This is a genomic window from Corallococcus exiguus (genome assembly GCF_009909105.1).
In the GTDB taxonomy this organism is placed as follows: Bacteria; Myxococcota; Myxococcia; order Myxococcales; family Myxococcaceae; genus Corallococcus; species Corallococcus exiguus.
Map to the genome: position 1 here is coordinate 1 of NZ_JAAAPK010000010.1, position 56,394 is coordinate 56,394.

Below are 56,394 nucleotides of genomic sequence, written 5' to 3' on the forward strand. Positions count from 1 at the left end.
GTCATGCCGGGCGACAACATCGCCATCGAGGTGGAGCTCATCACCCCGGTCGCGATGGAGAAGGAGCTCCGGTTCGCCGTTCGCGAGGGTGGCCGTACGGTGGGCGCCGGCGTCGTTGCGGAGATCATCGCCTAGTCGGCTTCCCGCCGACCGGCTTTCACGGGCACTGAGTTGCGGAGGGGAGGGCTGCTTTTGTAGCCTTCCCTTCTCGCATCTGGTGAAATGAACCATGCCTAAGGGTAATCGCTCCATCATCTCGCTCGAGTGCACCACGTGCAAAGAGCGGAACTACACGACCACGAAGAACAAGCGGAAGAGCCAGGACAAGCTTGAGCTGAGCAAGTTTTGCCCTCGCTGCCGCAAGCACACGGACCACAAGGAAGGCAAGGTCTAGGTCGTCGGTTTCCATGAAGGTTTAGGCCAGTAGCTCCAACGGTAGAGCAGCGGTCTCCAAATCCGCGTGTTGGGGGTTCGAATCCCTCCTGGCCTGCCAGCTTCAGTACAGGGACCCCCGGTACCGAGCGGTGCCGGGGGTCCCTGCCTTTTCGCAGTCCCGCTTCCGCACTCCCTCGTGAGGCACCATGGCGACGGCATCTGAGGCCAGCCAGCAGGCTAACCGCTCGGGCATCGACCCCAAGCGGCTCGTGGTCATCTTCTATCTCGTCACCGGCATCGTCCTGGCCCTCTTCCTGGAGCACGTCTTCGGGTTGCTCTGGAGCCGGTTCGGCTGGAGCGACGTGGAGCTCTTCGAAGGCCTCGGCTGGCGTGTGTCGACGCTGGTGGGCTACGTGGTCGCCCTCGCCCTGGTGCTGGCGGCCTACTTTCACCCCCGCACGCACACCCTCTCCATCGACGTGGCGTCCGAGTTGATGAAGGTCACCTGGCCTACCTGGTCGGAGACTCGCGCGTCGACCATGGCCGTGGTCGTCGCCTCGCTGGTGGCGGCCGTTCTGCTCTTCTGCATCGACACCGTCGCCTACAACTTGATGGTGGAGTGGCTGCCTGCCCTGTGGGGGAAGCTGTAATGGCGAAGAAATGGTTCACGGTCCAGACCTACTCGAACTACGAGAACCAGGCGAAGAAGAACCTGGAAGAGCAGGTGCGCCTCAAGGGCCTGCAGGACCAGGATCTGATTGGTGAGATCCTCATCCCCATGGAGCAGGTCGTGGAGATGGTGAACGGCGAGAAGAAGACCACCCGCCGCAAGCTGTTTCCGGGCTACATCTTCGTCCAGATGGAGCTCAGCGACACCACCGTCCACCTGGTGAAGAACACCTCCAAGGTGACGGGGTTCCCGGGCGTCGGTCAGAACGAGCAGCCCCGGCCCATGTCGGACCGCGAGGTCGAGCGTCTCACCGCGCAGGTCACCGAGGGCGCCCACAAGGCCAAGCCCAAGGTCCAGTTCGAGACCAGCGACACGGTGCGCGTCATCGACGGTCCGTTCGCCAACTTCAATGGCACCGTGGAAGAGGTCAACCCGGAGAAGGGCCGCGTGCGCGTGCTCGTCAGCATCTTCGGCCGTGCGACCCCCGTGGAGCTCGACTTCATGCAGGTGGAGAAGACCACCGGCTAGTTTCACAAGTCTTCCGCGCCCGGGTGACGGGCGCGGATCAACGGGTGGGAGGGTCGCCCCGTCTGGCGGCCCGTTGGAACCACCCTCTCGAAAGGCAGCAGTCCGCCGATGAAGAAGGTCACAGGTCAGGTCAAGTTGCAGATTCCCGCCGGCAAGGCGAACCCCGCCCCGCCGATTGGTCCCGCGCTCGGTCAGCAGGGCGTGAACATCATGGAGTTCTGCAAGCAGTTCAACGCCAAGACGCAGGCGGAGGCCAAGGAGGGTCTGATCATCCCGGTGATCATCACCGTGTATCAGGACCGCTCCTTCACCTTCATCCTGAAGACCCCTCCCGCCGCCATCCTCATCAAGAAGGCCGCGGGTCTCCACACGGAGAAGAAGAAGGGTTCGGGCGCGAAGAAGCCGGGCAAGGAGAAGGTGGGGCAGATCACTCGCAAGCAGCTCGAGGAGATCGCCAACAAGAAGATCCAGGACACCACCGCCGCGTCCCTCGAAGCCTGCATGAACACCATTGCCGGCACCGCGCGCTCCATGGGCATCGACGTCGTCGGTTAGCCCGCCCTACATCTCAAGGATTCCTGCCATGGCTACCAATGGAAAGAAGTTCCGCGCGTCCAACGAGCTGGTGGACCGCAACAAGCGCTACGCCGTCGCCGAGGGCTTCGCGCTGCTGAAGAAGACGGTGGATACCCGCGCGACCAAGTACGACCAGACGGTCGACGTCGCCATCAACCTGGGCGTGGACCCGAAGCACGCGGACCAGATGGTCCGTGGCGCCGTGGTGCTCCCGCACGGCACCGGCGCCACCGTGCGCGTGGCCGTGTTCGCCAAGGGCGAGCGCGCCACCGAGGCCACCAACGCAGGCGCGGACATTGTCGGCGCCGAGGACCTCCAGAAGCGCATCGAGGAGGGCTTCCTCGACTTCGACACCGTCATCGCGACGCCGGACATGATGGGCATCGTCGGCCGCCTCGGTAAGGTGCTCGGTCCCCGTGGCCTCATGCCGAACCCGAAGGTCGGCACGGTGACCATGGACGTCGCCAAGGCCATCCGCGACTCCAAGGGCGGTAAGGTCGACTTCCGCGCTGAGAAGGCGGGCATCGTCCACGCGAAGATGGGCAAGGCCTCCTTCCCCGCAGACAAGCTCGAGGCGAACTTCAACGCGCTGGTGGACCTGGTGATGAAGCTCAAGCCGGCCACCGCCAAGGGCGTGTACCTGCAGGGCATCGCCATCTCGACGACCATGGGGCCGGGCATCAAGCTCGACACCACGGAAATCCTGGCGCGTCACCGCTAATCGCGGGTGCCAGAACGGGCAGGGAAGGGTGCGCTCCCTGACGGGGAGCGTCAATCCTGTCGCCCGCGAACGTCGGTCCGTTAGAAAGTGCTGGATCTTTGCGAAAGCCGGGGGTATAGGCCCCCGGCTTTTGCAATTGGGGCGCCATGTCGAGAGACGCGGCGTTCCGACCTGGTTCATGACAGCAGGGACCTGGATTGGAGAAGACGCGTCCGTTGGGAACCGGGCAACCGGTCGGGCCGTCTATCCGCTCCTGGTTCAAACGACCGCAAGGTCAGCCCTGCCGAGACTGGAGGTGCGGTGTGGTGCCTCTCGGAGGCTCCTCTCTCGCTCTGCCACTTTGGCCCAGGCATCACGCCCGACCGTCAGGTCGGGCCATGAAGGAGGTGAGTCAAGGTGCTGAAGAGCGAGAAGGAAGAGATGATCAAGGACCTTCACGAGAAGTTTGCGCGGACCAAGACCGCGGTGCTCGTGGAGTCCTCCAAGGTGAACGTCGAGACCGTCACCAAGCTGCGTCGCAAGTTCCGCGAGGGCAAGGTCGAGTACAAGGTCATCAAGAACACGCTGGCGCGCCGTGCCGCTCAGGGTACGACCGTCTCCGCGATTTCTGATGACTTCACGGGTCCCGTGGCGCTGTGCATCAGCTACGACGACGAGGTGGCTCCTGCGAAGATCCTGATGGATTTCATCAAGGACATGGAGACCATCAAGGTCCGTAGCGCCGTCGTCGCCGGTAAAAAGGTCGACGCCAACGGCGTGAAGGCACTGGCGAAGCTGCCGGGCCTCAATGAGCTGCGCGGGATGTTGCTCGGCATGCTCAACCAGCCTGCAGGCAAGCTGGTCCGGACCATCGCGGCCCCCGGGTCGCAGCTCGCGCGCGTCATCCAAGCGCACGCGGACAAGGCGCAGGGTCAGTAATCGTCCCGAGAAGTTTTTCTACCGCAACCTCTTCGGCCGAGCCGCCCAAATGGGTCGCCGGCCGTTAGTCAACCAGAAGGAACAGTTCCATGGCCGATTTGAACGCGATTGCTGAAGAACTCTCGAAGCTCACCGTCCTCGAGGCGGGCGAGCTCGTGAAGATGCTGGAGAACAAGTGGGGCGTTTCCGCCGCCGCCGTGGCCGTTGCCTCCGCGGGCCCCGCCGCCGCCGCCGCTCCTGTTGAGGAGAAGACGGAGTTCAACGTGGTGCTGGCGAACGCCGGCGCCAACAAGATCAACGTCATCAAGGAGATCCGCGCCATCACCGGCCTGGGCCTGAAGGAGGCCAAGGACCTGGTCGAGGGCGCGCCCAAGACGGTCAAGGAAAGCGTCAACAAGGACGACGCCAAGAAGATCAAGGACCAGCTCGTCGCCGCTGGCGCCACCGTCGAGATCAAGTAGTTCTGTGCAGGGGCTACCCTGTTCTTCCGGGAAATCCCGGGTAGCCGCCTGATCGGATGAGCAGGCCGGCGCTCCCTATGCTGGGGCGCCGGCTTTGCCCATTTGACATTTGCCAAATTTCCCGGCGCCGCCGCGCGTTACTGAAGTTTGCCCCGCCCGAGCAGCCGTCCCCGGAGACCGAATGCCGACGCAGATCCAGAACAATTTCCGCGTGCGGAAGACCTTCGCCAAAATCGCGAAGATCATCGACATTCCCAATCTCATCAACATCCAGAAGCAATCCTACGAGAAGTTCCTCCAGGCCGACATCGCCCCGGAGAAGCGTGAGGATCTTGGCCTTCAGGGTGTCTTCAAGTCCGTCTTCCCGATCCGGGACTTCAACGAGACCTCCTCGCTGGAGTTTGTCAGCTATCACCTGGAGAAGCCGAAGTACGACGTCGATGAGTGCCACCAGCGTGGAATGACCTACTCGGCGCCTATCAAGGTCGTCGTGCGCCTGGTCGTCTGGGACAAGGACGAGGAGACCGGCGCCCAGTCCATCCGCGACGTGAAGGAGCAAGAGGTCTACTTCGGCGAAATCCCGCTGATGACCCAGAACGGTACGTTCATCATCAACGGCACCGAGCGTGTCGTGGTGAGCCAGCTGCACCGCAGCCCGGGTGCGTTCTTCGACCACGACAAGGGCAAGAGCCACTCGTCGGGCAAGCTGCTCTACAACGCCCGCATCATCCCGTACCGCGGCTCGTGGATCGACTTCGAGTTCGACCACAAGGACCTGCTGTACGTGCGCATCGACCGGCGCCGCAAGCTGCCGGCCACCGTGCTCATCCGCGCCCTGGGCGCCGTCGGTGACACGGCGAAGAAGAACCCGCTCGACTTCAAGGGTTCGACCGAGGAGATCCTCAACTACTACTACGCCACCGAGACCATCTACCTGCAGAGCGCCGCGGACTTCGAGAAGTCCGTCGAGCTGGAACTCCTGCCGGGTCAGCGCGCCACGCGCGACATCAAGACCAAGTCCGGTGAGTTGATCGTCAAGAAGAACCGCAAGTTCACGCGCGCCGCCATCAAGAAGCTTGAGGCGGCGAAGATGACCAAGCTGCCCATCGACGCGGACGAGCTCTTCACCAAGGTGTCCGCCTACGACGTGGTGGACGAGAACACCGGTGAGGTCATCCTCGAGTGCAACGAGGAGGTCTCGCAGGAGAAGGTGGACGAGCTCCTCAAGCGCGAAATCAAGGAGTTCAAGGTCCTCTTCATCGACAACCTCAACGTGGGTCCGTACCTGCGTGAGACGTTGATGCTGGACAAGATCGAGTCGCCCGAGCAGGCGATCATGGAGATCTACCGGCGTCTGCGCCCGGGTGATCCCCCGACGCCGGAGACGGCGACGAACCTGTTCAGCAACCTGTTCTTCAACCCGGAGCGCTACGACCTGTCCAAGGTCGGCCGCCTCAAGCTGAACTTCAAGTTCAGCCTCGAGGAGCCCCTCGACGGTCAGATCCTGACCAAGCGCGACATCCTAGAGGTCATCCGCTACCTGATCGACCTGAAGAACGGCAAGGGGACGATCGACGACATCGACCACCTGGGCAACCGCCGCGTCCGCGCGGTGGGCGAGCTCCTGGAGAACCAGTACCGCATCGGCCTCGTCCGCATGGAGCGCGCGATCAAGGAGCGCATGAGCCTCCAGGAGATCGAGACGCTCATGCCGCACGACCTGATCAACGCCAAGCCGGTGACGGCGGTGATCAAGGAGTTCTTCGGGTCCAGCCAGCTGTCGCAGTTCATGGACCAGACGAACCCGCTCTCGGAAGTCACGCACAAGCGCCGTCTGTCGGCCCTTGGGCCTGGCGGCCTCACGCGTGAGCGCGCGGGCTTCGAAGTCCGCGACGTGCACCCGACGCACTACGGCCGCATCTGCCCCATCGAGACGCCGGAAGGCCCGAACATCGGCCTCATCGCGTCGCTGTCGACCTACGCGCGCGTCAACGAGTTCGGCTTCGTGGAGACGCCGTACCGCAAGGTGGACGCGGGCAGCGTGACGGGGGACGTGGCCTTCTACTCGGCGCTCGAGGAGGAGAAGCACACCATCGCCCAGGCGAACGCGGAGACGGACAAGAAGGGCAAGTTCGTCAACGAGCTGGTGCAGAGCCGCCGCAGCGGCGAGTTCGTCCAGGTCAAGGCCGAGGACGTGGACCTGATGGACGTGTCCCCGAACCAGCTGGTGTCGGTGGCCGCCTCCCTCATCCCGTTCCTGGAGAACGACGACGCGAACCGCGCGCTCATGGGCTCCAACATGCAGCGCCAGGCCGTGCCGCTGCTGCGCACGTCCGCGCCGCTCGTGGGTACGGGCATCGAGGCCATCGTCGCGCGCGACTCGGGCGTGACGTGCGTGGCCCGCCGTGACGGCGTCGTGGAGTCGGTGGACGCCGGCCGCATCGTGGTGAAGGCGGACTCCAACGCGGCCCTGAGCGACGTGTCCAGCGAAGTGGACATCTACAACCTGCTCAAGTACCAGCGCTCCAACCAGAACACGTGCCTCAACCAGAAGCCCATCATCCGCAAGGGTGACCGGGTGAAGAAGGGCGACGTGATCGCGGACGGCCCGGCCACCGAGACCGGTGAGCTGGCGCTGGGACAGAACATCGTCGTCGCGTTCATGCCGTGGCAGGGCTACAACTTCGAAGACTCCATCCTGCTCAGCGAGCGCATCCTCAAGGAGGACGTCTTCACGTCCATCCACATCGAGGAGTTCGAGTGCATCGCGCGCGACACCAAGCTGGGCAAGGAGGAGATCACCCGCGACATCCCGAACGTGGGTGAGGAAGCCCTCAAGGACCTGGACGAGAGCGGCATCATCCGCATCGGCGCCGAGGTGAAGCCCGGCGACGTGCTGGTGGGCAAGATCACTCCGAAGGGCGAGACCCAGCTCTCCCCGGAAGAGAAGCTGCTGCGCGCCATCTTCGGTGAGAAGGCCGGCGACGTGCGCGACAGCTCGCTGCGCGTGCCCCCGGGCGTTGTCGGCACCGTCATCAACGCCAAGGTGTTCAGCCGCAAGGGCGTGGAGAAGGACGAGCGCGCCAAGCAGATCGAGTCCATGGAGGAGGCGAAGCTCCTCAAGGACCAGAACGACGAGATCAAGGTCCTCCAGGACTCCGCGTACAGCCGCCTCCGCGGGCTGGTCCGCGGCAAGGAGGTCCAGGGCAAGCTCGTGGACGACAAGGGGAAGATCCTCCTGAAGAAGGGGGACATCCTCAACGACGAGCTGCTGGCCACGGTGCCGTACAAGTACTGGGGCGAGATCTCCGTGGGCGACCCGCTGGACGCGCGCCTGCGCGACATCCTGCGCAGCCTGGAGGAGACGAAGGAGGCCGTGAAGCTGGCCTTCGGCGAGAAGATCGCCCGCATCAAGAAGGGCGACGAGCTCCCCCCGGGCGTCATCAAGATGGTGAAGGTGTACGTCGCCATCAAGCGCAAGCTGGCGGTGGGCGACAAGATGGCCGGCCGCCACGGCAACAAGGGCGTCGTGTCCCGCGTCCTCCCCGAGGAGGACATGCCGTACCTGGAGGATGGCCGTCCGGTGGACATCGTCCTCAACCCGCTCGGCGTTCCCAGCCGCATGAACATCGGGCAGATCCTCGAGGTCCACCTGGGCTGGGCCGCGAAGGGCGTGGGCGAGCAGCTGCAGCGCTACATCGAAGAGAACTTCAGCGGCGAGCAGCTCAAGAAGCAGCTGAAGACCGTCTACGACGACAAGGCCTTCGGCGACTTCGTGGACGGCCTGTCCGACCAGGAGGTCCAGGACCTCTGCCGCCGCCTGAAGAAGGGCATCCACGTGGCGACGCCGGTGTTCGACGGCGCTCGCGAGACGGAGCTGCACGCCCTCTTCGACGAGGGCCGGCTGCCGCGCTCCGGTCAGATGGTGCTCTTCGACGGCCGCACGGGTGAGCCGTTCGACCAGAACGTCACCGTGGGCGTGATGTACATGCTCAAGCTGCACCACCTGGTGGACGAGAAGATCCACGCCCGTTCCATCGGGCCCTACTCGCTCGTCACGCAGCAGCCCCTGGGCGGCAAGGCCCAGTTCGGCGGTCAGCGTCTGGGCGAGATGGAAGTCTGGGCGATGGAGGCCTACGGCGCGGCGTACACGCTGCAGGAGTTCCTCACGGTCAAGTCGGACGACGTGGTGGGCCGCACGCGCATGTACGAGGCGATCGTCAAGGGCGACAACGTCCTGGAGTCCGGCCTGCCCGAGTCGTTCAACGTGCTCCTCAAGGAGCTCCAGTCGCTGGCCCTGGACGTGGAGCTGCTGGAGAGCGCGCCCCCGGAGCGGCAGCGCAGCTTCGGCGGTGACTTCCTGGGTGGCGGCGACGGCGAGGACCGGAAGTCCGGGACCGAGGCCTAGGCCTTTTCAAAGTAGCCGGTGCGCCCGCCTGACCGGCTGGCTGCTTCCTCTTGGAGGGAGCGGCTGGCCGGGCGCAGGGCGGGGGCCCGAAACGTTTGGCGCCTTGAGCGCTCATAAGTTTTCGGAGGCAACGTGAAGGACATTTTCAACTTCTTCGAGAAGCCGAAGGACCCGCTGTCGTTCAACGCCATCCGCATCGCGCTGGCGTCGCCCGACAAGATCCGTCAGTGGTCGCACGGCGAGGTGAAGAAGCCGGAGACGATCAACTACCGCACCTTCAAGCCGGAGCGGGACGGCCTGTTCTGCGCCCGCATCTTCGGGCCGGTGAAGGACTACGAGTGCAACTGCGGCAAGTACAAGCGCATGAAGCACCGTGGCGTCGTGTGCGAGAAGTGCGGTGTGGAGGTGATTCAGTCCAAGGTGCGCCGTGAGCGCCTGGGACACATCACGCTGGCCACGCCCGTGGCCCACATCTGGTTCCTCAAGTCGCTGCCCAGCCGCATCGGCAACCTGCTCGACATCACCCTCAAGGAGATGGAGAAGGTGCTGTACTGCGAGAGCTACATGGTCATCGACCCCAAGGCGACGCCGCTCCAGAAGGGCGAGCTGATCTCCGAGGAGAAGATGCACCGGCTCTTCCAGGAGCACGGTGAGGACTCGTTCTCCGCGGGCATGGGCGGCGAGGCCGTCCGCGAGATGCTCAAGTCCCTGGACGTGGAGAAGCTGTCCGAGGAACTGCGCAAGGACATGCGCGAGACCACCAGCGAGGCGAAGCGGAAGAAGTACGCCAAGCGCCTGAAGGTGGCGGAAGCGTTCCGTGTCTCCGGCAACAAGCCGGAGTGGATGATGCTGGACGTCATCCCGGTCATCCCGCCCGACCTGCGTCCGCTGGTGCCCCTGGACGGCGGCCGCTTCGCGACCTCCGACCTCAACGACCTGTACCGCCGCGTCATCAACCGGAACAACCGCCTCAAGCGGCTCCAGGAACTGAACGCGCCGGACATCATCATCCGCAACGAGAAGCGGATGCTCCAGGAGGCCGTGGACGCGCTGTTCGACAACGGCCGCCGCGGCAAGACCATCACCGGCCCGAACAAGCGGCCGCTGAAGTCGCTGTCCGACATGCTCAAGGGCAAGCAGGGCCGGTTCCGTCAGAACCTGCTCGGCAAGCGCGTGGACTACTCGGGCCGCTCCGTCATCGTCGTCGGTCCCGAGCTGCGCCTGCACCAGTGCGGCCTGCCGAAGATCATGGCGCTCGAGCTCTTCAAGCCGTTCATCTACAACAAGCTTGAAGAGAAGGGCTACGTCACCACCATCAAGTCGGCGAAGAAGATGGTGGAGAAGGAGCGTCCGGAGGTCTGGGACATCCTCGAGGACGTGATCCGCGAGCACCCGGTGCTCCTCAACCGCGCCCCCACGCTGCACCGCCTGGGCATGCAGGCCTTCGAGCCCGTGCTCATCGAAGGCAAGGCCATCCAGCTGCACCCGCTGGTGTGCGCCGCGTTCAACGCGGACTTCGACGGCGACCAGATGGCCGTGCACGTGCCGCTGTCCATCGAGGCTCAGATGGAAGCGCGCGTGCTGATGATGTCGACGAACAACATCCTCAGCCCCGCGAACGGCAAGCCCATCATCGTCCCGACGCAGGACATGGTGCTCGGCATCTACTACATGACGCGCGCCCGCGAGTTCGCCAACGGCGAAGGCCGCGTGTTCGCGTCGCCGGACGAGGTGCGCGCCGCGTACGACCACGGTGAGGTCCACCTGCAGGCCAAGGTGGTGTGCCGCATCGACGGCAAGCGCAAGGAGACCACGGTCGGCCGCGTGCTGCTGTGGGAAGTCGTTCCGCGCCGCGTGGGCTTCGACGCCATCAACAAGGTGCTCGACAAGAAGTCGCTCGGTAACCTCATCGACCTCTGCTACCGCCTCACGGGCGAGAAGGAGACGGTGCTGCTGGCGGACCGCATCCGCAGCGCGGGCTACTTCCACGCGACCCGCGCCGGTATCTCCATCGCGCTCAAGGACATGATCATCCCTGCGAAGAAGCAGGAGTTCCTGGACTACGCGCGCAAGGAAGTGGCGGAGATCGAGAACCAGTACCTGGAAGGCCTCATCACCGACGGTGAGCGCTACAACAAGGTCATCGATATCTGGGCGGAGATCACCGAGAAGGTCGCCCAGGAGATGATGCAGCAGATCTCCCAGGACGAGGCTTCCGGGGACGTGGACGGCAAGCGCATCACGCGCAAGCAGCCGTCGTTCAACCCCATCTACATCATGGCCGACTCCGGCGCCCGCGGCAGCGCCCAGCAGATCCGCCAGCTGGCGGGTATGCGCGGCCTGATGGCGAAGCCCTCCGGCGAAATCATCGAGACGCCCATCACGGCCAACTTCCGTGAAGGCCTCTCCGTGCTCCAGTACTTCATCTCCACGCACGGCGCCCGTAAGGGTCTGGCGGACACGGCGCTCAAGACGGCCAACTCCGGTTACCTCACCCGCCGTCTCGTGGACGTGGCGCAGGACGCCATCATCAACGAGTACGACTGCGGCACCATGGACGGTCTGTTCATCGGCGCCCTGGTCGAGGGCGGCGAGATCATCGAGCCGCTGGGTGAGCGCATCCTGGGCCGCGTGGCCCTGGACGACATCCTCGACCCGGTGACGGGCGAGGTGCTGGTGCGCGCCAACGAGGAGATCGACGAGGAGCGCGTCCGCCGCATCGAGAACAGCGGTCTGGACAAGGTGAAGATCCGCTCGGTGCTCACGTGCCAGGCCAAGCGCGGCATCTGCGTGGAATGCTACGGCCGTGACCTGGCGCGTGGCCGCAAGGTGTCCGTGGGCGAGGCCGTGGGCGTCATCGCGGCGCAGTCCATCGGTGAGCCGGGTACGCAGCTCACGATGCGCACCTTCCACATCGGTGGTGCGGCGACCCGTCGCGCGGAACAGTCCAGCCTTGAGAACCGCTACGCGGGCTCCGTGAAGTTCGCGGGCCTGAACACGGTGCAGAAGGCGGACGGCACGCTGGTGGCCATGAACCGCAACGGCGAGATCGTCGTCGTCGACGAGTCGGGCCGCGAGCGCGAGCGCTACCAGATCATCTACGGCGCCCGCATCCTGGTGAAGGAAGGCCAGAAGCTGGAGCCGGGCGTGCTGGTGGCCGAGTGGGACCCGTTCGCCATCCCGCTGCTCACGGAAGTGGGCGGTGTCGTGCGCTACGAGGACATCATCGAAGGCGTGACGATGTCCGAGACGCTCGACGAGGTGACGGGCCTGTCGCGCAAGACGGTCATCGAGTCCAAGGACCCGGAGGCGCGCCCGCGCGTCACCATCCGCGACGCGGCCGGCAACGTGAAGGACCTGCCGTCCTCCAAGAACCAGGCGAGCTACTTCCTGCCCCAGGGCGCGATCATCACGGTCAACGACCAGGATGAGATCTCCGCGGGCGAGGTCATCGCCAAGGTGCCGCGCGAGACCACGAAGACCAAGGACATCACGGGCGGTCTGCCCCGCGTGGCCGAGCTCTTCGAGGCGCGCAAGCCCAAGGATGCGGCGGCGATCGCGGAGATCGACGGCGTGGTGTCCTTCGGCAAGGACACCAAGGGCAAGCGCAAGCTCATCATCACCCCCGAGGTGGGCGGCGAGCAGCGCGCGGACCTGGCCAAGGAGTACCTGATCTCCAAGGGCAAGAGCATCAACGTCCACTCCGGCGACCGCGTGAAGGCCGGCGAGGCGATGATGGACGGCGCGGCCAACCCGCACGACATCCTCAAGGTGCTGGGCGAGAAGGAACTCGCGCGCTACCTGGTGGACGAAGTGCAGGAGGTCTACCGACTGCAGGGCGTGAAGATCAACGACAAGCACATCGAGACGATCGTCCGGCAGATGCTGCGCCGGGTGCGCGTCACGGACGTGGGCGACACCAACTTCCTGGTCGACGAGCAGGTCGAGAAGTGGGTGTTCGAGGAGGAGAACGAGAAGGTCATGTCCGAAGGGAAGCGCCCGGCCGTGGGCGAGCCCCTGCTGCTCGGCATCACCAAGGCGTCGCTCTCCACCGAGTCGTTCATCTCCTCGGCGTCGTTCCAGGAGACCACGAAGGTGCTCACCGAGGCCGCCATCAACGGCAAGGTGGACTACCTGCGCGGCCTCAAGGAGAACGTCATCATGGGCCGGCTCATCCCCGCCGGCACGGGCCTGCCGAACTACAAGCACCTCGACATCGAGGTGGAGAGCCCCACGGACGAGGTCAACGAGATGGAGGCCGCCCTGGCCGCCACCCACGGCGACACCGGCCCGCTGGCCCCTCCGCCGTCGCGGCCGGACACCCGGTCCACCGACGTCGCCTAGTGCTTCCGTAAGAAGCGTCCCTGACGCTTCGTGAGTCAGCCGCCGTCCTGGTGTCATACCGGGGCGGCGGCTTTCTCGTTTTGCACACTCCACTGCCTGTTCGCTTGACAGTATGTCGCGGTGCGTTATTTTGACGCATCACGTTGTGAGACCCGGAACACCCGGGGGGGAGCGCGACATGGCGACGACGAGTGCGAAGGCTGACGAAAAGACGGGCGTGACGCAGAACGTGGAGGCCTACCTGAAGGGGCGGTTCTCCGAGGCGCAGAAGCGGTTCCAGGGCCTGGAAGGGGAGGCGAACAAGGCCTTCCGTGCGCTGGAGACGCGGGGCCAGGTGGCGGCGAAGGAGGTCCAGACCCTGTGGACGAAGGTCCAGGCTGGTGAGCTGCGCGCCGACCCTCGCGTGCAGGAGTTGAGCAAGAAGGTGGACGCCGCGAGCGGGGAGCTGCGCAAGCGGCTGGACGGGCTCCAGACGAAGGTCGTGGAGGCGGTGGGAGTTGCCAGCCAGTCCCAGGTGGAGCAGATCACCCGAGAGCTGAGCCGCCTGTCGAAGAAGCTGGATGTGCTCCTGAAGCCCACCCGTCGTGCCCACCGGACGACCAAGAATTCGGGCGGCGCGGCGTCTTCTCCGCGGGCCTGAGCAGCGTTTTCATCACCCATGGGGTGTGCTTAGGTCGCAAACCCCTTTGAATGCCCAGGGTTCCTTCCGCGGAAGGAGCCCGGGGTAACTCCCGGAGAGACTTCATGGACACCAACACCGAGGCCCCCCGAGAGAAGACCTCCGTGGCGGAGGCATTCGAACGGATCTGGAGCCAGGCGCTCCTGGCGGTGAACACGGCGGAGGAGGAGGCTTCCCGCGCAGTGCAGCGCGTGGCGTCCGTCGCGGGCTGGAGCCAGGACGAGGTGAAGCGCCAGGCCCGTGAGTTCGCGGACCGGCTGACGGGGCACCGCAAGGACCTGGAGCACAACGTGGAGGAGCGGGTCCGCACGGCCCTGATCCTCCTGAAGCTGCCGCGCCGCGAGGAGTTGCAGGCATTCGGTGCCCGCCTGGAGCGTCTGAACGAACGCATCCAGGCCCTGGAGCACCGCAAGTGAGTGGACCCGCCGCCTCGGGCGGCAGGTCGTTGGGAACGCGGTTCTTCGCGGGGCTGCATGCCCTGAGCAGCGGGTGCTCCCGGCTCCCGCTGCTCGCGGGCGTGGCGCTCGTGGTGTCCGCTCGGGTGGTGCCCCTCCTGGAGGAGCCCACCTCCCAACCCGTGGTCCCCGAGATGGTGGCGCAGGAGGCCGTCTCCGAGGAGGCGGCCCTCATCGACGCCGTGCTGGCCAAGCGCGCCCCGGACCTGGGGCTCACGCTGCGCCGGCGGCTGGGGCAGGCCATCGACGAGGAGTCGCGCCGCACGGGGTATGATCCGCTGCTGGTGCTGGCCCTCATCGACGTGGAGTCCGACTTCGAGGAGGAGTCCGTCTCCGAGAAGGGCGCTCGGGGCCTGATGCAGATCAAGCCCAGCACGCTGCACTTCCTGGCGGAGAAGGAGGGCCTGAGGCTGTCGCGCGAGGAGGTGGTCGCCGATCCCGCCGTCTGCGTGCGCCTGGGCATCCGCTACCTGCGCAACCTGCAGGGCCGCTTCGGCGGAGACCTGGACCTGGCGCTGATGGCCTACAACGCGGGCCCCACGCGCATCCGGGATGCCATGAAGGCCGGAGAGCTGGAGAAGTTCCGCCGCTACCCCCGGGCCGTGCGGCGCGACTTCCGCCGCTTCCGCGAGGGCCATGGCCTGGGCGGGGACTGGGCGCTCGCGCAGCGCGAGCCTCCGCCACCGGCGCCTGACGAGACTCCGACCGCGGCGCCCTGACGGTCTTCGGGGCCGGACTGGAAGACGGGCCCCCGGGTGAATGTTCGGCGCGGCGGAGCGCTCCAAGGAGGGTCGTCGCCGCCTTGTTCCGCTCCCCCGGGTGCGCTAAGTCGTTCGCAAGCTCCCGGGACTGTTGAGGATTCCCAGGAGGAATGCCCCCCATGCCCCGTCCGTCCGCCCGTATTGCCATCACCGTCGTGGCCTCGCTCGTCCCCATGCTGGCCCTGGCCGGTTCGGTCTTCCTGAACGGCGTGAAGATCGACGGGGTGACGAACACGCGCTTCGAGAAAGCCACCGTCCGCATCGACGCGGAAGGGAACATCTACATCGACGCGCCGGGGTACGCCGCCCGCGTGACGACCGTGACGCCCACGCCCGCGACGCCCACGCCGCCCGCGACGCCTTCCACCGCCACGCCTCCGGCCGCCGCTCCCCTGGACGCGGGCGTCGTCGCGCAGGTCCCCGCGCCGGCCGCACCCGCTGCTCCCTCGGCCTCACCGGGGCGCATCACCCAGCGCTACTGGCTGGTGACGGAGCAGACGACGCCGGGCATGACGGACTTCGACATCGACGTGTACGTGAACTCGCGCTGGCTGCGCCGTTTGCGCAACAACGAGGACCAGGTGGTGGTGGACATCACCAGCCAGTTGCGTCCCGGCGCGAACGCGGTGACGCTGATTGCCCGCAAGCAGGCTGGGGGCAGCCGCCGCAGCACGTCGCCCGGGAACGTCTTCAAGGTGATCATCGGCGAGGGGAACGAGGGCGGCGGCAACGTGATGATTGACACGCCCCTCATCCGCTTCCAGAAGACGGCTGCGGACGTGCAGGACGCGACCGAGGAGTTCACGCTCACCACCCGTTAGGGTGCGCGGGAAGGGAGACGACGGTGTTCACCATCGACGAGCGCTACCGGGGCCTTCCCGCCAACCGCGACCAGGTGCTGGCGCTGCACCTGGCCCTCAACACGCCGCACGTGGCCATCCCCGGCAAGCAGGCCGGGCCCGCGCAGGCCTTCGTGGTGGGGCTGCGCGGCGGGCAGGGCGCGGGCGTCTTCGTGTACCTGTACCTCGTGGAGGCGGGGGACTGCGCGGTGTACGTGTCCGGCCGGCGCATCCAGTCCGCGGATGAGCTGCGGGAGGACGAGGACGACGCGCTCGCGTTCGTGGAGTCGCTGGGCTTCATGATGGACAACGCGAACTGGCGTGCCGCGACCCCCGCGCAGCAGGACGAGTGGCTGAAGACGCTGCCCGTGTTCTTCCGGGAGCCCACGCTCGTGCCCGCCGTGAAGGCCCGCGCCGAAGAGAAGCGCAACGTCGCCACCACCCTGGGCCGCTTCCTGGCCGCGTTCTGAACCCCCACCCTGGATTGGCACCCATGTTCCGCATCACTTCCTCCTGCTTCCTAGCGTTCGCGCTCGCGTCGGCGGGCTGTGCGCACGTCCCCACGGAGAAGGAGCGCCAGGGCTCGGAGATCCACTACGACCTGGGCGTGCAGGCGCAGCAGCACGGCCATGTGCAGGACGCGCTCGCGGAGTACCAGAAGGCGCTGGAGCTGAACCCGGGCAACCCGGAGGCCCACAACGCGGTGGGCCTGCTGCTGCACCTGTCCTTCCGGCGGCTCGACGAGGCTTCGGCCCACTACGAGAAGGCGCTGACGCTGCGGCCGTCCTTCTCCGACGCGCGCACCAACCTGGGCAACCTGCGCCTGGATCAGGGCCGCTACGACGACGCCATCAAGCTGTACGAGGAGTCGCTCAACGACATGCAGTACCGCCACGGCTACTCCGCGCAGGGGAACCTGGGTTGGGCGCTCTACAAGAAGGGCGACACGGCGAACGCGGTGCAGAACATCAAGGCCGCCATCACCACCAACCCGGACTTCTGCCTGGGCTACAAGAACCTGGGCATCATCTACGACGAGACGGGCAAGACGGAGGAGGCGTGCCGGCAGTTCGCCCACTACCGTGAGAAGTGCCCCGAAGTGGCGGAGGCCTACCAGCGCGAAGGCGTGTGCCAGGCGAAGCTCGGGCGGGTGGAGGAGGCGAAGAAGGCGTTCGCGGGCTGCGAGGCCAAGGCCCAGTCCAACGAGCAGGTGCTCAAGGACGATTGCCGCTCACTGCTGGACCACCTCTAGCCGCGGGGGCCCCGAAAGACCGTGGACCACGTCGACTTCGGCAAATACCTCAGCCAGCAGCGCGAGCTTCGCGGCATGTCGCGCGAGGACGTCTCCCGGGAGACGAAGATTCCCCCCAGCCTCGTCGCGGCGCTGGAGGCGGGGCAGGTGGAGCGGCTGCCCGAGCGCGTGTTCGTGCTGAACTACATCCGCGCGTACGCGCAGGTCATCGGCCTGTCGCCGGAGGAAGCGGCGCTGCGCTACGAGGAGGTGGACCGGGCGGTGCCCGCTCCTTCTCCGGCGCAGCTCGAGAAGGCGCGTCGCAAGCGGGCGTACGTCATCCTGGCCATCCTCCTGGCGGTCGTGCTCCTGGGCGCGGGGTTGTTCCTGGTGCTGTCCGGGAAGCTTCCGCCTCCCGCGGCGCGTTGACGAGGGATCATGGAGCGGTACGCCGACGACGCGTTCGTGCTGTCCACGGTGGACTACGGTGAGTCCGACCGGCTGGTGACGCTGCTCACGCGCGAGCACGGCAAGCTGACCGCGTTCGCCGCGGGCGCACGCAAGAGCAAGCGCCGGTTCGCGGGGGCGCTGGAGCCGTTCATGCGGCTGCGCGTGCAGCTGGTGGAGACGCGCGGAAGTACGGTGCGGATCGATTCGGCGGACATCGTCACGGGCTTCTACGCCGCGCGCGAGGACCTGTCGCTCATCGCCCGGGCGCTGTACGCGGTGGAACTGTGCCGCGAGCTCACGCGCGAACACGAACCGCACCCGGAGCTGTTCGAGCTGGTGGAGGGCTACATGCACCGGCTGGACGCGAAGGAGGCCGGGCCCACGTCGTTGCTCGCGTTCGAGCTGGCCGCGCTGGCGCAGGCGGGGTTGATGCCCCGGTTCGACTCCTGCTCGCTGTGTGGCGGTCAGCCCGGCGAGCGGCCCCGGTTCGACCAGGGCCACGGTGGCGCGGTGTGCGAGCCGTGTGGCGGACGCGCGCGTGACTCGGTGCCGGTGCCGGTGGCGCTGCTGGCCGGCCTGCGCTCGCTCCAGGAGGGTCAACGCACGCCGCTGCCCGCGGACCTCCGTGCGCGGGCTCGTGGCCTGCTCAACGTCTTCATCGCGCACCACGTGGGCCGCAAGCTCAAGAGCGTGGACTTCATGGCGCAGGTGGGCCTGGACTGACGGGTAGCACGCGGTCCCCAGGGGGAGCTGTCATGCACGAGGCCGGGCCGCTGGACGTGGTGTGTGTCGGCGAAACGCTGGTGGACTTCCTTCCCGTGGCCGGCGGCGCCACGCGCGTGCGGGACGTGGAGGCCTGGAAGCCATCGCCGGGAGGCTCACCGGCCAATGTCTCCGTGGGGCTCGCGCGGTTGGGCCTGCGCTCGGCGATGGTGGGCGTGGTGGGCTCCGACGAGTTCGGCCACTTCCTGCGAGACCGGTTGGCGGCGGACGGCGTGGACGTGAGTCGCCTGCGACAGGTGGACCACGCTCGCACGGGCCTGCTGTTCGTCTCACTGGATGCGCATGGCGAGCGCAGCTTCACGTACTTCCGGACGCGGTCCGCGGAGTTCCTGCTGGACGACTCCGACGTGGACGGCGACTTCGTGCGACGCGCGAAGGTGCTGCACTGCGGCTCCAACTCCCTGCTCCTGCCGGAGGCACGCGAGGCCATGGTGCGCATGCTCACCCTGGCCCGTGAGGCTGGGCTGCTGGTGAGCTGTGATCCGAACCTGCGGCTTCACATGTGGACGCAGCCCGAGGAGCTGCAGGCGCTTCTGGGGCGCATGCTGCCTTTGTGCACGGTGGTGAAGCTGTCCGAGGAGGAGATCCACTTCGCGACCGGCGAGCACTCGCCCGAGGCGGCCCTGCACGTCCTGGCCGCGCGGGGCGTGCGGCTGCCCGTGGTGACGCTGGGACCTCGCGGCGCAGTGTTCCTCTGGCGGGGCGAGGTCCTCTCCGTGCCCGCGCCCCAGGTGACGGTGGTGGACACAACGGGCGCAGGGGATGGCTTTGTGTCCGCCATGTTGAGCGGCCTGGTGCGTTGGTATGGCGACGCGAGCTCGCTGGAGGGCGCGACACGCGAGGAGTTGGTCGCGCTGATGTCCTTCGCGGCGGGCGTGGGGGCCCGCGTGGTGACGAAGCTGGGCGCGGTGGCGGCGCTCCCCCTTGCATCCGAAGTGGAGGGGCTTCTGCCCGCTCTACCCGCCGCGCGACGCATCGCGCGCTGACGGGAAGCGCCGTTCCGGGTCAGGCTCGCGTGCTTCGCTGCGTCCTGCGTGGCCCACCATCCCATCCAGGAGGGATCGATGAGCGACACCCGTGAGGCTTCTTCCTCCGCCCCGGCTCGCGTCCGGGGACTGGAGCAGATTGACCGGCTGTCGGTGCCCCTGCCGCATGGCACCGAGGTCACGACCCGCGTGGAGCGCGTGGCGTCCGGGGGACGCCGTATCCCCCAGGGCGTGGTGGGCCGCGTGGTGCGCGCGCATGACGGCGGCTTCGACGTGCAGATCGTCGGCGTGGGCGAGGTGTGGTTCGCGCGCGACGAGCTGGTGCCCCGGCGCACGGGACAGGTGCAGTTCGCCCAGCGGCGCGAGGCGGCCTGGAGCGCGCTGCGACCATGCGTGGTGCTGGAGACGCGCGTGGGCAGTCACGCCTGGGGGCTCGCGGATGAGCGCTCCGACGTGGACGTGCGCGGTGTGTTCGCGCTGCCGCTTCCGTGGACGCTGGGCCTGGGGCAGCCACCGCAGGACCTGGTGAGCGCGGATGGCAGCACCACGTACTGGGAGGTCCGCAAGACGGTGGAGCAGGCGCTGCGCGCGGATCCGAACACGCTGGAGACCCTCTTCGTCCCTGGCGCGACGGCGGTGGACGAACTGGGCACTTGGGTGCTGGAGGCGCGCGAGGCGTTCGTCTCCAAGGCCATCTTCGGCAGCTTCGGGCGCTACGCCATGAGCCAGCTCGACAAGCTCACCCGCAGCCAGCGGCTGGCCGAGCACCGCGACCTGCTCCTCGCGTGGCTGTGCGAGGAGCCCACGCCGGACCTGGACGAGGTGGCCCGTCGTCTGGCCGCCGTGTCTCCCCGTGCCTCGCCCACGCCCGAGGACGCGGTGCTCGCCGCGAAGACTTACGTCAAGCAGCTCTACCGCTCGCTCTGGGACCAGGGGCTGCTTACGTCGAACGACTTCGCGGCGCTCACGGCGTACGCGCGCGGCGGAGGCCAGCGTCCTCCGTCCGCTCGGGAGCTGCGGCCGAAGAACGCGTACAACCTGCTGCGGCTGGTGGCGCTGGCGACGGGCTGGCTGCGCGACGGTGTGCCCACGTTCGAGGCGACGGGGGCGTTGAAGGCGCGGCTGCTCGACATCAAGGGGGGACAGGTGCCCCTGGAGGACGTGCTGCGCGACGCCGAGGCGATGGCTCCGGCGTTGGAGGCCGCGCACCGCGAGAGCCAGCTACCGGAGCATCCGGACTACGCCCGCGCGGACCAGTTGCTGCGCCGCGTGGGGGACGAGGTGGCTCGGCGCTGGGTCTTGAAGACGCCTGGACCGCTGGGCCGTGACGCGCCGGAGGCTCCGGCGCTGGAAGGAGGGACGGAATGAAGGGCAGGGTGACGGAACATCAGGAACGCATGGCGGACCGCGTGCTGGACGCGGAGTCCCTCCTGCGCGAGCACCTGGTCATCTCGCTGTCTGGCGCGCATGCGTACGGTTTCCCGTCGCATGACAGCGACCTGGACCTCAAGGCCATCCACATCGCGCCCACCGCCGCGCTCCTCGGCCTCCAGCCCCGGCACGTGCCGGCGGAGCGGCTGGAGGTGCTGGAGGGCGTGGAGGTGGACTACTCGTCCAACGAGCTGCAGCCCGTGCTGCTGGGCATCCTCCAGGGCAACGGCAACTACATCGAGCGCGTGCTGGGTGCCATCACCGTGCGAGCCCTGCCGGAGGAGCTGGAGGCGCTGCGGCCCCTGGTGCGGGCCGTGCTGTCGCGGCGCATCCACCGGCACTACCGCGGCTTCGCGCAGGGGCAGTTCCGCGAATGGGAGAAGAGCGGATTCCGCTCCGTGAAGAAGTTGCTGTACGTCCTGCGCACCACGCTCACCGGAACGCATGCGCTGCGCACGGGCGAAGTGGAGACGGACGTCACCGTCCTGCTGGAACCGTATGGCTTTGGTGAAGCCCGCACGCTGGTGGAGCGCAAGCGGAGCGGTGAGCGCATCGAGCTGGCCGACGCGCTCAGCGAGCAGTGGCAGCGGGAGGTGACGCGCGCCTTCGCGGTGCTTGACGCGGCGGACGCGGCCTCCGTGTTGCCTCTGGAGCCACAACCGTCGGCCGTGGCCGCGCTCGAAGGCTGGATGCTCGACGTGCGGCGACGGCGGTTCGGCGCCTAATCCGCTTTCACCGGGCTCCGGAGGCCGGGGGGGGGCCGTCTGTAAAGACGGTCATCGACCTGGGAGGGCATGGCGGGTAACATCCGCCCTGCCATGAGCACGCAGGGAGTCGCCGGAGACGATCCCGACCGGGGGCGGCGCATCGGAAAGTACGAGATTCTCACCCGCCTCTCGATGGGCGGGATGGCGGAGTTGTTCCTCGCGTACACCTCCGGCCCCGGTGGCTTCCGTAAGTTCGTGGCGGTGAAGCAGATCCTCCCCGACATCAAGAAGGACGACCAGTTCGTCAAGATGTTCCTCGACGAGGCGCGCATCACCGCGGCTTTCTCGCACGCGAACATCGGACAGGTGTTCGACCTGGGTGAGGAGGACGGCGAGCTGTACCTCGCCATGGAGTTCCTGCCCGGCCAGAACCTGGAGCAGGTGGTGAAGATGGCGGAGCGGCGCAAGTACGCGCTGCCGCTGGGCTTCAGCGCGCGCGTGATTCGCGACACGTGCCTGGGCCTGCACTACGCCCACCACTTCATGGATCCGTCCGGCCGCCCCGTGGCGGTGGTGCACCGCGACGTGTCCCCGAAGAACGTGATGCTCACCTACGACGGCGTCGTGAAGGTGATCGACTTCGGCATCGCCAAGGCGCGCGGCAAGCTGGGCCGCACGCAGGTGGGCACCGTGAAGGGGACCAGCGGGTACATGTCCCCGGAGCAGGTTCGCAACAAGGACCTGGATGGCCGCAGCGACCAGTTCTCCACGGGCGTGATGCTCCATGAGCTGCTGGCCGGACAGCGCCTGTTCAACGCGCCCGGCGAAGCCGCCGTGATGATGCAGATCGTGGACGGGGACATTCCCGCGCCGCGCTCGCTCAACGCGGCCGTGCCGGAGGCCCTGGAAGCAGTGGTGCTCAAGGCGCTGTCTCGCGATGCCACGCAGCGCTTCGGAACCTGCCGGGAGATGGGGCGCGCCATCGAGGCCACGCTGGGCTCCGAGCTGTTCGACGAAGACCAGATGACCGCCGTCATGGGCGAGCTCTTCGAGGAGAAGCGCCAGAAGACGCGCACGCTCCTGGAGCTGGCCAGCCGCGCCGAGGACGCCCGCGTCAGCGAGGCCGCCGGTGCGCTCCAGGTGGAGGAGGGCGGTGAACAGGCCTCCGCCGCGGCCACCGCGCAGGTGCAGTCTCCGCACGCGGAGGCTCCAGCCGCGGACGTCGCGGCGTCCTTCAAGCCCACGCCCGTCCGCCGCACCGCGACCGAGTCCGCGGCGCCCGCGCCCCGCGCCACCCCGCGTCCCGCCAATGAGGCCGTGGAGGCCCGCGCTTCTCGCGTCAACACTCCCACCGTGACGCCGCGAGCGCAGCGGCCCTCGGGCTCGGATGGGACGCCCGTTCCCCGGGTCATCCGTCCTCCCGCTGACGCCGTGCGGCCCTCGCGGGCTCGTCCCAGCGCGCGCCCCGAGCCCACCGAGGCCCGCGACGCGGCCGAGTCCGATGGGCTGATGGATCCGCCCAGCGAGCTCCAGACCCAACGCTTCAAGGCCCGTCCGGTGCGCGGCACCACGCGGCCCTCACGCCAGGTGGAGGAAGAGGAGTCCGTTGAAGCGCCCCCCGTGACCCCGCCCGCTCGCGAGGGCTCCGGCTGGGGCATGCGGTTGTTCCTGCTCCTCATCCTGGGTGGCGTGGTCTGGCTGGCGACGCTCGAACCCGTGCGCCGCATGTTCATGCCGGCGTTCGACTCCGCGAAGCAGTGGGTGAAGGCGGAGATGGATCCGCCACCGCCCGTGGACCCCGCCGCGAACGGACAGTGGCCGCCGAAGCCCTCCGGTCCTCCGCCGGGCTTCGTCCAGAAGACCACCCCCGAGCCCGAACCGGTGGTGGAGCCGCCGCCCACGCCCGAACCGGTGGTGGACGCGACGCCCGTCGACACGAAGAAGGCCCCCGCCGGCAAGGGGGGACGCAAGACGAAGCCTGCCGCCACGACGGAAGCGCCCGCGGTGGCGAAGGTGGAGCCGCGCCCCGCGAAGCCCGAGCCCTCGGAGCGGCCCCCGGAGCCCGTCACCACCGTCACGCAGGTGGAGAACCCGGAGGTGCTCGACACGACCACCTCGAAGGGCGCGGCGAAGGCGGGCCTGGGCTGGCTGACGCTCTACACGGTGCCGAAGAACGCGGCGGTGTTCGACGGCGCCACGCAGCTGGGCACGTCCCCGCTGATCAAGTTCCCCCTGCCCATCGGGACGTACCGTTTGCGCGTGGTGGACCCGCAGGACCCCGGCGGTACGAGCAAGCTGTTGTCCGCTCCCATCCGCCCCGGAGAAGTGACGAAGCTGCAGATTCGACTGGCCGACCTCCCGGCCTACTCGGACTGACCGCCGTCCTTGACGCTCCTGGACCCCCTCACTAGGGTCCGCCGCGTTCCGCCTTCGCCTTCGACGCACTGCGAGAAGGACTCGCCAACATGTATTTCCAGGACCTCATCCTCACGCTCCAGAAGCACTGGGCCGACAAGGGATGCATCGTCACCCAGTCGTACGACACGGAAGTCGGCGCGGGCACGATGGCCCCCTACACGTTCCTGCGCGCGCTCGGTCCCGAGCCGTGGAACGTCGCCTACGTGCAGCCCTCGCGGCGCCCCGCCGACGGCCGCTTCGGTGAGAACCCGAACCGCCTGTTCCAGCACCACCAGTTCCAGGTCATCCTCAAGCCCGCGCCCAAGAACGTCCAGGAGCTGTACCTGGAGTCGCTGCGGAAGATCGGCCTGGACCCGCTGGAGCACGACATCCGCTTCGTCGAGGACGACTGGGAGTCGCCCACGCTGGGCGCCTGGGGCCTGGGATGGGAGGTGTGGTGCGACGGCGAGGAGGTGACGCAGTTCACCTACTTCCAGCAGTGCGGCGGCTTCGACTGCCGCCCCGTGGCCGCGGAGCTGACGTACGGGCTGGAACGCCTGGCCAGGTATCTCCAGAACGTGGAGAGCGTCTTCGACATCGAGTGGGTCAAGGGCGTGAAGTACCGCGAGATCTTCCACGCGAACGAGGTGGAGATGAGCAAGTACGCCCTCCACGAGTCCGACCCGCAGATGCTCTTCACGCTGTTCGACGCGTACGAGAAGGAGTGCAAGCGGCTCATCGAGCGCCACCTGCCGCTGCCCGCGTACGACTTCGCGCTCAAGTGCTCGCACACGTTCAACCTGCTGGATGCGCGTGGCTCCATCTCCGTCACCGAGCGCGCCAGCTTCATCAAGCGCGTGCGTGACAACGCGCGCCTGTGCGCGGAGGGCTACCTGCAGATGCGCGAGCGGCTGGGCTTCCCGCTGACGAAGACGCCGTGGACGGTGGGCGAGCAGCCGCCGGTGTTGGAGGGCAAGCCCGCCAGCGACTACTGGAAGACGGTGCAGCTCAACAAGCCCGTGGAGAAGAAGGAGAAGACGGAGGTGGCCCGTGGCTCGTGACCTGCTCCTGGAAATCGGTGCCGAGGAGATCCCGGCGTCGTTCATCGTGCCCGCGCTGGAGGACCTGAAGCGCGTGCTCACCGAGCGCATGGCCGACGCGCGCTTGAAGCACGGTGATGTGCGCACCTTCGGAACGCCGCGCCGGCTGGCCGTCCTCGTTCGCGACGTGGCGGACTCGGGCGAGGACGTGACGAAGGAAGTCCTGGGGCCCAGTGCCAAGGCCGCCTTCGACGCGCAGGGCAAGCCCACCAAGGCGGCGGAGAAGTTCGCCGAAGGGCTCAAGCTGTCCGTGGACGCGCTCGGCCGCACGACGACGGCCAAGGGCGAGTACGTGTCCGCGCGCGTGGAAGAGAAGGGACGCCCAGCGGACGCCATCCTCCAGGATGCGCTGAACTCCGCGGTGCACGGCATCAACTTCAAGAAGTCCATGCGCTGGGGTGACGTGGACACGTCCTTCGCGCGCCCGGTGCAGTGGCTGGTAGCGCTGTTGGGCGACATGGAGCTGGCGGTGGTGCTCGGCGACGTGAAGAGCGGACGGGCGACCTACGGCCACCGCTTCCTCGCGCCGGGTCCCATCACGCTGAAGGCGCCCGCGGACTACGAGTCCGCGCTGGAGAAGGCGCACGTGCTGGCGGACATCGGCAAGCGCCGCGCGTCGCTCGTGGAGAAGCTGCACGCCGCGGCGACGGCGGCAGGCGGGCAGCTCATGGAGGACGAGGGCCTGGTGGACCAGGTGACGAACCTGGTGGAGCTGCCGAGCCCCGTGGTGGGCAGCTTCGACGCGCGCCACCTGGACCTGCCGTCGGAGGTGCTGGTGCAGGAGATGAAGAGCCACCAGCGCTACTTCTCTCTGTTGGACGGGCAGCGGAAGCTGCTGCCGCGCTTCATCGCCGTGTCCAACACGCCGGTGCGCGACGCGCAGCTGTCCCTGCGTGGCTACGAACGCGTGCTGCGCGCGCGGCTCGCGGACGGGCGCTTCTTCTTCGACGAGGACCGCCGCACGCCGCTGGCCGACCGTGTGGAGAAGCTGGGCCGCGTGGTGTGGCAGGGCCAGCTGGGCACGTACCTGGAGAAGGTGGAGCGCTTCCGCTCGCTGGCGGGCTGGCTGGCCCAGGCCACGGGCAGGGCAGGGGAGGCGGCCACGGTGGAGCGCGCCGCCACGCTGTCCAAGGCGGACCTCGTCACCGGCATGGTGGGCGAGTTCCCGGAGCTCCAGGGCGTGATGGGCCGCGAGTACGCGAGAGCAGGCGGCGAGCCCGACGCGGTGGCGCTGGCCATCTTCGAGCACTACCTGCCCCGCGGCGCCGAGGACGCGCTGCCGTCCCAGGACGCGGGCGCGCTCATCGGCCTGGCGGACCGCCTGGACTCGCTGTGCGGCATCTTCGCCATTGGCAAGGCGCCGTCGGGCGCGGCGGATCCGTTCGCGCTGCGCCGCGCGTGCCTGTCCATCATCCGCATCGTGCTGGGGCGTGGCTACCGCTTCAGCCTCTCCGCCGCGGTGGACGAGGCGCTGCGCCTGCTGGCCCCCAAGCTGGCCAACGTGAAGCGCAAGCCGGGGGAAGCAGCCCCGCGCGAGCAGGTGCTGGAGTTCTTCCGCGGCCGCCTCAAGGCGCTGTGGGGCGAGCAGCACCGCACCGACGTCGTCGAGGCGGTGCTGGCCGTGGGCTTCGATGACCTCGTGGCGGCGAAGAAGCGCCTGGAGGCCCTGAGCTTGCTCGTGGGCCACTCGGACTTCCAGCCTCTGGCGGCGGCGTTCAAGCGCGTGGTCAACATCGTGGAGAAGCAGGGCAAGGACGTGGCCGGTGGGCAGACCAACCCGCAGCGCTTCACGGACGAGCCGGAGAAGAACCTCCACACCGCCTTCACCCAGGCGCGCGACAAGGTGGGCGCGCACGTGCGCGCGGACGACTTCGCCGGCGCGCTCAAGGAGATCACCGGCCTGAAGCCCGCCGTGGACACCTTCTTCGACAAGGTGATGGTGATGGCCGAGGACAAGGACCTGCGGGAGAACCGCATCCGGTTCCTCACGGAGATTGGCGCCCTGTTCAACCAGGTGGCGGACTTTTCCAAGATCCAGGCCGAGACCGCCGCTGCCTGAGCCTGGCCGCCGCTTCACCGCCGGAGCGTGCCCGTTCCCCCACCAGGGGGGCGGCGCACGCCTTCCGGACGGGGGCGGATGTCGGCGGGAAGGCGACCGGGAATAGTGGCCCCCCTATTCAGTTGCCCGGCGCAGGGCCGCGTTCCTACACTCCGCCCCCCTCTGATGCGCCTCTACTTCCTGACCCCCGCGCTGCTGCTCCTCGGTGCGTGTTCGATTGAATCCGAACCGAACCCGCCTCCGTCCACCCGCTTTGTCTACCCCAGCGGGGTGGCGTTCTGGCGCCCTCCAGCGGCGGGCGGGCCATCCGCGAGCAACGGCTATCTGTTCGTCGCGAACGCCAACTTCGACAACTGCTACGACTCCGGTTCGGTGGTGGCACTGAACCTGGACACGCTGAGCACGCAGGTGGACGGGCAGACCGTCATGGTGCCCCACCTGGGCAGCGTGCCCCCGGACGCCTCGCTCGCCTTCGAGGACCTGTCCTCCGCGGACGAGTCGCTCGTGCAGATCCGCAGCTTCGCGGGTGAGCTGGCCATGTGGGTGAACCCGGCCACGGGTCTGCCACGCCTGTTCGTGCCCTCGCGTGCGGAGGGCAACAACCTGAACGCGGTGGACGTGAGCCTGGAGGCCAACGGCGCTCCGGTGCTCACCTGCGTGCAGGGCGGCGTGGACTGCCGCAACGGCGCGCTGTCGCTCACCGAGGACATCCCGTCGTCCCTCAGTGACGAGGGCCGGCCGGGCTTGCCCCGCGCTCCGTCGCCCATCGGCGTGACGGTGGATGAGGCGAGCGGCAACCTGTATGTGACGCACTCGGAGGCGGCGGACTCGCCCGCCAAGTCCAGCACCAACTTCGAGAGCTACCTGGCCACGCTGAAGCTGGACAACCCCACGCGGGACTCGCTGGGCTTCATCTCGCTGTCTCCCGAGGGCTACCTCTACGGCGGCTCGGATTCGGTGACGGTGGGCGCGGGCTACCTCTACGTGACGGGCCGCAACTTCGTGGCCGGCATCAGCGGCACCGTGGCCGGCAACTACGTGCTGCGGCTGGTGGACAAGAACGACCCCGGCACCATCCTGGAGCCCTCGCTGCAGTCGGAGTACCGCATCCGCGAGGCGCGCGCGGCGCGCGTGGTGCCCCGTCCGGTGACGCCGGCGGAGCTGGCGGCGCGTCCGAACTTCGTGCGCGAGCGGCTGTACATGCTGGCGCGCGGTCCGGACACGCTGCTCACCCTCGACTTCGAATACGACGCGGTGCCGGGCACCGCCGCCACCCAGCCCTTCTTCCGGGTGGTCTCCGCGGTGCCCATGCCCGACGGCGTGAGCGACATGCAGATCATCTCGCGGACTCCGGGCACGTCCAACGCGGACACCCACATCATCGCGGTGACGAGCACCGGCGACAGCGCGGTGTCCCTCTACGACGAGGCGCTCGGGCAGGTCGTGGCGCAGGTGCCGCTCGTCAACGAACTCAACCAGACCAGCAACCCGTCGCAGGCCTTCGGGCTGACGGTGGACAACCCCGCCGGGACGAACGCGGCGCGGCTGTTCGTGACCAACTTCGGTGACAGCCAGGTGGCCATCGTGGACATCCCCGACCTGTCGCGTCCCCAGGACGCGCGGGTGGTGGCGAAGCTGGGCATCCAGCAGCAGCGCGATCCGAACCAGGGCACCAGCGTGTGCCAGGAGAATTGACCTTGAAGCGCGGCTTTCTTGCTGCCCTGTTGCTGAGCGGCGCGAGCCTCGCGCTCGCCTGCTCCGACACCACCTCCACCGCGGGCGCCGCCGGTCTGTCCGGCACGTACGACGTGGTGCTCTCCAACCAGCTCGTCTTCGTCACCTCCCAGGACCGGGATGAGCTGCGCGTGCTGGACCTGACGCGCACGCCGCGTGAGTTCATCCCCGCGCCCAATCCGCTGGAGCCCCTGGCCATCCCCGTCATCGCCCGGCCCGACTCGCTCACCCGCGACGTGGGCTACAACGACAAGGGCGAGGACGTGTCCGGCCCGTACATCTACGCGCGCAGCTCCGGCGGCCGCGGAATCTCCGTGGTGGCCGCGGACCGCGCGCGCCTCAACGAGGTGACGCGCCTGGCGACCGGCCAGCTCATCACCGCCTTCGCCGCGCACGCCCCGGTGGCGGAGGGCGCCCCGAGCGTCCTGTACTACGCGCTCCAGACGCGCCCGGAGGCCGCCGAGCAGCTCTGCGGCCCCTTTGGCGGCGGGGTGGTGATGCGCCAGGACCTGCCCGGCCCGGAGGGCTTCGACGCGGCCACGCTGCCTCCCGCGCTGCCCGTCTTCTGCCTCAAGCCGGCGGACACGGTGATGTCCATGCTCACGCTGCCCGCGCGGGCCGACCGGGTGGACTCGCTGGTGGTCGCCATCCGCAACGTGTCCGGCACCAGCCGGCTCGTGCGCGTCGTCGCGGACGGGGCCTCCGTGGAGATTCCCTACAAGCGGCCGCGTCCGGCGCCCTACGCGGTGCCCAACTACGCGGACCTGGTGGACATCCCGGCGCGGCTCGTGGCCACGCACCCCAGCTACGGCGTGCCGAAGCCCAAGCTCGGGGATGGGAGCTGCCCGCCGGGCACGGATGTGAAGACCCAGGAGGACGAGACGACGATATGCGTCGAGTCCTGGCCCGCGGGCCGCTTCGTGTTCGTGGTGCTGGATGAGCTGACGTGCAACTCGTCTGACTGCGAGGGCGTCATCGCGCTCGACAACGGGCCGAAGCCGGTGGAGGAGCCGTCCCCGACGCCAGTGCTCGCGCGCGACATCACCGGAGCGGCCATGCTGACCCTGCGGCCGTCCGCGGGTCTGCCCACGGGCCTCACGCTGCGCACGGGTCTGGAGGTTCGCGAGCTCCTGGCGGACAGCGTGGCCTACCTCACCGCCATCCCGCTCCTGGGCATCATGCCGTCGTCCGACGGGCGGATCACCCTGTTCCGCGCGGACGAGCGGCGCCCGTTCAACCTGGACCGCAACTCCAACAACACGCCGCTGAACTCGTCGGTGGTCGCGGAGCTGCGTGACAACAACGAGCTGGCGCGCACGGACCAGTTCCAGGGCATCACCGTGGTCCAGCCCGGCTGCCCCCAGGCGACGGATTCGACCAACGTCACCGCGTTTCTCTGCAACGGCTCGGTGCCCAACGGGACGTACCGCTTCGTCTTCCAGGGCGTGCTGCCCGGACTGGTCGGCCTCTCACGCGACCTGACCCAGGAGGATCCTCCGCTCCTCGTCGAGACGACCCTGGCGACGGCCCGCGGCGTGAGTGCCGGCGACTCCATCATCCTGGCGAACAACGCGGGCGCCTGCGCGGCGGTCATCCCCATCCTGCGCCTGGAGGATCAGGGCAATGGCCTCACTCGGCTCTTCCCGGACCTGTCCGACCCCGCGGTCGCCGCCGCGGCGGAGCCCTGTGCCTCGTATCCGTTGTTCACCGTGCGCGCGGGCCCGAACGTGAAGCCCTTCGTGCTCTATGCAGGCGCGGAGACCAGCGACACGTACCTGCAGCGGCTGAACGTCAACGAGACGTACACGGTCTCCACCTTCCTGGACTACTACTACCACCCGGACGGCTTCGACCTGGGCCTGGAGCCGCCCAAGTCGCCCACCACCTACGTGCCCGCGCCGTTGTCGCTCACGATGACGCCGACCATCGGCGCGGGGAGCCGGCTGGCGGCGGGTGACCGCTACGTGGTGACGCTGCTGCCGCGCTTCCGCCGCTACGTGTTCGGCGTGGACACCAGCCAGTCGAGCGGTCTGGCGGTCTACACCCTGCCTGCTTCCGTGGTGGCCACGGACGTGGCGGGGGCCAGCCTCGCCTACGTCGCGTACCCCTCCGCGGACGGCGTGCTCCAGGTGGCCCTGGAGTCGATCACCGACAATCTGGACAACCTCACGTATCTCCGGGCGTTCCAGTAACTGGGCGCGCCCGAGCGGCTCTGCTATCGTTCCCCACGTCCAGCATTTCCCGAGCCAAGACCGATGATCGATCAGAACTCCCGTCCCGCACGCAAGGTCGGCATCGCCGAGCACCTGTGGGAGACGTACGAAGAGATGGCCCAGCAGATGGGCTCGGATCGCGACGCGCTCATCAACCAGGCGTTGTTCATGTTCGCGCGTCTCAACGGCTTCATCGACGTGAGGACGAAGGGCGAGCCTGTCGTGGCGGCGGTGCCGGCCGCCACGCCCGCCCCGGCCGCGCGTCCTGCCGCCGCGCCGCCTCCTGCCGCCGCCAAGGGCGCTCCACCGGTGCTGGCCCCCGCGCCGCCGCCCGCACGCGCCGCCGCGCGCAATGTGGAGGAGCGTCCGTCCTCCAACGGGCTGGACAATGATCCGGTGCGCCGCGAGGTCGCCGAGCGCGTCCTGGAGACGGCCGCCGAGCTGGAGCGGCTCATCAAGGGCAAGAACGAGCCGCCCCCGCCCTCCGCGGACGACATGATCGAGGACGAGGAGGATCCCCTGCCGGAGCAGGAGGAGCCGCCGCTCGACGACATGCAGGACGAGCCTCCCGAGGAGGCCGAAGAAGAGCCGATGGAGGAGCCGGACGAGGAGGAGGGCGCCGCGCTCTACCTCGTCCTGGAGTCCGGCGAAGAGGAGAAGATCGTCAAGGACCGGTACGTCATCGGCCGTGGCAAGCACTGCGACTTCGTCATCAACTCCGGCAAGGTGTCGCGCGAGCACGCCGTCATCGCCCGCGACGGCGGCGACTTCTACATCGAAGACCTCGGCTCCTCGAACGGGACCTGGTTCAACAAGCAGCGCATCAAGCGCCGCAAGGTCGAGGACGGGGACGAGTACTTCATCTGCAGCGAGAAGATCCGCCTCGTCATCCACTGAAGCCGGCATGACGCGGGGCCCCACGGTGCGATGGCCTTGTTCAGGATTTGACGGGCTTGGGGCCTCCATTGTTTGATGGGGGTCGCCTGCTCCCCATGGGAGCAGGTGCCGAATGACACCTGCTCAGCTCGCGCTTTGGACGATTCTGGGAGTGGCCCTGGTGATTGCGGTGGTGACCGACGTGTTGCGCCGGCTCATCCCGAACGCCGTGACCTATCCGCTCATCGTGTTGGGGCTCGGGGTGCGCGGTGTGTCCGAAGGGGTGGGTGGGCTGGAGGCGGGGGTGGTGAGCGGGCTACTGGCGGGCGCGGGACTCGCGCTGCTGCTGGTGCCGGGTGCGCTGCGCGGGCGCATGGGGTGGGGTGACGTCAAGCTGATGGCGGGCGTGGGCTGCGTGCTGGGCTTTCCCACGGTGCTCGCCGCGGCGGCCTTCATCTCGCTTACGGGCGCGCTGCAGGCCATCGTCACGCTGCTGTGGCAGGGGGCCGTCTGGGACACGCTGGCGGCGGTGGCCCGTCGCTGGGCGGTGCGGATGAAATGGATGCGCGAGGAAACCTCGCCCGCTCCCGTGCGACACATCCCCTACGGCGTCTCCATCGCGGTCGGGACTTTCTGGGCCATGTGGTGGCAGCAACAACATCTGGGATAGCGCGCCGTCAGGCCGGGCGCGCGCACGCAAGAAGGGGATTCACACGATGTCCACTCGCTTCACGCAAGCCCTGGCGCTCGGCGCCCTCGTCACCCTGGTGGCCAGTGCCCCCGCCCTGGCCCAGGAGGGAAGCTCCGTCAGCCTGGGTGTGGGTACCCAGAAGGTGCTCACCATTCCCGGCCTCAGCCGCGTCGCGCTGGGTGATCCGTCCATCGCCGAGGTGAAGACGCTCGGCACCGGCCAGCTGCTCGTCACCGGTAACGCAGAAGGCAAGACGACGCTGCTCGTCTGGAAGTCCTCGGGTCAGCGCATCAGCTACCTGGTGACGGTCCGCAAGCAGGACCCCAACGAGGTCATCTCCGAAATCAAGCGCCTGCTGGGTGAAATCGAAGGCGTGTCCGTGCGCATGGTGGGTGACCGCATCTACCTGGACGGTCAGGCCTACACCACGCAGGACGCGGACCGCATCGAGCAGGTGGTGAGCCTGTACCCGAACGTGAAGTCGTTCGTGAAGATCGCCCCCAACGCCAAGAAGCTGGTCGCGCAGAACCTGAACGCGGCCTTCCAGAAGGCGGGCCTGAAGAACGTGCAGGCCAACGTGGTGGGCGCGACCATCTTCCTGGAGGGCTCCGTGGAGAGCCAGCAGGACCTCCAGAAGGCGGAGCTCATCACCAAGGCCATCGGTGAGAAGGTGGAGAACCTGCTCGTCGTCGGCATCAAGCGGATGATCCTCTCCGAGGTCCAGTTCGTCGAAATCCGCCGCAACAGCCGCGACCGCTACGGCATCAAGTACCCCACGGACATCACCGGCACGCTGACCGCCGCCGCGACGCTGAACAAGGCGCTCATCCCTTCTGGCGACGCCGTCTCCGGCCTGATCATGAGCGCGACGGGCGGTTCCGACCTGAGCATCGGCTTCCAGGCCAACGACGGTTACGGCCGCCTGCTGGCGCAGCCCAAGCTGGTGTGCGCCAGCGGTGAGAAGGCGGAGTTCCTCGCCGGCGGCGAGGTGCCCATCCCCCTCATCACCAACACGCAGTTCACGGTGGAGTACAAGCCCTACGGCGTCATCCTGAACATCCGCCCCACCGCGGACCGCAACGGCAACATCCAGACGGAAGTGGAGGCGGAGGCCTCTGAAATCGACACCTCCGTGTCCGTTTCCTTCGGTGGTTCGTCCGCCATCCCCGGCTTCCGCACCCGCAAGGTCAAGACGAACGTCACGGTGCGCCACGGTGAGACCATCGTGCTGTCCGGCGTGTTCAGCCACGACGAGCAGAAGGCCGTCGCGAAGCTGCCCGGCCTGGGTCACATCCCCATCGTGGGCGAGCTGTTCAAGAACCGCGCGTTCGACACCACCAAGCGCGAGCTGGTGATCTTCGTCACCCCGCGCATCGTGAACCCGGACTCGGACAAGGTCCGCAGCATCATCGAGGACGTGAAGACCCGCTACAAGCAGGCCCGCTCCGAGGTGAACTTCAACATCTTCGACTGACGGCCCTCAAAAGCGCCCTCACGTCGGATCCGGGCCGGCCCCATCCCTGCTTCAGAGGGGGAGGGTGCCGGCCCGTCCGTTTCCGGGCAGCAGGCGGGCGAGCGTCGCAGGAGTCTTTGAGGTCGTAGGAGGGCTTGGTAGCATCCCGGCCCATGTTTCTCATCACGCTGACGGAGAAGGGCGGCGGTTCGGAGCAGCGGGAGTACCCCAAGAACGAGATCACGATCGGCCGGATTGCTGGCAACGACATCGTGCTCGCCAAGGGGAACGTCTCCAAGACCCACTCCCGCATCGTCGAAAAGGACGGCCGCTTCATCATCGTGGACATGAAGTCCACGAACGGCACCTTCGTGAACGGCAAGAAGATCGCCGGGCCGATGGTGCTGAAGCCCACCGACCAGGTCTCCATCGGCGACTACATCCTCAACGTCGAGGCGCTTGCCGACGAGCCCGCTGACGAGGGCTACGACGAGGAGCAGGGCGAAGAGGCCTACGACGAGGAAGAGGCCTACGAAGAGGAGGAGCCCTACGAGGAGGAGGAGGCGCCCGCGCCCGCCCCCGCGGCTCCCAGCCGCATGCCCGCGTCCATGGCCGCGGCCATGGCGAAGAACAAGCGCAAGGTGGACCCCCGGCTGGAGCGCTACTCGCGGCTCCAGAAGGAGATCCATGACCGGCTCATCGAGTACCTCGACCTGCGCCGCATGGACATGGACCGGCTCGGGGACGAGGAGCTCTGGCGCCGCACCGAGAAGGCCATCCGGGACATCATCGACCAGATGGAGGCGGACCAGGAGCTTCCCGGGGACGTGGACCGGGAGGAGCTGCTCACCGACGTCATCAACGAGGCGCTGGGCCTGGGGCCCCTGGAAGCGTTCCTCGCGTCGGAAGAGATCAGCGAGATCATGGTGAACCACGCCAACCAGATCTACATCGAGCGCAAGGGCAAGCTGACCCTGTCGGAGAAGACGTTCTCCTCCAACCAGGCGGTGCTCGGCGTCATCGAGCGCATCGTGGCGCCCATTGGCCGCCGCATCGACGAATCCAGCCCGCTGGTGGACGCGCGCCTCAAGGACGGCAGCCGCGTGAACGCCATCATCCCGCCGCTGGCGCTCAAGGGTCCCTGCATCACCATCCGCAAGTTCAAGAAGGATGCGCTGAAGATTCAGGACCTCATCAAATACAAGACCGTCACCGCGCAGATGGCCGAGTTCCTGGAGATGTGCGTGACGGCCCGGCGCAACATCGTCATCTCCGGCGGCACGGGCTCTGGGAAGACGACGACGCTGAACATCATCAGCTCGTTCATCCCGGAGGGTGAGCGCATCATCACGGTGGAGGACGCGGCGGAGCTTCAGCTGCCGCAGGACCACTGGGTGCAGCTGGAGAGCCGCCCGCCCAACCTGGAAGGCAAGGGCGCCATCACCATCCGCGAGCTGGTGAAGAACTGCCTGCGCATGCGGCCGGACCGCATCGTCGTGGGCGAGTGCCGCTCCGGCGAGACGCTGGACATGCTCCAGGCCATGAACACCGGCCACGACGGTTCGCTCACCACGCTGCACGCGAACACGCCGCGTGACGCGATTGCCCGGCTGGAGACGATGGTGCTCATGTCCGGCATGGAGCTGCCGGTGAAGGCCATCCGCGAGCAGATCGCCAGCGCCGTGCACCTCATCGTGCAGCAGACGCGCTTCTCCGACGGTTCTCGCAAGATCTGCTTCATCACCGAGGTGTCCGGCATGGAGGTCGACATCGTGACCCTGCAGGACATCTTCTATTACAAGCAGGACGGCTTCACCGAGGACCACAAGGTGCGCGGACGCTACGTGGCGTCAGGCTTCGTCCCGAAGTTCTACGACGAGCTCCAGCGCAAGGGCATCCCCGTGAACATGAGTATCTTCCGCGAGGACTGACGCGCCCATGCCTACCCTGGTCGTCCGTCACCCTGACGGCACTGAGCACGAGCACGAAGTCGCGGGCGAGCTGAAGATTGGCCGCCAGCAAGGCAATGACCTGGTCCTCACGGAAGGCGGCGTGTCGCGGCAGCACGCGCGCGTCTACGTGGAGGGCGGCACCGTCTACGTCGAGGACGGAGGCAGCCAGAACGGCACCTTCGTGGACGGCGAGCGCATCGAGGGGCCCACGGCGCTGACGCCGGCCTCGCAGGTGCTGCTGGGCGACTACGAGATGAAGCTCAAGGGCAATGCCCGGAGCACCAGCGGGCGCCGCGCGGCCACACCTCCGCCCGGCGATCCGGCGACGCTCTCGGACGCGCCCGTGAAGGGCACGCGCGCCATGCCCAGCATCCGCGCCAAGGCCACGCAGAACGGCGCCGCGAAGCCCGAAGGCGCGCTGGCGAAGCGGCCCGCTCGCTCCACGCCCGCGGGTGCGGGTGCCGCGGCGGCGGGCGCGGGTTCGGGTCCGGTGCTCAAGGGCATGACGGGGCCATGGGCGGGGAAGTCCTATCCCATCAACGGCACGTTGCTGGTGGGCCGGGCGCCTCCGGCGGTGGTCGTCCTGGATGACGACTCCGTGAGCCGGAAGCACGCGGAGGTGAAGCGCGAGGGCACGGGCGTGCTCGCGCGCGACCTGGGCAGCGCGAACGGCACCCTGCTCAACGGCGAATTGCTGGGCGAGGAGTTCGTCGACCTGCAGCCCGGGGACATCCTCCAGTTCGGCGTGGTGGAGATGACCTACGAGGCCGCCGAGACGCCCGCGCGCCGTCCTGGCACGGGCGCGGCGCCGGCACGTCGTGGCGGCCGGGCGTCGCCCGAGTCGGGCAATAAGCGCAAGCTGATGGTGATCGCGGGCGGCGTGGTGGCGCTGCTCGCGGTGGCGGCGGTGGTGAAGTCCTCCGTCGGGGCGCCGCAGAAGACGCAGCCGACGGGGCCCGCCGCGCCGCTGGATCCCGCGCAGCAGGTGCAGGAGTTCCTCAGCGAGTGCCGCTCCTACGCCTCCAACGAGACGGGGGCTCCGGACTGGGGCCGCGCCGAGAAGGCGTGCGAGCAGGCGCTGGACATGGACCCCATCAACGCCGAGGCGAACACCCTCGTGCGGCGCATCAAGCTGGAGAAGGAGGCCTTCGACAACTTCGAGGCCGCGAAGAAGTCCATCGAGCTCAACCGCGAGAAGGACGCCCTGGAGTACCTCCGCAAGATTCCGAAGGAGAGCGAGTACTTCCGCCGCGCCCGCTCCAAGGCGAAGGAGACGGCCGAGCAGTTCGTGGATCGCGCGAAGTTCGACTGCAATCGCTACTTGAACAACTCGCAGTGGGGTCCCGCGGTCCAGCGCTGCCAGCAGTACATGGAAGTGTGGTGCCAGAAGCAGAGCAAGGAGGACATGGAGCCGCCCATCGGTCAGACGCTCCGCCTGGAGGGCGGTCTGCGCAAGAACGAGTGGCGCCCCAAGGACACCATGTTCGTGAAGTTCCTGGTGGCCCGCCAGCGCGTGGACCGGAACGCGCAGCCGTGGACGTGCCCCGTGTCCGACATCCTCCAGGAGGACGGTCTGGGCGTGGATCAGGCCAGCGAGGTGCGCGCCATGTTCGCCAAGCGCTACGCCCCGAAGCTCATCCAGGCGGCGATGATGGACTACTGGGCCGGCCGTGGCAGCGAGGCCATGGCGACGCTGCAGAAGCTGCGCTCGAAGGAAGACCAGGCGCAGTACCACCAGCTCGCGGACGACCTCATCCGCGACGTGTCCAACGTGGATCAGCTCTTCAAGACGGGCGGGAGCAACATCACCAACGAAGACCCCGAGCGCGCGGTGGCGCCGTTCAAGGACGCACTGGCGACGGACAAGCGCATCATGGCGGAGCTGGCGGAGTCGCACCTGTCCTTCTACCGGAAGAACATGTTCCAGGACCTGGCGGCCTCCGCCTACCTGCGTGGCAAGCACTTCGCCGACCGCGAGGACCGCCGCCGCGGCTGCCGCATCTGGAAGATGGGCTTCGACTTCTACAAGGGCAACACGAACCTGAACCGCGTGGTGGCGTTCTGCTCCACGCAGGCGCAGAACGCGTTGAACAGCGTGGGCAGCTGCTCGGACTTCCAGGCAGTGGAGGACTACGCCGTGCCGGGTGACGGCATCGCCGAACAGATGGCCACGAAGAAGGCCGAGCTGAAGTGCCGCTGAGCGGCGCTCCGGTGCGGGGCTTCGTGGACAGACAGCGGTAGGCGCGCTAGGGACGGGGGATGGCCGACACCAGCCCCCCGCGCTCCGAGCGCCGCCTGGCGCTCTTCGACGCGTCTGGCTTCATCTTCCGCGCCTACCACGCCATCCCCCCGCTCACGACGAGCAAGGGGGTGCCCACGAACGCGGTGCTGGGCTTCACCCGCATGGTGCTCAAGGCCCTGCAGGAGCTGAAGCCCACGCACGTGGCGCTCGCGTTCGACAAGTCCGGCCGCGTGGAGCGTCAGAAGATCGACCCCACGTACAAGGCGAACCGCAAGGCGGCGCCGGAGGACCTGACGCCCCAGTTCCCGCTCATCCGCAAGGTGGGGGACGTGCTGAACCTGGCCTCGCTGGACGCGGAGGGCTGGGAGGCGGACGACGTCATCGGCACGCTGGCGCTGCAAGCGAAGGCGGAGGGCTTCCAGGTCCTGGTCGTCACCAGCGACAAGGACTTCATGCAGATTGTCGACGAGGACATCACCCTCTTCGACCCCGCGAAGAACAAGCGCATCGGCATCGCGGACGTGCAGGAGAAGATGGGCATCCTGCCCAAGCAGGTGCGCGACTTCCTGGCCCTGGTGGGCGACGCGGTGGACAACGTCGCCAAGGTACCCGGCGTGGGCGACAAGACGGCGGTGGAGTTGCTCCACCAGTTCGGCGACGTGGAGACGCTGCTCGCGCGCGTGGAGGAAGTGAAGAAGCCGAAGATCCGCGCGGCGCTGGAGTCCCACCGCGAGAGCCTGGCGCGCGCCAAGCAACTCGTCACCTTCAACACCGGGCTGCCCCTGGGCGTGAAGCTGGAGGACCTGGTCCGCCGTGCGCCGGACGCCACGCGTGCGCGGGACCTGTTCACGGAGCTGGAGTTCTTCGCGCTCCTGCGCGACCTGCCCGCGGAGGAGGCCCCGGCGCGTCCGGACGTGGCGCCGCTCGCCACCACCACCACGCTGGTCACCACCGAGGCGGAGCTGAAGGCGCTGGCCGACGCGGCGAAGGCGGCCGGGGCCCTCACCCTGGTGCCCGCCTACGAGGGCATGCCCTTCGCGGCGCCGCTGGTGGGCATGGGCGTGGCGCTGCCGGATGGCTCCACTCGCTACGTGCCGCTGAGGCATCAGCAGCTGGGCGCCACGCAGGTGCCGGTGGCGGCCTTCACCGCGGTGATGAAGGACGTGATTTCGGACGCGGCGGTGAAGAAGGGCGGCCACGACCTCAAGGCGCTCACGCTGGTGCTGGCCCATGAAGGCCTGACGCTGGAGGGCGCCCAGGACGACGTGGAGCTCTTGAGCTACCTGCTCAACCCGTCGCGCCGGGAGCACGCGCTGGCGGACCTGGCGCGCGAACGGCTGCGTTCAGAGCTGCCCGCGCTGCCCGCGTCGGTGGAGGGCAAGAAGGGGCGGCCGCTGGCGGACCACGGGCCGGAAGAGGTGGCCGCGGCGTACGCGGTGCGCGCGGACGCGGCGCGCAGGATGGCTCCGGAGCTGTGGAAGGAGCTGGAGCTGGGCGGACTCTCGGAGCTGGCTCGCACGCTGGAGCTGCCGCTGTTGCCCGTGCTCGCGCGGATGGAGCGCGAGGGCGTGAAGCTGGACGTGGTGGAGCTGGGCCGCACGTCCGAACGCGTGGACGTGGAGGTGAAGACGAAGGAGGCCGAGTGCCACCAGGCCGCGGGCCACGTCTTCAACCTGGGCTCCAATCCGCAGCTGGCGCAGGTGCTCTACGAGGAGCAGAAGCTGCCCATCCTCAAGCGCGGCAAGACGGGCCCGTCCACGGACCAGGAGGTGCTGGAGAAGCTGGCCGAGGAGCACAACAGCGTGCTCGCGCGCGCGCTCATCGAGTACCGGGGCCTGTCCAAGCTCAAGAGCACCTACCTGGACACGCTGCCCACGCTGGTGGCGAAGGACGGGCGCATCCACACTACGTACCACCAGGCGGCCACCGCCACCGGCCGGCTGTCCTCGTCCGACCCGAACCTGCAGAACATCCCCGTCCGCACGGAGCTGGGGCGTGAAATCCGCCGCGCCTTCGTGGCCGACGCGGGGCACCAGCTGGTGAGCGCGGACTACTCGCAGATTGAGCTGCGGCTGCTGGCGCACATCGCGGAGGACCCGGTCCTCATCGACGCCTTCCGCAATGACGAGGACATCCACAGCCGCACGGCGGCGGAAGTCTTCGGCGTGGCCCCCAAGGACGTGGACCGCGAGCAGCGCCGCGTGGCGAAGATGGTGAACTTCGGCATCGCCTACGGCCTGTCCGCGCACGGCCTGTCCACGCGCCTGGGCATCTCCCAGGAGAACGCGCGCGACGTCATCGAGCGGTACTTCACCCGGTACGCGGGCATCCGCCAGTACCTGGAGGACACCGTGGAGAAGGCGCGCAAGGTGGGCTACGTGGAGACGCTCTACGGCCGCCGCCGCCTGATGGGGGACCTGCTCTCCAAGAACCGGGCGGTGGCCCAGGCCGCCGAGCGCGCCGCCATCAACATGCCCATCCAGGGCACCGCCGCGGACCTGATGAAGAAGGCCATGCTGGCCGTGGACGCCGCGCTCCGGGAGCAGAAGCTGAAGACGCGCGTGCTCCTCCAGGTGCACGACGAACTGCTCTTCGAGGCGCCGGACGCGGAGGTGGAGGCCGTGAAGGCGCTGGCCGTGAAGAGCATGGCGTCCGTCGCCGAGCTGAAGGTGCCGCTCAAGGTGGACGTGGGCGCGGGGAAGAGCTGGGCGGACGCGCACTGAGCACGAAAAAATGCGGGAGAGCGCCCACCCCCGTAGGCGCCCTCCCGCTGCCCCATCCCCAATCCCCCCGACAAAACATGCCGATCCGTCCGACCGGCGGAGCGCGCGGACCCCCATCCACGCGTTCCAGCGTTCGAACCTGTGTGCGCGCTCACCGCTCCCCCGAGCAGGAACACGCTCCCTCAAGGCGCGTCACGGACCCCCATCCATGACAGCGCACCCTCCCGCCAGCCCCCGGACCCTTCCTCGTTGAGGAGTGTCAAGCCGGACGGATCGACAAACCGTTACAACCAAACCCTGGCGCCTTCCTCGCGCCGTGAAAGCCTGCTCAATGCATGGCGGACCGCTCGTCGCGGCGGCCCATGGGGGCCTTGCGCGCGTGCGACGGCCGCTCGAAGTACTCCACCACCAGACCGCCGAATGGCACCCGGGGCCCATCCGCCTTCGGGTCCGCCATCCGCTGGAGCAGCGCCACCGCGCTGTCCACGGCCTCGTCAATCGCGCGGTTGATGCGCTGGCGCTCCGTGTCCCCACCGCCCAGGACCTCCAGGGCGTCCACCAGGCACCGCCGCAGCAGTGCGAACTCGTCGTGCAGGGCCCGCGCGCCACGCTCCGGCGCCAGGCGCAGCACCGCGCGGGTGCGGCTCCAGGGGCTGGACTCCACGCCCTCCAGCGTCAGCCCCAGCTCCCGGACGAAGGGCTCCACCAGTCCGTCCAGCAGGCTTGCGCCCGGCACGCCCTGGCCTTCGTGCGCCGCCAGCCGCATCCGCCGCCACAGGGCCGCGATGCGCTCCGGCTGCTTGCTGAAGACCCGGGCTGCCCCGGCCTTCTTCCGTCCCCGCTCCGCCGCCATGTCCGTTGTCGTCCGCATCGCGAACAAAGACATAGCAAGGGCTTTGCCAACGCCAGACGGTTGCTGGTTCCCAGTGAATCCGCCCATTTGGGCAACGAGCCCGCCCTGGAGGGTGGCCGGAGGACGTAAATCCTACGGGGCGGATGTTGAAAGGCTGGGGGCAGGGGAAGAACCTTCCCTGCCTGGGCACGCCGCGCCTCTCAGTGGAGCGTCGGCTTGGGCGGGCGGCCCGACGGGGCCTCGCCGTCCAGCTCGTACTCGCCGCTGGAGGCCTCCGGCTCCTCGTCCTCCATGTCCGGACCGTCCGGGCCTTCCGGATGGCCCGCGCCCGACTCCAGGGCTTCCGGCGCGCCCTCCAGGGCTTCCGGCTGGCTGGGGGCGGAAGGATTGGGCGGGGCCGCGGGCGTGGTGGCGCCGGGCCATTCCGGCCACGGGAGGGCGGGGGACAGCGGCTCGGAGCCGTCCACGGGGAGGGGCCCCGCGGCGCGGGCGGCGGCGAGCAGGCGGAGCGCGGCGTCCTCGGCGGCGTCCTCCGCGGCCAGCTCCGTCATCCGCGCGGCCTTCTGGCGCATCCGGCGCGCGAAGGCGGCCACGCACAGCACGGAGGCGGTGAGCCACAGGAGCGCGGAGCTGGTGGTGAGCGGCAGCCAGCCGTAGCGGGCCGCGAGCCCCTCGCGCCAGTCCTGCTCCTCCAGCAGCAGCGACGTGCGGAAGGCCTTGCCGAAGGCCTGCTCGAAGGGCTCACCCGCGCGCACGCCGTCCACCAGCAGGCCCATGGCGTGCGAGCCGTGCTTGCCGGTGAGGAAGGCCACGAAGGCGGCGCTCTGCGCGTAGGCGATTTCGACGTCCGCGGGCACGTCCGGCCACTCGTCGGACAGGTCCTCGAAGTGGAAGACGCGCTCCTGCGTCACCGCGCGGAAGAGGGCGCTGTAGTGGGCGACGGAGTAGCGCTCGTCGGTGAGGTTCTGCGCCACGCCCTCCTGGAACCAGCGCGGCCAGTCCTTCGCCAGCTGGCCCAGCGCCACGTGCGCCAGCTCGTGCCGCAGCGTGGTGGGCCCCTCCGTGTCGCTCAGGCTGAGCGCGTCCAGCAGGATGATTTGATGCCCGGGGTAGGCGAGCGCCACGGCCCAGCCCGGAGGCTTGCCACCGGGGAGCGCCAGCGCTTCGAATTCCTGGCGGCCCACGCCCAGGCGGATTTCGGTGGTGCCCGGCCAGTCGCGCCCCAGCATCGCGCCGAAGGTGTCCCGCACGCCTTCAATCTGCTCGGCCAGCGCGCGGGCCGCGCCCGCCGCCTTCGCGGTGTGCAGGATGACGAAGCGCTGCGTCTTCAGCTCGCCCGCGACGATGGCGGGGCGGGCGTGGGGCACGAGCGCGGCGTCCGTGACGACGGCCTCCGTGGCGTGGATGCCCCGCGGACCTTCGTCCTGCGCGAACACGCCCGGCGAGGCCAGCAGCATCATCAGGAAGGCGAACAGGCGGAGCATGCGTGGCCTCACGGTCCACCAGAGATAACAGCCTCGGCCGCCGCCGCATCAACCCCTTCCACCCTCAATCGCTTACGGCGCGACGTGTCACCCGCCACGAGTGTCACCTGGCGACGCGGCACGCCCAGTGTTTTGGCGATGAATTCCACCAGGGCCGCATTCGCTTCACCATCCACGGGCGGCGCGGCGAGTTGAATCTTCAGCTGGCCGTCATGCTCGCCCACCACCTTGGTACGGGACGCGCGCGGCTGGACGAGCACCGTCAGCTCCACCCCTGTCTGCACTGATTTGAGCCAGGGGGCGGGCATGCGGGCAACGCTAGTCGTTGGAGGTGGCCTTCTTCTGCGACAGGAACGCGACGTTGTCCTCCACGCGCGCGTAGTCGCGGTCCGCGAAGGTGGGCGCGGCGAACGTCTCCAGCAGCTTGCGGTGGGCCTCCACCACGGAGCGCACCTGCGACTCGAACTGGGTGCGCTGGCGCTTGAGCTCGTTGATGTCTTCCACCACCTGCACCAGCCGCTGGTGCGCGCCGTGGACGATCTTCTCCGCCTGGTGCTCCGCGTCCGCGATGATGATCTCCGCTTCCTTCTTCGCGGCGTCCTTCAGGTCCTCGCTGATGCGCTGGGCGGTGACCATCGTCTCCTGGAGGGTGCGCTCGCGCTCCTGATGCTGCTCGAGCCGCGCCTGCGTGCGCTTCAGCTCCTCCTTGAGCGCGATGTTCTCCTTCACCACTTCCTCGAACTCGCCGGCGATCAGCTCCAGGTACGCGCCCACTTCGGGACGCGCGAAGCCGCGCATCACCGTCTCGAAGCGCTTCTGCCGGATGTCGAGGGGGGTGATCTTCATGCGCCCCAGTCTAACCCATACACGCGCGCACTCCAGGAATCGGCCCGGCGGGGCAGAGGGGCGTCAGGGCTGGAGAGCAGACAGGCAGGCGTGTTTCAGGGCGCGGCGGCCGGGGCGGCTTCCCACTGCGACGCCACCGAGCGCGCGGCGTTCTGCACCGCGTAGCCCACGCGGCTGTCCGCGGCCACGTCCTGCACCACCCGGCGGGCGGTGGGGGTGCGTTGATACAGAAGACCTCCCAGCGCTTGAATCTTGAGCGCGTCCGGCAGGCGCGGGTGGCGCACGACGTTGCCCAGGATCTCTTCGGCGCGGCGGTGCTGGAAGAGGGCCACCGCGCGCAACGCGGCCTGCTGGATGCGCGGGTTCGGGTCCCAGATGAACGCGGCCAGCGGGTCCAGGGCGCGCGGGTCACCCAGGAGCGCCAGGTCCTCGATGGCGAGCGTGCGGATCTCCTCCGGCGCGGGCTCCGCCGCCCACAACAGGCCCCTCAGGAGGGGCTGGTCCGCGGCGCCGGAGGTTCCGGTATCCACCGGGGGGCGGGCGGGGGCGGCGCGCTCCACGGGGGCCTTGTCGGGCTTCGGGGCGGCCTTGGGCGCCGCGGCCGGGGGGGCCGACGGGGCCTGGGCGTGCGCGGCGGCGGTCAGGAGCAGGGCGGCGGCGAGGAGCGGTCGCATGGGCCTCGTTCTACCCGAATCCCGGGAAGCCCGGCAGCGCGCCGGGGGGACCCCCCGGGTCGTTCGCGACATTTTCTTGACGGGATCGCCGACTGTGGGAGTTTGCCGGTGCTACAGGCGTGTTGCGAACGGAGGACGAAGTCACCATGAGTGCGGCGGCCGCGAGCTGGCAGACACTGGAGAACGTCACGGTGGAGTGCACCCACTGCGGCGTGATGATGACACTCCAGCCCGGAACCCGGGTGAAGTACTACCGGTGTGGTTCGTGCCACCGCTGGGTGTCCAGCACCTACAGCGAGGTCTTCCGCGCGGACGCGAAGATGCGCACGCACCCGGTGAAGGACACCGCGGACGCGGACGCGCGCTTCGTGGAGGTGAAGGACCGCCTGGACAAGTGGCTCTCCGCCGTCCAGGAGCAGTGCCCGTACCAGACGCTGGGCGTGTCGCCGTTGGATACGCCGGACGTGATTCGCGCGCGCTTCCACGCGCTGGCCCTGGAGCGGCACCCGGACCGGGGCGGCTCCGCTGAGCAGATGCGCGAGGTCAATGACGCCTACGAGCGCATCCTCAAGCACCGTCAGCGCAAGCGGCTGGAGGCCATGGCGTCCGGTACGTCCACGCGCGCCACGCCCGCGTCCGTCCTTCCCGCGCGCAACAGGTAGAACCAGAAGAGCACTCCCAGCGACAGGCCCAGCCCCACCTTGGCCCAGGTGGGGAACAGGTGGCCCGGGGAGATGAAGCCCTCCACGAAGCCGATACCGGCGAGGAAGGGCGCGCAGCCCACCACCAGCTTCACGGCTTCACGCCCGCGCGCCTGGAGCGCCTGCGCGCGCGGCAGCTCGCCGGGGTCGATGAGCGCCTGGCCCACCATCAGCCCCGCGCCGCCCGCGATGACGATGATGGACAGCTCCACGGGCCCGTGCGCGGCGATGAAGTCCAGGAAGCCCGTCATCATGCCTTCGCGGAAGCACAGCGCCCCCACCGCGCCAATGAGCACGCCGTTGTTCACGAGCGTGAAGATGGGCCCCACGCCCAGCAGGATGCCGGACGCGAACGCGAACAGCGTGACGGTGAGGTTGTTGGTCGCGATGCCGGAGGCCACGGCATTGGGCGGCGCCACGGACAACAAATCATCCGTCCACATGCGCCCCTGCGCCACGTAGCGCCGCACGCCCTCCGGCACCAGCAGCTCCGCGCCGCGCGGCTCCAGCGTCACCACCAACGCGCCCAGCAGCAGTCCCAGCACCAGCAAGCCCGCGCTCACGCCCACGAAGCGCGCCTCGCGGCGCAGGGTGGCGGGGAAGTCCCGCCGGAAGAAGTCGCGCGTGGAGGCCCAGCGCTCGCGCGGCGGCTGGTAGATGGCGCCATACGCCTGCGCGCACAGCTGGTTGAGGAACCGGTGCGCGTCCGTGCCTGGATAGAACGTCTGTGCCTGCGCCAGGTCCGCGGCCGCGCGCCGGTACAGCGTGTCCAGCGTGCGCAGCTCCGCCAGGCTCAAGCGGCCCGCGCGCTGGCGCGTCAGCAGGGACTGGAGCGCGTCCCAGTCCGGCCGGCGCCGCGTGACGAACGTGGGCAGGGGCGTGGCCATGTCAGTGGACCGCCTTCGCGCGCGTGCGCAGGAAGGCCTCCGTGGCCTCCGGCGACTGGAGCACCCGCGTGCGCTCCTCGTCCGTCAGGGATGCGCCCACGCGGTCCACCAGCCTGGTGCCCAGCCGCCGCCGCACCTCCGGCTCCAGGCCGGGCGCGCGCGAAAGGAACGTCAGCACCAGCTCCACGTCCTCCGCGTTCAGGGGGCGCTGCACGCCCGCGTCAGCGGCCGGAGCGTCCACCGCGGGCGCCTGCGTGTACTTGTCCAGGTCGATGGCCTCCTCACGCACCAGCACGGTGCCGGCGAGCATGTCTCCCAACCGGCGGTGGCGTGAGTCCAGCAGCATGGTGATGCAACCGGTGGCGTAGAGCACCGGCAGGAAGTCCACCGCGCGACACAGGTTTCTCACCGCGCTCTCGAAGAAGCCCACCGGTGAGCCATCCTCGCGCACCACCCGGATGTGCATCACGCGCTTGCCGGGTGTCTGTCCATGGAAGAAGACCTCCGCCAGCGTCCAGTACATCCATTGCGTGGCGAAGAGGCCCACCGCGAGCAGTGTTTGCGTGAGCCCCGACAGCGCCTGGAACGCCCCCAGCACGTCGGACACTAGCAGGGTGATGACGAAGTAGAGCGCCACCCAGAAGAAGAACAGCAGGTTCGCGTCCACCAGCCACGCGAGACAGCGGTAGCCGATGCCGGCCACGGGCAGGGACAGGGCCACCCGCTCGGGCGTGGCGACGTCGACATGGGGTGCGGGGGCGGAGGGAGTCATGCGCGCGGGACGCACAGCATACGCCCTTGCCATCCAGGACGCGCCATCCGCGCGCATGCGGGCGTCCCTGCCCGGGCATTGGACGAAACACCGAGTAAAACATCCGAATGTGGACGCGGAACGTGTGTCCCTGAGGCGACAGCGATCACGACCTGACGGACGAGGCCCTGGATTTCCATGCGTTCCGTGCGCAATTGACAGTCCTGCGCGGGTCCGTTCGCATGAGGCCTTGGATGATGTTAGGGTCTCGGTTGGCTGGATTTGCTTGAAACGAAAAAGGAGGTTCGGCCCGAACGGGCCAGTTCGGCAGTCGCAGGCGCAGTCCGCAGGGCAGCAGTGACAGGACCCCCGGATGGAGTTGAAGCGCGGTTCTCGCACGCTCAGCACAGGCGGAAGTTCCGCCGCGGTTCCACCGACTCCGGGGCAGGTTGAAGTCGACAGGTAGCATTGAATGCAATTCGCCACGACGGCTGGGGGGCCATCGCATGGCAGCGAATCAATCGGCAGTTCGTATTTCAATTCTCGAAGGACCGTGGGCGGCCTGGCAGGGCCTGTCCGATGGGCTTCGGGGTGAGGGTCATTCCACTTCGGTGACGCGCGACGTGCGCGGCTTCCTGGATGGGCTCGGCACGGATCCACCTCAGGTGGCCATCCTCGACGTGGAGAGCGACGGCGAAGCCGCCATCGGATGCTCCGTGACGGAGGGGCTCAACCTCTTGCGAGAGGCCCGCAAGCGCCGGCTGGAAGTGCGCATGCTGCTCTTGTCCGCGGTGAGCACGCCGGAGGTCATCTCCCAGTGCTTCGACGAGGGAGCCTCCGGGTATCTCTTCCGCGCGGGGCTGGGCGTGAACGCGGTGTCCTCCGCGGTGCAGTCGCTGGTGCGGGGCGAGCGCCTCTTCCCGGTGCAACTGCTGCGCAACGACTTCGAGCATCCGCCGGTGACATCACCCACGGCGAGCGTCTTGTTGCTGCTCACGCAGCGCGAGCGCGAGGTGCTGCAGTACGTGGCGGGCGGGGCGGACAACCTGAAGATCGCCGCGCACCTTCAAATCGCCGAGCGCACCGTGAAGTCACACGTCACGCAGCTCTACCGCAAGCTGGGCGCGGAGAACCGCACCCAGCTTGCCCTGCGCGCCTGCCACCTGGGCGTCAGGCCTCCGCCGGACCTCTAACGGGGCCGGCCCACCCTCCCCGTTGAAGCGGGGAGGGCGCGGTGGGAAGCGCACGCGGCCTTCAGTTCTTGTTGCGGGCTGCGTCCTCTTCCATCTTCTTGCGGAGGCTCAGGGGACGCATGTCCGTCCAGACCTCCTTGATGTACTCCAGGCACTCGGCCTTCAGGCCCTGCTTGCCGGCGTCCTTCCAGCCCAGCGCGTTCTCACGGTCCGCGGGCCAGATGGAGTACTGCTCTTCGTGGTTGACGACGACCTTGTAAACGGTCGTGTCTTCGCGTTCGTCGCTCATGGGGTGTGACTCCTGGAAGCTGGGGACCCCCCTTTCGTCGCACACCCGGGGAAAAGCGGTCAAGGTAGGCGGTTGCGACAAATCCCGGTCCTTCCTGGGAGGGCGGATCCGCGCCCGGCCGCCCGCCGGGGCTGCACCCACAATACGCGTCCGTGACACGAGCGACGTGGGGCGCGGATACTCGGCCGCATGCGCATCTGGAAGAACGCCGTGTCGGGGCTCGTGCTCCTCATGGGGGGCGTCTGGGCCTCGCTGGCCCTGGTCCTGACGGGGACGGGAACGGAGGGACCGCACGTGGCCCGGGGCCTCGTCGCGGTGGCCCTGGTGGCCCTGGCGGTGGCGGCCTGGCGGCGGCGTTCGCGGCGCTGGAGCGTGGCGGTGATGCTGTTGGGTTGTCTGTCCGTGTACGGGTGGGTGCGGACGTTCCAGCCCTCCAACTCGCGGGATTGGGCGCCGGACCTGGTGCGGGCGCCGTGGGCGGAGGTGGCCGGGACGCAGGTGACGCTGCACGACGTGCGCGACTTCCGCTACCGCAGCACCACGGACTGGGACCCCGCCTGGTACACGGCCACCTACGACACGGCCGCGCTCACGGACGCGTCGTTCATCGTGGAGCCGTTCTCCGGCTTCTACGGCGCCGCGCACACGATGGTGAGCTTCGGCTTCCAGGACGGCCGCCACGTGGTGTTCTCCGTGGAGGTGCGGCGCGAGCAGGGCGAGACCTTCTCCGCGCTGGGCGGCCTGTTCCGCCGTTTTGAAATCACCTACGTCGTGGGTGACGAGCGGGACCTGGTGCAGCTGCGCTCCAACTTCCGCCATGACGACGTTTATGTGTATCCGGTGAACGCGTCGAAGGAGCGCATCACCGCGTTCTTCATGGACATGGTGCAGCGGATGAACGGGCTGCACACGCAGCCGGAGTTCTACGACACGCTCACCAGCAACTGCACCACCAACCTGGTGCATCACTTCGAGAAGGTGGCCACGAAGAACGTGCCGTATGACCACCGCACGCTGATGCCGGCGTTCTCGGATGCGCTCGCGTACGAGCTGGGCATCATCGACACGGACGCGCCGCTGGAGCAGGTCCGCCAGCGCTACCACATCAACGCGCGAGCGCTGGCCGCGCAGGGGCGGGACGACTTCTCCGCCCGCATCCGCGCGCCGCTGGAGACCGCCGCCGCGCCCGCGCCGTGATCAGGTCCCCGTCGCGGCCCGGGGCTCCTCGGGTATGCGGTCGCGCTTCAGGTGCTTGTCGTAGTGAGCCTCCAGCGCGGTGAAGTAGCCACGCTCCTCCCACAGTTCCTGGATGAGCAGGTCCGTGAGCGACCTCACCTCCGCGTTCTCGGTCTTCGGGTCGGGCACGCGAGGGCCGCGCTTCGGATCCAGGAAGACGCGCGTGGCCTCGGCCAGCAGCACCCGGCTGCTGCGGAAGATGCGGCGCAGCGCCTGGTTGACGGGCCGGGCGTCCATCTCCGAGCAGGCGGCGATGATGGCGGCCTGCACCACGCTGGGCGCATCTGTCTGGAGTGAGGCCGCGTCCAGGTCGCCTCGCTCCAGCGCGTGGTGCAGCAGGTAGCCATGGTGGAGGCATGCGCTCGTCAGGTCGACGCAGTCCTTCACCCAGAGGACGAAGAAGACCTTGCGGAACACCTTGCGCACGGGGAAGAGCGCCACGGCCTTGAGATAGGACACCAGCCGTCCGCCCAGACTGCGCGCGTCGTATGAGCCGGCGAGCACCGCCACGGCCTTGTCTGGCGCCTTCAGGCCCCGCTCCTTGAGTTGGTCTCGCACGGACTGCTCGCGCACCTGACGCAGGGCGTAGTCGTCCAGGAAGGGCACGGGGATGAGCGGGGTGAGCCCGGCTGCCACGGCGTGGAAGGCCACGCGGGCGAGCGAGGGCGGCACGGCGTTCGGCGGAGGAGCGTGGGGGGTTTCAGCCATGGCGTGTTTCATAACCGCTTCCGTCCGGGCTGCCTTCCGCCGATAGAGTGGGATTGTCAGGAACCCGGCGCGAGGCGCGGGACAGGGAAAGGCGTTGCACCGCATGAAGGCGAAGGCGAAGCAGGAGCTCCCCGTCGTGCCCTTCGCGTCCGAGAAGGCGTGGGAGAAGTGGCTGGAGAAGAACCACGTCGACGCGCCGGGCGTCTGGGTGAAGCTCGCCAAGTTCGAGTCCGGTATCCCGTCCGTGACGTATGCGCAGGCGCTGGAGGTGGCGCTCTGCTACGGCTGGATTGATGGGCAGAAGGGCGCGTTCGACGCGGAGTACTGGCTCCAGCGCTTCACGCCGCGCAAGCCGCGCAGCAAGTGGTCGAAGATCAACTGCGGCAAGGTGGAGGCCCTGGTCGCCTCCGGGCGCATGAAGCCCGCGGGCCTGCGCGAGGTGGAGTCCGCGCGCGCGGATGGCCGCTGGGAGGCGGCGTACGCGGGGCAGAGGACCATGGAGGTGCCGGAGGACCTGACGCTCGCGCTGGAGAAGAACCCGAAGGCGAAGGCGGCCTTCGCCGCGCTCAAGGGCGCCAACCGCTTCGCCATCCTCTTCCGGCTCCACGACGCGAAGAAGCCGGAGACGCGCGTGCGCAGGATTGAGAAGTTCGTCGCGATGCTGGAGGCCGGGGAGCTGATCCACGGCTGAGTTCGCGACGGCCTGCTACGGCAGGATGCGCTGCAGGAGCGCTCCGCCCGCCTGGAGGAGCGCGCTGCCCGTGATGAGGTGCGCGCGGGTCTCGCCGCTCATCAGCGACGCCGCCATGCTCACCCCCAGCGGCTGCTGCCGGAAGAACGCGGTTTCGCGCATCGAGAACTCCCAGATGTTGGAGGCCGTCGCGGGCCGGTTGAGCGGCTCGCGGTTCGCCTCGTAGAAGTCGCCCACCTGGCCCGCGGCGGCCTCGCGCCCGGCGGCCTGACCCGCGCGTGCCTGCTGCTGCATCTGTTGGAGCAGGGCGGGCGCCATCTGGGATGGGCCCATGCCCTCCACGTTGACACGGACTCTCCGTCCGGGTCGCGCGGACGCCGTGGCCTCGCCGCGTCCGGATACCATCGTCCGCATGAGCACCCCGATCGATCCCCTCATGCGCGTGGCCTACCGTGGCGCGTATCACCTGGCGCTCGCGTGGTGGTTCGTGCGTCGTCCGCGCACGGAGGGCACGCTCGTGGGGGTGTGGCGGGGGCGTGAGGTGCTGCTCCTGCAGAACTCCTACAAGCAGGCCTTCTCGTTGCCGGGCGGCGGCAGGAACCGCGGCGAATCTCCGGAAGAGACGGGCGCGCGGGAGCTGCGCGAGGAGGTGGGCCTGCAAGTGCCGGCATCGAGTCTGCGCGTCGTGTGCGAGCTGCATCACAGGGACGAGTTCAAGCGGGACTCGTGTCACTTCGTCGAGATGGAGCTCGATACAGAGCCCCGGCTCGTGCTCGACCAGCGCGAGGTGGTGTGGGCCCGGTGGATCGACGTGGAGACCGCGCTGCGCTTGCCGCTGATGCCCGTGGTGCGCGCCTACCTGGAGGACGCCGCGCGGCGGCGGGGACTCGTGCCCTCTTGCCCGTCCCCCTAGCGAGAAGGCGGGCTCACCCCTGGATTGCACCCTTCACTTCGCCACCTCACCTTCCAACGATTGGAATTGAACTGGAGCGGAGGTGACCGTGCTGCAGGAAGCCAGGACAACGCCTTTGCAGAACGTGGGGCGTGGGGTGCTGGGCTCGTTCATGGTCGGCGCCGGCACGGGCCATCTCTCCTTCGCGCGAGGGCCCTTCCAGGCGCAGGTGCCGGACTGGGTTCCCATGGACAAGGACCTCGTCGTCCTGCTCTCCGGCGTGGCCGAAATCGGCCTCGGGCTGTCCCTGCTCTTCGACAAGCGCCACCGGATTCCCCTGGGGCTGGGACTGGCGGCCTTCTTCGCGGCGGTCTTCCCCGGCAACCTGCATCAGTACGACAAGCGCCTCTCCGCGTTCGGCCTGGATACGGACCGGAAGCGCCTGGTCCGGCTGTTCTTCCAGCCCGTGCTGATGGCCTGGGCGCTGTGGTCCACCGGTGCCCGAAAGGCATTGCGGTAGAACCCAGCGCTTCATCATGTCTGGGATTGCGCGGGACGGCGGACTACTTTGTTTCGCCCATGACTTCGATGGTGTGCTTGAGCCGCTCCAGGCCCAGGCGCACCAGGGCGCCGCGCAGGTCGGGCTGGCCCAGGAAGGCCTTCTTGAACACGTCGCGCTCCAGCTTGAGCAGCGTGCAGGGCGTCACGGTGCGCACGGTGGCGGTGGCCAGCCGGCTGCGCAGCAGGGAGATCTCCCCGAACAGGGCGCCTTCCTCCAGCTTGGGATAGGCGGACTGGCGGCCGTCGCTGTGCGTGTGGAAGACCTCGCACTGGCCCCGGAGGAGGACGTAGAGCGCGTCACCCGGCTGGCCCCGGGTGAGCAGCGTCTCTCCCGCGGGGACGGTGCAGGGGACAAAGGCATCTCCCAGCTCATGCTGCACTTCAGGTGGCAGGGCGGCGATGAGCGGGTTGCTGCGCAGCGCGTCCGCGAGCAGGCGCTCCCGGGCGGCGACCTGCATCTGTTCCCCCTTCACGCCGTAATCCTTGCCCAGCTCCCGGACGCCAGCCTGGGTGAGCTCCAGCAGCACGGCGTCCTCCACCGTCACGATGGTGGCGGTCCGCTGCGTGCCGGTGAGCAGCGCCAGCTCCCCGAAGAACTCGCCGGCCCCCATGCGGCCGACCTCCGTGTTGCCGCCGTGGTCGCCGCCGCGAAGCACCGCGACGCGGCCCTCCAGCACCACGAACATCGAGTGCCCCGGGTCGCCCTCGCGCACCACCACCTGGCCCGCGGGCAGGTAGCGTGTGCAGACGGGCGGCGGCGCGGGGGCGCCTTCCGTCTCCGCCGAGGCGCTGGTCGCCGCCGAGGGTGCCGCGGCGGCTGCGGGCGTCTGTCCGGCTTCCGGGGCCGGGGCGGACGGGTGGGCGGACAGCAGGGCCTGCAGGCGCGCGAACAGGGACATGGTTCGCAAATGCTACCGGCCCGCCCGGGCGGAAACTGTGAAGCGCTTCACAGGCAGCGCGGAGGCGGCCTGAAAGAGAGCCAGGCGGGCAGGAGGCGTCATTGAGCAGGGATTGACGGGCGTTCGCCACGTCTGGGTTCATCCCACCTGACGCGGCGGGACGGACGCCGGGGATGGCGTGGGCGGACCGGGACGCCCTACAGTCCCGGGCTCATGGGAGACACGCTGGACGTCGTGGTGGACCTGGGGGATGTGGGCGAGACGGCCGCGGATGCCGTGCTGCTGAAGTACGCGCAGGGCTTCCACGGGGCGGACGGCGCGGTGGCGCGCCGGCTGGAGGGGGCGGGCGTGGCCATGGACGCCTTCGACCTGCTCCCCGGGGACCACCGCTTCATCGAGTCGCGCCGGAGCCTGGGCGCCCCGTGGGTGCTCTTCGTGGGCACGGTGCGGCTGCGGCAGTTCGGCTACCACGAGATCCGCCAGTTCTCCGTGCGCGCGCTCCAGCTGCTGGAGCCCCGGCAGGAGGTGCGTCACCTCGCGTGCACGGTGCACGGCCCCAACTACGGCCTGGACGAGGACGAGGCCGTGCTGGCCCTGGTGGGCGGCTTCGTGGACGCGTTCCAGCGCGGCAGTGGTCCCCGCGACCTGGAGCGCATCACGGTGGTGGAGCTGAACCCCAAGCGCGTGGAGCGGCTGCGCAAGGCGATGGCGTTGGGGCTGGGGCTCACGCCGGGCGTGGAGCCGCTGATGGGGGCCACGGGCTTCCGCGTGCGGCGGACGTCCCGCTTCGTCCAGGCGCCGCCCATGGCTTCCGCGGGAGCGAACTCCCACGAGAAGCCCCATGCCTTCGTGGCGATGCCCTTCGCGCAGGAGCTGGAGGACACCTACCACTACGGCATCCTGAACCCCGTGAAGGCGGCGGGGCTCCTGTGCGAGCGGGTGGACCAGGCCGTCTTCGACGGGCCCATCATCCAGCGCATCCGGGACCGCATCGACACCGCGAAGGTCGTCATCGCGGACCTGTCATTGGCGAACCCCAATGTCTATCTGGAGGTGGGCTATGCCTGGGGACGCGGCAAGCCCACCCTGCTGCTGGTGCGCGACGTGAAGGAATTGCGCTTCGACGTGTCCAGCTACCGGTGTCTTGTCTACCGGAACATCCGGCACCTGGAGGAGCTGCTGACGCAGGAGCTGAGGCGCATCGGTTGAGTGCGCGGCCCGGTCAGTAGGGGGCGCAGAGAATGCCTTCGCAGTTGCCCGCGCCGTTGTCCCGCGCGACGTTGCCACCGCCGTCAAAGGCGGTGGGCGCGTGGATGCCCCAGCCCGTGTTGCCCAGGGCCACGTTGCCAATCACCGTGGGCGTGCTGAGCGGCAGGACGCGCAGGCCATCACCGTCGTTGCGCAGGAACTGGTTGGCGCGAACGATGCCGATGAGCGGAAGGCTCTGGATGGGAGAGTTGCCCAGGGTCAGCCCGCTGCCCGCGTTGTCCCAGAAGGTGTTGCCTTGGACATAGACCGTCCTCGCGGTGACTGCGAGGCCATTGTCATTGCCCACGGCCAGGTTGTTGATCATGTCGAACTGGATCAGATTCCAGACAGGCGCCGTCGCGGGTGCGAACGACGCGTTGTCCGCGATGAGTGAATCCTCGAAGCGGAGCGCGCCGCAGATCTCGCGGCCCCCAATGATCGGAGCCGTGGTGGCCACGGCCTCGTTTCGCGCGAAGGTGCTCGACCGGATGCGAGCACCGCCGGCGAAGCAGTAGACGCCGAGCCCGTTCGCCGTGAAGGTCGAATCGAGGACGTCGGCCGAGTGGGAATCCAGGAAGATCACGAGGAGATTGTTCTCGAAATGGCTCGACCTCACGTCGAACGTCCCAGTGGCCTGGTCGATTTCACTGCCAAACCCGAGGCTATTGCCAATGAAGCGGGAGTGGGTGACGAGGAAGTAGTTGCCAAGGAAGTTGTAGACCGCGGCGCCGTTGTCCACGAACGTGAGTTCATGCAGCCGCAGATAGGCTGCACCGACGGTCTCCACACCGATAGCGAAGCCGCGAATCGTGCCGTTGCGCACCATGCTGTTGCTGCTGACCACGATGCCCAGGGTGTCTCGCTGGACCGGACTCGAGCGGCTCACAGTGTGACCGCCCAGGTCCAGGACGATGCCTTCACCCTCGATGCGGAGCGCGGGCTCGTCCGTCCCCGGGCAGGAGAGGTCATGGGTGAGCTTCGTGTGCTGGGTGATGACGTCGCCGCACTGGACGTCGCATTCGACAGGCTTTGCTTGCTGGAGCCGGGCATCGAGCGCCGCCCTGTCCTCCGCGAGCGCCGGGGGTGCTCCCAGGGACAGTCCCGCGATGGCGATTGTGACGAAGAAGCCCTTTGCCTTGTGCATGCCGCCTCCCATCCGGAAGTCCTTCCGGCGATTGGCTCAATGCTAGACAAGGGGGAGTGGCTGGGTTCCTGCCTGCCAGTGGCAGCAGAGCAGCCAGAAGCCGACGGCCAGGAGGCACGACGGGGCGGGACAGGCAGGCGCCAGGGGAGGGGTCACCAGCCGCGCGCGGCGACCTCCCACGTGGCCACATGCGTGTCACCCCGCACGACGTGCAGCCGCGCATGCTGCGGGACGGAAACACAGACATGGTTGGGCACCACGCGCACCCGTTCGCCAATGCGTGGGCGCCACGTCGTGCCGGACACGTCCAGCAGGCCGTGCTCCTCCGACAGGTTCTTCACCACGACCTCCGGCCGGTCCAGCAGGACGCCATAGCCCGGCGCCAGCCCTTCCTCCTTCACCAGCGCCTTGGCCCCCGCGTCGATGACCACCTGTCCCGGCACGGCCGTGCTCACCACGGTGGCCAGGACGGAGTATGCGCACTCCGTCCAATCACAGGCACCGATGACCGCGGCGTTGCGGTCGTTGAGCACGTTGAGGCCGGGACGGATCTCCGTGAGGCCCTTCACGGTAT

General features: G+C 68.4%; 52 protein-coding genes and 1 tRNA gene (1 of these 53 only partly in view). 40 read left to right on the plus strand and 13 right to left on the minus strand.

Going from position 1 to position 56,394, the window contains the following annotated elements; genetic code table 11:
* The 33 genes from GTZ93_RS30890 to polA all read left to right on the plus strand — a co-directional run.
* The coding region (locus tag GTZ93_RS30890; RefSeq protein ID WP_455423666.1) for an EF-Tu C-terminal domain-related protein at positions 1–135 on the plus strand (135 nt) is incomplete at its 5' end.
* 94 nt (positions 136–229) lie between these two features.
* Entirely contained in the window at positions 230–394 is a 165-nt protein-coding gene (rpmG, locus tag GTZ93_RS30895) for a 50S ribosomal protein L33 (RefSeq protein WP_002617522.1), read from the plus strand.
* Positions 395–417: 23 nt separating this feature from the next.
* Positions 418–493: transfer RNA gene (locus GTZ93_RS30900), tRNA-Trp, on the plus strand.
* 88 nt (positions 494–581) lie between these two features.
* Positions 582–1,025 (plus strand): preprotein translocase subunit SecE, encoded by a 444-nt coding sequence (gene secE, locus GTZ93_RS30905; RefSeq protein ID WP_120577858.1) that lies wholly within the window; start codon positions 582–584, stop codon positions 1,023–1,025.
* Positions 1,025–1,573 carry a transcription termination/antitermination protein NusG gene (gene nusG, locus GTZ93_RS30910; protein WP_014397772.1) on the plus strand — a complete coding sequence of 183 codons (549 nt, stop codon included), beginning with the start codon at positions 1,025–1,027 and terminating at the stop codon, positions 1,571–1,573. The genes secE and nusG overlap by 1 nt, the downstream gene beginning before the upstream one ends.
* Positions 1,574–1,681: 108 nt before the next feature.
* Complete coding sequence (gene rplK, locus GTZ93_RS30915) at positions 1,682–2,128, plus strand: 50S ribosomal protein L11 (protein ID WP_120577859.1); 447 nt, start codon at positions 1,682–1,684, stop codon at positions 2,126–2,128.
* A 28-nt stretch (positions 2,129–2,156) separates the two neighbouring features.
* A complete protein-coding gene (gene rplA / locus GTZ93_RS30920; RefSeq protein WP_120577860.1) occupies positions 2,157–2,870 on the plus strand; it encodes a 50S ribosomal protein L1 in 714 nt (237 codons plus the stop codon).
* A gap of 396 nt (positions 2,871–3,266) precedes the next feature.
* Positions 3,267–3,788 carry a 50S ribosomal protein L10 gene (rplJ, locus tag GTZ93_RS30925; RefSeq protein ID WP_120577861.1) on the plus strand — a complete coding sequence of 174 codons (522 nt, stop codon included), beginning with the start codon at positions 3,267–3,269 and terminating at the stop codon, positions 3,786–3,788.
* Positions 3,789–3,877: 89 nt separating this feature from the next.
* Positions 3,878–4,249, plus strand: coding sequence for a 50S ribosomal protein L7/L12 (gene rplL / locus GTZ93_RS30930; protein WP_120577862.1), 372 nt, complete (start codon positions 3,878–3,880; stop codon positions 4,247–4,249).
* A gap of 181 nt (positions 4,250–4,430) precedes the next feature.
* Positions 4,431–8,657, plus strand: a complete 4,227-nt coding sequence (gene rpoB, locus GTZ93_RS30935) for a DNA-directed RNA polymerase subunit beta (protein WP_120577863.1) — start codon at positions 4,431–4,433, stop codon at positions 8,655–8,657.
* Positions 8,658–8,789: 132 nt separating this feature from the next.
* A complete protein-coding gene (gene rpoC / locus GTZ93_RS30940; RefSeq protein ID WP_120577864.1) occupies positions 8,790–13,001 on the plus strand; it encodes a DNA-directed RNA polymerase subunit beta' in 4,212 nt (1,403 codons plus the stop codon).
* Between the two features lie 178 nt (positions 13,002–13,179).
* Positions 13,180–13,641, plus strand: a complete 462-nt coding sequence (locus GTZ93_RS30945) for a hypothetical protein (RefSeq protein ID WP_120577865.1) — start codon at positions 13,180–13,182, stop codon at positions 13,639–13,641.
* A 104-nt stretch (positions 13,642–13,745) separates the two neighbouring features.
* Positions 13,746–14,096 carry a phasin family protein gene (locus tag GTZ93_RS30950; RefSeq protein WP_120596206.1) on the plus strand — a complete coding sequence of 117 codons (351 nt, stop codon included), beginning with the start codon at positions 13,746–13,748 and terminating at the stop codon, positions 14,094–14,096.
* Entirely contained in the window at positions 14,093–14,854 is a 762-nt protein-coding gene (locus GTZ93_RS30955) for a lytic transglycosylase domain-containing protein (RefSeq protein WP_139917375.1), read from the plus strand. The genes GTZ93_RS30950 and GTZ93_RS30955 overlap by 4 nt, the downstream gene beginning before the upstream one ends.
* A gap of 161 nt (positions 14,855–15,015) precedes the next feature.
* Complete coding sequence (locus GTZ93_RS30960; RefSeq protein WP_139917376.1) at positions 15,016–15,717, plus strand: hypothetical protein; 702 nt, start codon at positions 15,016–15,018, stop codon at positions 15,715–15,717.
* Between the two features lie 23 nt (positions 15,718–15,740).
* Positions 15,741–16,205: a social motility and stimulation tgl protein gene (locus tag GTZ93_RS30965; RefSeq protein ID WP_139917378.1), complete on the plus strand. Its 465-nt coding sequence runs from the start codon at positions 15,741–15,743 to the stop codon at positions 16,203–16,205.
* A gap of 23 nt (positions 16,206–16,228) precedes the next feature.
* Positions 16,229–16,987 (plus strand): social motility TPR repeat lipoprotein Tgl, encoded by a 759-nt coding sequence (gene tgl / locus GTZ93_RS30970; RefSeq protein ID WP_120577869.1) that lies wholly within the window; start codon positions 16,229–16,231, stop codon positions 16,985–16,987.
* 21 nt (positions 16,988–17,008) lie between these two features.
* Positions 17,009–17,395, plus strand: a complete 387-nt coding sequence (locus GTZ93_RS30975) for a helix-turn-helix domain-containing protein (protein WP_120596202.1) — start codon at positions 17,009–17,011, stop codon at positions 17,393–17,395.
* Between the two features lie 9 nt (positions 17,396–17,404).
* Positions 17,405–18,139, plus strand: a complete 735-nt coding sequence (gene recO / locus GTZ93_RS30980; RefSeq protein WP_120577871.1) for a DNA repair protein RecO — start codon at positions 17,405–17,407, stop codon at positions 18,137–18,139.
* A 32-nt stretch (positions 18,140–18,171) separates the two neighbouring features.
* Entirely contained in the window at positions 18,172–19,185 is a 1,014-nt protein-coding gene (locus GTZ93_RS30985; RefSeq protein WP_139917380.1) for a carbohydrate kinase family protein, read from the plus strand.
* A 78-nt stretch (positions 19,186–19,263) separates the two neighbouring features.
* Positions 19,264–20,553, plus strand: coding sequence for a DNA polymerase beta superfamily protein (locus GTZ93_RS30990; protein ID WP_139917382.1), 1,290 nt, complete (start codon positions 19,264–19,266; stop codon positions 20,551–20,553).
* A complete protein-coding gene (locus tag GTZ93_RS30995; protein WP_180946043.1) occupies positions 20,550–21,341 on the plus strand; it encodes a nucleotidyltransferase domain-containing protein in 792 nt (263 codons plus the stop codon). The genes GTZ93_RS30990 and GTZ93_RS30995 overlap by 4 nt, the downstream gene beginning before the upstream one ends.
* A 93-nt stretch (positions 21,342–21,434) precedes the next feature.
* Positions 21,435–23,699 carry a serine/threonine-protein kinase gene (locus tag GTZ93_RS31000; RefSeq protein WP_139917384.1) on the plus strand — a complete coding sequence of 755 codons (2,265 nt, stop codon included), beginning with the start codon at positions 21,435–21,437 and terminating at the stop codon, positions 23,697–23,699.
* A gap of 89 nt (positions 23,700–23,788) precedes the next feature.
* Positions 23,789–24,781, plus strand: a complete 993-nt coding sequence (gene glyQ / locus GTZ93_RS31005; RefSeq protein WP_120577875.1) for a glycine--tRNA ligase subunit alpha — start codon at positions 23,789–23,791, stop codon at positions 24,779–24,781.
* Positions 24,771–26,879 carry a glycine--tRNA ligase subunit beta gene (gene glyS / locus GTZ93_RS31010; RefSeq protein ID WP_139917386.1) on the plus strand — a complete coding sequence of 703 codons (2,109 nt, stop codon included), beginning with the start codon at positions 24,771–24,773 and terminating at the stop codon, positions 26,877–26,879. Before glyQ ends, glyS begins: the two co-directional genes overlap by 11 nt.
* Before the next feature lie 165 nt (positions 26,880–27,044).
* Entirely contained in the window at positions 27,045–28,574 is a 1,530-nt protein-coding gene (locus GTZ93_RS31015; protein WP_139917388.1) for a YncE family protein, read from the plus strand.
* A gap of 2 nt (positions 28,575–28,576) precedes the next feature.
* Positions 28,577–30,805: a hypothetical protein gene (locus tag GTZ93_RS31020; RefSeq protein ID WP_139917389.1), complete on the plus strand. Its 2,229-nt coding sequence runs from the start codon at positions 28,577–28,579 to the stop codon at positions 30,803–30,805.
* A gap of 63 nt (positions 30,806–30,868) precedes the next feature.
* Positions 30,869–31,723, plus strand: a complete 855-nt coding sequence (locus tag GTZ93_RS31025; protein WP_120577879.1) for an FHA domain-containing protein — start codon at positions 30,869–30,871, stop codon at positions 31,721–31,723.
* A 112-nt stretch (positions 31,724–31,835) separates the two neighbouring features.
* The gene (locus tag GTZ93_RS31030) at positions 31,836–32,372 is read left to right on the plus strand and encodes an A24 family peptidase (protein WP_161663162.1); all 537 of its coding nucleotides are present in this window, start codon (positions 31,836–31,838) and stop codon (positions 32,370–32,372) included.
* A gap of 46 nt (positions 32,373–32,418) precedes the next feature.
* Complete coding sequence (locus GTZ93_RS31035) at positions 32,419–33,867, plus strand: type II and III secretion system protein family protein (RefSeq protein ID WP_120581117.1); 1,449 nt, start codon at positions 32,419–32,421, stop codon at positions 33,865–33,867.
* A gap of 152 nt (positions 33,868–34,019) precedes the next feature.
* Positions 34,020–35,777: an ATPase, T2SS/T4P/T4SS family gene (locus GTZ93_RS31040; protein WP_120581116.1), complete on the plus strand. Its 1,758-nt coding sequence runs from the start codon at positions 34,020–34,022 to the stop codon at positions 35,775–35,777.
* A gap of 7 nt (positions 35,778–35,784) precedes the next feature.
* Positions 35,785–37,998: an FHA domain-containing protein gene (locus GTZ93_RS31045; RefSeq protein WP_139922679.1), complete on the plus strand. Its 2,214-nt coding sequence runs from the start codon at positions 35,785–35,787 to the stop codon at positions 37,996–37,998.
* A gap of 59 nt (positions 37,999–38,057) precedes the next feature.
* The gene (gene polA / locus GTZ93_RS31050) at positions 38,058–40,763 is read left to right on the plus strand and encodes a DNA polymerase I (protein ID WP_139922682.1); all 2,706 of its coding nucleotides are present in this window, start codon (positions 38,058–38,060) and stop codon (positions 40,761–40,763) included.
* Between the two features lie 328 nt (positions 40,764–41,091).
* On the opposite strand, the gene GTZ93_RS31055 is transcribed toward polA, so the two are convergent.
* The 5 genes from GTZ93_RS31055 to GTZ93_RS31075 all read right to left on the minus strand — a co-directional run bounded on the left by GTZ93_RS31055 (position 41,092) and on the right by GTZ93_RS31075 (position 44,620).
* Positions 41,092–41,634, minus strand: coding sequence for a hypothetical protein (locus GTZ93_RS31055; RefSeq protein WP_169822792.1), 543 nt, complete (start codon positions 41,632–41,634; stop codon positions 41,092–41,094).
* Between the two features lie 182 nt (positions 41,635–41,816).
* On the minus strand, positions 41,817–43,100 hold the full coding sequence (locus tag GTZ93_RS31060) for a peptidase MA family metallohydrolase (RefSeq protein ID WP_161663163.1): 1,284 nt from the start codon (positions 43,098–43,100) through the stop codon (positions 41,817–41,819).
* Between the two features lie 8 nt (positions 43,101–43,108).
* Positions 43,109–43,408 (minus strand): DUF167 domain-containing protein, encoded by a 300-nt coding sequence (locus tag GTZ93_RS31065; RefSeq protein WP_139924090.1) that lies wholly within the window; start codon positions 43,406–43,408, stop codon positions 43,109–43,111.
* Positions 43,409–43,418: 10 nt separating this feature from the next.
* Complete coding sequence (locus tag GTZ93_RS31070; RefSeq protein ID WP_014397740.1) at positions 43,419–43,946, minus strand: DivIVA domain-containing protein; 528 nt, start codon at positions 43,944–43,946, stop codon at positions 43,419–43,421.
* A gap of 95 nt (positions 43,947–44,041) precedes the next feature.
* Positions 44,042–44,620 (minus strand): HEAT repeat domain-containing protein, encoded by a 579-nt coding sequence (locus tag GTZ93_RS31075; protein WP_161663164.1) that lies wholly within the window; start codon positions 44,618–44,620, stop codon positions 44,042–44,044.
* Between the two features lie 146 nt (positions 44,621–44,766).
* Here GTZ93_RS31075 and GTZ93_RS31080 point away from each other — a divergent pair, with 146 nt between their 5' ends.
* Positions 44,767–45,282 (plus strand): J domain-containing protein, encoded by a 516-nt coding sequence (locus GTZ93_RS31080; RefSeq protein WP_139920436.1) that lies wholly within the window; start codon positions 44,767–44,769, stop codon positions 45,280–45,282.
* Here GTZ93_RS31080 and GTZ93_RS31085 read toward each other — a convergent pair.
* Together GTZ93_RS31085 and GTZ93_RS31090 are read right to left on the minus strand one after the other, a co-directional pair.
* Positions 45,198–46,208 carry a stage II sporulation protein M gene (locus GTZ93_RS31085; protein WP_139920438.1) on the minus strand — a complete coding sequence of 337 codons (1,011 nt, stop codon included), beginning with the start codon at positions 46,206–46,208 and terminating at the stop codon, positions 45,198–45,200. The genes GTZ93_RS31080 and GTZ93_RS31085 overlap by 85 nt on opposite strands.
* A 1-nt stretch (position 46,209) precedes the next feature.
* Complete coding sequence (locus GTZ93_RS31090; protein WP_180946124.1) at positions 46,210–46,980, minus strand: RDD family protein; 771 nt, start codon at positions 46,978–46,980, stop codon at positions 46,210–46,212.
* Between the two features lie 485 nt (positions 46,981–47,465).
* On the opposite strand from GTZ93_RS31090, the gene fruA reads away from it, so the two are divergent.
* A complete protein-coding gene (gene fruA / locus GTZ93_RS31095; RefSeq protein WP_043321786.1) occupies positions 47,466–48,152 on the plus strand; it encodes a response regulator transcription factor FruA in 687 nt (228 codons plus the stop codon).
* Positions 48,153–48,213: 61 nt separating this feature from the next.
* On the opposite strand, the gene GTZ93_RS31100 is transcribed toward fruA, so the two are convergent.
* Positions 48,214–48,441 carry an MbtH family protein gene (locus GTZ93_RS31100; protein WP_014397734.1) on the minus strand — a complete coding sequence of 76 codons (228 nt, stop codon included), beginning with the start codon at positions 48,439–48,441 and terminating at the stop codon, positions 48,214–48,216.
* 189 nt (positions 48,442–48,630) lie between these two features.
* Between GTZ93_RS31100 and GTZ93_RS31105 the strand changes: the two genes are divergently transcribed.
* Positions 48,631–49,638 carry an Lnb N-terminal periplasmic domain-containing protein gene (locus tag GTZ93_RS31105; RefSeq protein ID WP_139920442.1) on the plus strand — a complete coding sequence of 336 codons (1,008 nt, stop codon included), beginning with the start codon at positions 48,631–48,633 and terminating at the stop codon, positions 49,636–49,638.
* On the opposite strand, the gene GTZ93_RS31110 is transcribed toward GTZ93_RS31105, so the two are convergent.
* On the minus strand, positions 49,639–50,385 hold the full coding sequence (locus GTZ93_RS31110) for a hypothetical protein (protein ID WP_167548519.1): 747 nt from the start codon (positions 50,383–50,385) through the stop codon (positions 49,639–49,641).
* A 103-nt stretch (positions 50,386–50,488) separates the two neighbouring features.
* Here GTZ93_RS31110 and GTZ93_RS31115 point away from each other — a divergent pair, with 103 nt between their 5' ends.
* A complete protein-coding gene (locus GTZ93_RS31115; RefSeq protein ID WP_139920446.1) occupies positions 50,489–51,076 on the plus strand; it encodes a YdeI/OmpD-associated family protein in 588 nt (195 codons plus the stop codon).
* A 15-nt stretch (positions 51,077–51,091) separates the two neighbouring features.
* Here the strand turns inward: GTZ93_RS31115 and GTZ93_RS31120 are convergent, their stop codons facing one another.
* Complete coding sequence (locus GTZ93_RS31120) at positions 51,092–51,409, minus strand: hypothetical protein (RefSeq protein WP_139920448.1); 318 nt, start codon at positions 51,407–51,409, stop codon at positions 51,092–51,094.
* A gap of 79 nt (positions 51,410–51,488) precedes the next feature.
* Between GTZ93_RS31120 and GTZ93_RS31125 the strand changes: the two genes are divergently transcribed.
* Together GTZ93_RS31125 and GTZ93_RS31130 are read left to right on the plus strand one after the other, a co-directional pair.
* Positions 51,489–51,989 carry an NUDIX hydrolase gene (locus tag GTZ93_RS31125; RefSeq protein ID WP_139920450.1) on the plus strand — a complete coding sequence of 167 codons (501 nt, stop codon included), beginning with the start codon at positions 51,489–51,491 and terminating at the stop codon, positions 51,987–51,989.
* An 82-nt stretch (positions 51,990–52,071) separates the two neighbouring features.
* On the plus strand, positions 52,072–52,488 hold the full coding sequence (locus tag GTZ93_RS31130; protein WP_257979355.1) for a DoxX family protein: 417 nt from the start codon (positions 52,072–52,074) through the stop codon (positions 52,486–52,488).
* Between the two features lie 43 nt (positions 52,489–52,531).
* On the opposite strand, the gene GTZ93_RS31135 is transcribed toward GTZ93_RS31130, so the two are convergent.
* On the minus strand, positions 52,532–53,428 hold the full coding sequence (locus tag GTZ93_RS31135) for a cyclic nucleotide-binding domain-containing protein (RefSeq protein ID WP_139920452.1): 897 nt from the start codon (positions 53,426–53,428) through the stop codon (positions 52,532–52,534).
* Between the two features lie 213 nt (positions 53,429–53,641).
* On the opposite strand from GTZ93_RS31135, the gene GTZ93_RS31140 reads away from it, so the two are divergent.
* Positions 53,642–54,637 carry a TIR domain-containing protein gene (locus GTZ93_RS31140; RefSeq protein WP_139920454.1) on the plus strand — a complete coding sequence of 332 codons (996 nt, stop codon included), beginning with the start codon at positions 53,642–53,644 and terminating at the stop codon, positions 54,635–54,637.
* A gap of 13 nt (positions 54,638–54,650) precedes the next feature.
* On the opposite strand, the gene GTZ93_RS31145 is transcribed toward GTZ93_RS31140, so the two are convergent.
* Both GTZ93_RS31145 and GTZ93_RS31150 read right to left on the minus strand, forming a co-directional pair.
* Complete coding sequence (locus tag GTZ93_RS31145; RefSeq protein WP_139920456.1) at positions 54,651–55,820, minus strand: right-handed parallel beta-helix repeat-containing protein; 1,170 nt, start codon at positions 55,818–55,820, stop codon at positions 54,651–54,653.
* A 152-nt stretch (positions 55,821–55,972) separates the two neighbouring features.
* On the minus strand, positions 55,973–56,394 hold the 3' end of the coding sequence (locus GTZ93_RS31150) for an alanine racemase (RefSeq protein ID WP_180946125.1). Its footprint extends 673 nt past the window's final position; only the last 422 of its 1,095 coding nucleotides appear in the window; the start codon falls outside the window, past its right edge — the gene reads right to left on this strand; the stop codon is at positions 55,973–55,975.

What these genes read in the sequence shown, in the direction of transcription:
- rplK (WP_120577859.1), top strand. Translation starts at nt 1,682, where the DNA reads ATGAAGAAGGTCACAGGTCAGGTCAAGTTGCAGATTCCCGCCGGCAAG.
- fruA (WP_043321786.1), top strand. Translation starts at nt 47,466, where the DNA reads ATGGCAGCGAATCAATCGGCAGTTCGTATTTCAATTCTCGAAGGACCG.
- tgl (WP_120577869.1), top strand. Translation starts at nt 16,229, where the DNA reads ATGTTCCGCATCACTTCCTCCTGCTTCCTAGCGTTCGCGCTCGCGTCG.
- GTZ93_RS31145 (WP_139920456.1), bottom strand. Translation starts at nt 55,820, where the DNA reads ATGCACAAGGCAAAGGGCTTCTTCGTCACAATCGCCATCGCGGGACTG.
- GTZ93_RS31125 (WP_139920450.1), top strand. Translation starts at nt 51,489, where the DNA reads ATGAGCACCCCGATCGATCCCCTCATGCGCGTGGCCTACCGTGGCGCG.
- GTZ93_RS31060 (WP_161663163.1), bottom strand. Translation starts at nt 43,100, where the DNA reads ATGCTCCGCCTGTTCGCCTTCCTGATGATGCTGCTGGCCTCGCCGGGC.
- polA (WP_139922682.1), top strand. Translation starts at nt 38,058, where the DNA reads ATGGCCGACACCAGCCCCCCGCGCTCCGAGCGCCGCCTGGCGCTCTTC.
- rpoB (WP_120577863.1), top strand. Translation starts at nt 4,431, where the DNA reads ATGCCGACGCAGATCCAGAACAATTTCCGCGTGCGGAAGACCTTCGCC.
- GTZ93_RS30990 (WP_139917382.1), top strand. Translation starts at nt 19,264, where the DNA reads ATGAGCGACACCCGTGAGGCTTCTTCCTCCGCCCCGGCTCGCGTCCGG.
- GTZ93_RS30985 (WP_139917380.1), top strand. Translation starts at nt 18,172, where the DNA reads ATGCACGAGGCCGGGCCGCTGGACGTGGTGTGTGTCGGCGAAACGCTG.
- rplL (WP_120577862.1), top strand. Translation starts at nt 3,878, where the DNA reads ATGGCCGATTTGAACGCGATTGCTGAAGAACTCTCGAAGCTCACCGTC.
- GTZ93_RS31045 (WP_139922679.1), top strand. Translation starts at nt 35,785, where the DNA reads ATGCCTACCCTGGTCGTCCGTCACCCTGACGGCACTGAGCACGAGCAC.
- GTZ93_RS30995 (WP_180946043.1), top strand. Translation starts at nt 20,550, where the DNA reads ATGAAGGGCAGGGTGACGGAACATCAGGAACGCATGGCGGACCGCGTG.
- glyQ (WP_120577875.1), top strand. Translation starts at nt 23,789, where the DNA reads ATGTATTTCCAGGACCTCATCCTCACGCTCCAGAAGCACTGGGCCGAC.
- GTZ93_RS31105 (WP_139920442.1), top strand. Translation starts at nt 48,631, where the DNA reads ATGCGCATCTGGAAGAACGCCGTGTCGGGGCTCGTGCTCCTCATGGGG.
- GTZ93_RS30950 (WP_120596206.1), top strand. Translation starts at nt 13,746, where the DNA reads ATGGACACCAACACCGAGGCCCCCCGAGAGAAGACCTCCGTGGCGGAG.
- GTZ93_RS31080 (WP_139920436.1), top strand. Translation starts at nt 44,767, where the DNA reads ATGAGTGCGGCGGCCGCGAGCTGGCAGACACTGGAGAACGTCACGGTG.
- GTZ93_RS31000 (WP_139917384.1), top strand. Translation starts at nt 21,435, where the DNA reads ATGAGCACGCAGGGAGTCGCCGGAGACGATCCCGACCGGGGGCGGCGC.
- GTZ93_RS31065 (WP_139924090.1), bottom strand. Translation starts at nt 43,408, where the DNA reads ATGCCCGCCCCCTGGCTCAAATCAGTGCAGACAGGGGTGGAGCTGACG.
- recO (WP_120577871.1), top strand. Translation starts at nt 17,405, where the DNA reads ATGGAGCGGTACGCCGACGACGCGTTCGTGCTGTCCACGGTGGACTAC.
- GTZ93_RS31025 (WP_120577879.1), top strand. Translation starts at nt 30,869, where the DNA reads ATGATCGATCAGAACTCCCGTCCCGCACGCAAGGTCGGCATCGCCGAG.
- rpmG (WP_002617522.1), top strand. Translation starts at nt 230, where the DNA reads ATGCCTAAGGGTAATCGCTCCATCATCTCGCTCGAGTGCACCACGTGC.
- secE (WP_120577858.1), top strand. Translation starts at nt 582, where the DNA reads ATGGCGACGGCATCTGAGGCCAGCCAGCAGGCTAACCGCTCGGGCATC.
- nusG (WP_014397772.1), top strand. Translation starts at nt 1,025, where the DNA reads ATGGCGAAGAAATGGTTCACGGTCCAGACCTACTCGAACTACGAGAAC.
- GTZ93_RS31040 (WP_120581116.1), top strand. Translation starts at nt 34,020, where the DNA reads ATGTTTCTCATCACGCTGACGGAGAAGGGCGGCGGTTCGGAGCAGCGG.
- GTZ93_RS31030 (WP_161663162.1), top strand. Translation starts at nt 31,836, where the DNA reads ATGACACCTGCTCAGCTCGCGCTTTGGACGATTCTGGGAGTGGCCCTG.
- GTZ93_RS31100 (WP_014397734.1), bottom strand. Translation starts at nt 48,441, where the DNA reads ATGAGCGACGAACGCGAAGACACGACCGTTTACAAGGTCGTCGTCAAC.
- GTZ93_RS31135 (WP_139920452.1), bottom strand. Translation starts at nt 53,428, where the DNA reads ATGTCCCTGTTCGCGCGCCTGCAGGCCCTGCTGTCCGCCCACCCGTCC.
- GTZ93_RS30945 (WP_120577865.1), top strand. Translation starts at nt 13,180, where the DNA reads ATGGCGACGACGAGTGCGAAGGCTGACGAAAAGACGGGCGTGACGCAG.
- GTZ93_RS31075 (WP_161663164.1), bottom strand. Translation starts at nt 44,620, where the DNA reads ATGCGACCGCTCCTCGCCGCCGCCCTGCTCCTGACCGCCGCCGCGCAC.
- GTZ93_RS31115 (WP_139920446.1), top strand. Translation starts at nt 50,489, where the DNA reads ATGAAGGCGAAGGCGAAGCAGGAGCTCCCCGTCGTGCCCTTCGCGTCC.
- GTZ93_RS31140 (WP_139920454.1), top strand. Translation starts at nt 53,642, where the DNA reads ATGGGAGACACGCTGGACGTCGTGGTGGACCTGGGGGATGTGGGCGAG.
- GTZ93_RS31035 (WP_120581117.1), top strand. Translation starts at nt 32,419, where the DNA reads ATGTCCACTCGCTTCACGCAAGCCCTGGCGCTCGGCGCCCTCGTCACC.
- GTZ93_RS31085 (WP_139920438.1), bottom strand. Translation starts at nt 46,208, where the DNA reads ATGGCCACGCCCCTGCCCACGTTCGTCACGCGGCGCCGGCCGGACTGG.
- GTZ93_RS31120 (WP_139920448.1), bottom strand. Translation starts at nt 51,409, where the DNA reads ATGGGCCCATCCCAGATGGCGCCCGCCCTGCTCCAACAGATGCAGCAG.
- GTZ93_RS31110 (WP_167548519.1), bottom strand. Translation starts at nt 50,385, where the DNA reads ATGGCTGAAACCCCCCACGCTCCTCCGCCGAACGCCGTGCCGCCCTCG.
- rplA (WP_120577860.1), top strand. Translation starts at nt 2,157, where the DNA reads ATGGCTACCAATGGAAAGAAGTTCCGCGCGTCCAACGAGCTGGTGGAC.
- GTZ93_RS31015 (WP_139917388.1), top strand. Translation starts at nt 27,045, where the DNA reads ATGCGCCTCTACTTCCTGACCCCCGCGCTGCTGCTCCTCGGTGCGTGT.
- GTZ93_RS30960 (WP_139917376.1), top strand. Translation starts at nt 15,016, where the DNA reads ATGCCCCGTCCGTCCGCCCGTATTGCCATCACCGTCGTGGCCTCGCTC.
- GTZ93_RS31070 (WP_014397740.1), bottom strand. Translation starts at nt 43,946, where the DNA reads ATGAAGATCACCCCCCTCGACATCCGGCAGAAGCGCTTCGAGACGGTG.
- GTZ93_RS31090 (WP_180946124.1), bottom strand. Translation starts at nt 46,980, where the DNA reads ATGACTCCCTCCGCCCCCGCACCCCATGTCGACGTCGCCACGCCCGAG.
- GTZ93_RS31055 (WP_169822792.1), bottom strand. Translation starts at nt 41,634, where the DNA reads ATGCGGACGACAACGGACATGGCGGCGGAGCGGGGACGGAAGAAGGCC.